Annotated in this window: 49 protein-coding genes and 2 tRNA genes (1 of these 51 only partly in view); 29 read left to right on the top strand and 22 right to left on the bottom strand. The window is 55.4% G+C overall.

Going from position 1 to position 57,418, the window contains the following annotated elements; genetic code table 11:
- The first annotated feature begins 367 nt into the window (after positions 1-367).
- Complete coding sequence (locus tag ACR0NW_RS00820; RefSeq protein ID WP_480449436.1) at positions 368-886, top strand: outer membrane protein; 519 nt, start codon at positions 368-370, stop codon at positions 884-886.
- Between the two features lie 23 nt (positions 887-909).
- Here the strand turns inward: ACR0NW_RS00820 and ACR0NW_RS00815 are convergent, their stop codons facing one another.
- Positions 910-2,097 carry a pyridoxal phosphate-dependent aminotransferase gene (locus ACR0NW_RS00815; protein ID WP_480449437.1) on the bottom strand — a complete coding sequence of 396 codons (1,188 nt, stop codon included), beginning with the start codon at positions 2,095-2,097 and terminating at the stop codon, positions 910-912.
- A 59-nt stretch (positions 2,098-2,156) separates the two neighbouring features.
- Positions 2,157-2,501, bottom strand: a complete 345-nt coding sequence (locus tag ACR0NW_RS00810; protein ID WP_480449438.1) for an MmcQ/YjbR family DNA-binding protein — start codon at positions 2,499-2,501, stop codon at positions 2,157-2,159.
- A 212-nt stretch (positions 2,502-2,713) separates the two neighbouring features.
- Here ACR0NW_RS00810 and cysS point away from each other — a divergent pair, with 212 nt between their 5' ends.
- Genes cysS through ACR0NW_RS00795 form a run of 3 tightly spaced genes read left to right on the top strand, consistent with a single transcriptional unit; the run spans position 2,714 to position 6,512 of the window.
- Positions 2,714-4,084 (top strand): cysteine--tRNA ligase, encoded by a 1,371-nt coding sequence (gene cysS / locus ACR0NW_RS00805; protein ID WP_480449439.1) that lies wholly within the window; start codon positions 2,714-2,716, stop codon positions 4,082-4,084.
- Positions 4,084-5,733 carry a citramalate synthase gene (gene cimA, locus ACR0NW_RS00800; protein ID WP_480449440.1) on the top strand — a complete coding sequence of 550 codons (1,650 nt, stop codon included), beginning with the start codon at positions 4,084-4,086 and terminating at the stop codon, positions 5,731-5,733. The genes cysS and cimA overlap by 1 nt, the downstream gene beginning before the upstream one ends.
- Positions 5,685-6,512, top strand: coding sequence for a phytoene/squalene synthase family protein (locus tag ACR0NW_RS00795; protein ID WP_480449442.1), 828 nt, complete (start codon positions 5,685-5,687; stop codon positions 6,510-6,512). Before cimA ends, ACR0NW_RS00795 begins: the two co-directional genes overlap by 49 nt.
- Positions 6,513-6,520: 8 nt before the next feature.
- On the opposite strand, the gene ACR0NW_RS00790 is transcribed toward ACR0NW_RS00795, so the two are convergent.
- On the bottom strand, positions 6,521-7,732 hold the full coding sequence (locus tag ACR0NW_RS00790; RefSeq protein WP_480449615.1) for an MFS transporter: 1,212 nt from the start codon (positions 7,730-7,732) through the stop codon (positions 6,521-6,523).
- A gap of 100 nt (positions 7,733-7,832) precedes the next feature.
- Here ACR0NW_RS00790 and ACR0NW_RS00785 point away from each other — a divergent pair, with 100 nt between their 5' ends.
- The 3 genes from ACR0NW_RS00785 to ACR0NW_RS00775 are packed head-to-tail and all read left to right on the top strand — an operon-like array spanning position 7,833 to position 9,618.
- Complete coding sequence (locus tag ACR0NW_RS00785; RefSeq protein WP_480449443.1) at positions 7,833-8,465, top strand: DNA-3-methyladenine glycosylase family protein; 633 nt, start codon at positions 7,833-7,835, stop codon at positions 8,463-8,465.
- Positions 8,462-9,127 (top strand): alpha/beta fold hydrolase, encoded by a 666-nt coding sequence (locus ACR0NW_RS00780; RefSeq protein WP_170655724.1) that lies wholly within the window; start codon positions 8,462-8,464, stop codon positions 9,125-9,127. The genes ACR0NW_RS00785 and ACR0NW_RS00780 overlap by 4 nt, the downstream gene beginning before the upstream one ends.
- A gap of 2 nt (positions 9,128-9,129) precedes the next feature.
- Complete coding sequence (locus tag ACR0NW_RS00775; RefSeq protein ID WP_480449445.1) at positions 9,130-9,618, top strand: N-acetyltransferase family protein; 489 nt, start codon at positions 9,130-9,132, stop codon at positions 9,616-9,618.
- Here the strand turns inward: ACR0NW_RS00775 and ACR0NW_RS00770 are convergent.
- Together ACR0NW_RS00770 and ACR0NW_RS00765 are read right to left on the bottom strand one after the other, a co-directional pair.
- On the bottom strand, positions 9,615-10,040 hold the full coding sequence (locus tag ACR0NW_RS00770) for a VOC family protein (protein WP_480449446.1): 426 nt from the start codon (positions 10,038-10,040) through the stop codon (positions 9,615-9,617). The genes ACR0NW_RS00775 and ACR0NW_RS00770 overlap by 4 nt on opposite strands.
- Positions 10,041-10,071: 31 nt before the next feature.
- On the bottom strand, positions 10,072-10,677 hold the full coding sequence (locus ACR0NW_RS00765; protein WP_480449447.1) for an rRNA large subunit pseudouridine synthase E: 606 nt from the start codon (positions 10,675-10,677) through the stop codon (positions 10,072-10,074).
- Positions 10,678-10,890: 213 nt separating this feature from the next.
- Between ACR0NW_RS00765 and ACR0NW_RS00760 the strand changes: the two genes are divergently transcribed.
- Positions 10,891-11,478, top strand: coding sequence for an HNH endonuclease (locus ACR0NW_RS00760; protein ID WP_170655718.1), 588 nt, complete (start codon positions 10,891-10,893; stop codon positions 11,476-11,478).
- Positions 11,479-11,480: 2 nt separating this feature from the next.
- Here the strand turns inward: ACR0NW_RS00760 and ACR0NW_RS00755 are convergent, their stop codons facing one another.
- Together ACR0NW_RS00755 and ACR0NW_RS00750 are read right to left on the bottom strand one after the other, a co-directional pair.
- A complete protein-coding gene (locus tag ACR0NW_RS00755; protein ID WP_480449448.1) occupies positions 11,481-11,945 on the bottom strand; it encodes a disulfide bond formation protein B in 465 nt (154 codons plus the stop codon).
- A complete protein-coding gene (locus tag ACR0NW_RS00750) occupies positions 11,942-12,520 on the bottom strand; it encodes a YqaA family protein (RefSeq protein WP_170655714.1) in 579 nt (192 codons plus the stop codon). The genes ACR0NW_RS00755 and ACR0NW_RS00750 overlap by 4 nt, the downstream gene beginning before the upstream one ends.
- Before the next feature lie 144 nt (positions 12,521-12,664).
- Here ACR0NW_RS00750 and ACR0NW_RS00745 point away from each other — a divergent pair.
- The 5 genes from ACR0NW_RS00745 (at position 12,665) to ACR0NW_RS00725 (ending at position 19,574) form a co-directional block, all read left to right on the top strand.
- A tRNA-Leu gene (locus ACR0NW_RS00745) sits at positions 12,665-12,750 on the top strand.
- 680 nt (positions 12,751-13,430) lie between these two features.
- Complete coding sequence (locus tag ACR0NW_RS00740; RefSeq protein ID WP_480449449.1) at positions 13,431-15,365, top strand: PrkA family serine protein kinase; 1,935 nt, start codon at positions 13,431-13,433, stop codon at positions 15,363-15,365.
- Positions 15,366-15,380: 15 nt separating this feature from the next.
- A complete protein-coding gene (locus ACR0NW_RS00735) occupies positions 15,381-16,703 on the top strand; it encodes a YeaH/YhbH family protein (RefSeq protein ID WP_480449450.1) in 1,323 nt (440 codons plus the stop codon).
- Positions 16,696-18,180 (top strand): SpoVR family protein, encoded by a 1,485-nt coding sequence (locus tag ACR0NW_RS00730; RefSeq protein ID WP_480449451.1) that lies wholly within the window; start codon positions 16,696-16,698, stop codon positions 18,178-18,180. The genes ACR0NW_RS00735 and ACR0NW_RS00730 overlap by 8 nt, the downstream gene beginning before the upstream one ends.
- Positions 18,181-19,172: 992 nt before the next feature.
- Entirely contained in the window at positions 19,173-19,574 is a 402-nt protein-coding gene (locus ACR0NW_RS00725; RefSeq protein ID WP_480449452.1) for a ribonuclease E inhibitor RraB, read from the top strand.
- A 27-nt stretch (positions 19,575-19,601) separates the two neighbouring features.
- On the opposite strand, the gene ACR0NW_RS00720 is transcribed toward ACR0NW_RS00725, so the two are convergent.
- Entirely contained in the window at positions 19,602-20,396 is a 795-nt protein-coding gene (locus tag ACR0NW_RS00720; protein WP_480449453.1) for a carbon-nitrogen hydrolase family protein, read from the bottom strand.
- A 2-nt stretch (positions 20,397-20,398) separates the two neighbouring features.
- Positions 20,399-21,556, bottom strand: a complete 1,158-nt coding sequence (locus ACR0NW_RS00715; protein WP_480449454.1) for a M24 family metallopeptidase — start codon at positions 21,554-21,556, stop codon at positions 20,399-20,401.
- A gap of 140 nt (positions 21,557-21,696) precedes the next feature.
- On the opposite strand from ACR0NW_RS00715, the gene ACR0NW_RS00710 reads away from it, so the two are divergent.
- A complete protein-coding gene (locus ACR0NW_RS00710; RefSeq protein WP_480449455.1) occupies positions 21,697-22,383 on the top strand; it encodes a GntR family transcriptional regulator in 687 nt (228 codons plus the stop codon).
- Between the two features lie 359 nt (positions 22,384-22,742).
- On the opposite strand, the gene ACR0NW_RS00705 is transcribed toward ACR0NW_RS00710, so the two are convergent.
- Positions 22,743-23,753 (bottom strand): sulfotransferase family 2 domain-containing protein, encoded by a 1,011-nt coding sequence (locus ACR0NW_RS00705; RefSeq protein WP_480449456.1) that lies wholly within the window; start codon positions 23,751-23,753, stop codon positions 22,743-22,745.
- Between the two features lie 752 nt (positions 23,754-24,505).
- Here ACR0NW_RS00705 and ACR0NW_RS00700 point away from each other — a divergent pair.
- The 4 genes from ACR0NW_RS00700 to ACR0NW_RS00685 all read left to right on the top strand — a co-directional run bounded on the left by ACR0NW_RS00700 (position 24,506) and on the right by ACR0NW_RS00685 (position 30,474).
- The gene (locus ACR0NW_RS00700; protein WP_170655692.1) at positions 24,506-25,474 is read left to right on the top strand and encodes a TAXI family TRAP transporter solute-binding subunit; all 969 of its coding nucleotides are present in this window, start codon (positions 24,506-24,508) and stop codon (positions 25,472-25,474) included.
- A gap of 108 nt (positions 25,475-25,582) precedes the next feature.
- Complete coding sequence (locus ACR0NW_RS00695) at positions 25,583-28,600, top strand: TRAP transporter permease (protein ID WP_480449457.1); 3,018 nt, start codon at positions 25,583-25,585, stop codon at positions 28,598-28,600.
- Entirely contained in the window at positions 28,597-29,028 is a 432-nt protein-coding gene (locus ACR0NW_RS00690) for a universal stress protein (RefSeq protein ID WP_170655688.1), read from the top strand. Before ACR0NW_RS00695 ends, ACR0NW_RS00690 begins: the two co-directional genes overlap by 4 nt.
- Before the next feature lie 57 nt (positions 29,029-29,085).
- Positions 29,086-30,474 carry an alpha/beta fold hydrolase gene (locus ACR0NW_RS00685; RefSeq protein WP_480449458.1) on the top strand — a complete coding sequence of 463 codons (1,389 nt, stop codon included), beginning with the start codon at positions 29,086-29,088 and terminating at the stop codon, positions 30,472-30,474.
- A gap of 62 nt (positions 30,475-30,536) precedes the next feature.
- Here the strand turns inward: ACR0NW_RS00685 and ACR0NW_RS00680 are convergent, their stop codons facing one another.
- The 3 genes from ACR0NW_RS00680 to ACR0NW_RS00670 are packed head-to-tail and all read right to left on the bottom strand — an operon-like array spanning position 30,537 to position 34,622.
- Entirely contained in the window at positions 30,537-31,574 is a 1,038-nt protein-coding gene (locus ACR0NW_RS00680; protein WP_480449459.1) for a lipocalin-like domain-containing protein, read from the bottom strand.
- On the bottom strand, positions 31,564-33,978 hold the full coding sequence (locus ACR0NW_RS00675; protein ID WP_480449460.1) for an ABC transporter permease: 2,415 nt from the start codon (positions 33,976-33,978) through the stop codon (positions 31,564-31,566). Before ACR0NW_RS00675 ends, ACR0NW_RS00680 begins: the two co-directional genes overlap by 11 nt.
- On the bottom strand, positions 33,975-34,622 hold the full coding sequence (locus tag ACR0NW_RS00670) for an ABC transporter ATP-binding protein (protein ID WP_480449461.1): 648 nt from the start codon (positions 34,620-34,622) through the stop codon (positions 33,975-33,977). The genes ACR0NW_RS00675 and ACR0NW_RS00670 overlap by 4 nt, the downstream gene beginning before the upstream one ends.
- 66 nt (positions 34,623-34,688) lie before the next feature.
- Between ACR0NW_RS00670 and ACR0NW_RS00665 the strand changes: the two genes are divergently transcribed.
- Positions 34,689-35,246 (top strand): potassium channel family protein, encoded by a 558-nt coding sequence (locus ACR0NW_RS00665; protein ID WP_480449463.1) that lies wholly within the window; start codon positions 34,689-34,691, stop codon positions 35,244-35,246.
- Here ACR0NW_RS00665 and cls read toward each other — a convergent pair.
- The 5 genes from cls to ACR0NW_RS00640 form a co-directional block, all read right to left on the bottom strand.
- A complete protein-coding gene (cls, locus tag ACR0NW_RS00660) occupies positions 35,243-36,655 on the bottom strand; it encodes a cardiolipin synthase (RefSeq protein WP_480449465.1) in 1,413 nt (470 codons plus the stop codon). The genes ACR0NW_RS00665 and cls overlap by 4 nt on opposite strands.
- Before the next feature lie 22 nt (positions 36,656-36,677).
- On the bottom strand, positions 36,678-37,652 hold the full coding sequence (locus ACR0NW_RS00655; protein ID WP_480449466.1) for an HAD family hydrolase: 975 nt from the start codon (positions 37,650-37,652) through the stop codon (positions 36,678-36,680).
- Positions 37,653-37,726: 74 nt separating this feature from the next.
- Complete coding sequence (locus tag ACR0NW_RS00650) at positions 37,727-39,235, bottom strand: arylsulfatase (RefSeq protein WP_480449617.1); 1,509 nt, start codon at positions 39,233-39,235, stop codon at positions 37,727-37,729.
- A gap of 335 nt (positions 39,236-39,570) precedes the next feature.
- Positions 39,571-40,677, bottom strand: a complete 1,107-nt coding sequence (locus ACR0NW_RS00645) for an acetoin utilization protein AcuC (RefSeq protein ID WP_480449467.1) — start codon at positions 40,675-40,677, stop codon at positions 39,571-39,573.
- A 3-nt stretch (positions 40,678-40,680) separates the two neighbouring features.
- Entirely contained in the window at positions 40,681-41,757 is a 1,077-nt protein-coding gene (locus tag ACR0NW_RS00640) for an AI-2E family transporter (RefSeq protein ID WP_170655670.1), read from the bottom strand.
- Between the two features lie 183 nt (positions 41,758-41,940).
- Between ACR0NW_RS00640 and ACR0NW_RS00635 the strand changes: the two genes are divergently transcribed.
- Both ACR0NW_RS00635 and ACR0NW_RS00630 read left to right on the top strand, forming a co-directional pair.
- Positions 41,941-42,810, top strand: a complete 870-nt coding sequence (locus ACR0NW_RS00635) for a YihY/virulence factor BrkB family protein (protein ID WP_480449469.1) — start codon at positions 41,941-41,943, stop codon at positions 42,808-42,810.
- 34 nt (positions 42,811-42,844) lie between these two features.
- Positions 42,845-44,758, top strand: coding sequence for a multiheme c-type cytochrome (locus ACR0NW_RS00630; RefSeq protein WP_480449470.1), 1,914 nt, complete (start codon positions 42,845-42,847; stop codon positions 44,756-44,758).
- Positions 44,759-45,055: 297 nt separating this feature from the next.
- On the opposite strand, the gene ACR0NW_RS00625 is transcribed toward ACR0NW_RS00630, so the two are convergent.
- Together ACR0NW_RS00625 and ACR0NW_RS00620 are read right to left on the bottom strand one after the other, a co-directional pair.
- A complete protein-coding gene (locus tag ACR0NW_RS00625) occupies positions 45,056-45,772 on the bottom strand; it encodes an RlmE family RNA methyltransferase (RefSeq protein WP_480449471.1) in 717 nt (238 codons plus the stop codon).
- On the bottom strand, positions 45,772-46,884 hold the full coding sequence (locus ACR0NW_RS00620) for a Ppx/GppA phosphatase family protein (RefSeq protein WP_170655661.1): 1,113 nt from the start codon (positions 46,882-46,884) through the stop codon (positions 45,772-45,774). Before ACR0NW_RS00620 ends, ACR0NW_RS00625 begins: the two co-directional genes overlap by 1 nt.
- Positions 46,885-47,121: 237 nt before the next feature.
- Here ACR0NW_RS00620 and ACR0NW_RS00615 point away from each other — a divergent pair, with 237 nt between their 5' ends.
- The 5 genes from ACR0NW_RS00615 to ACR0NW_RS00595 all read left to right on the top strand — a co-directional run bounded on the left by ACR0NW_RS00615 (position 47,122) and on the right by ACR0NW_RS00595 (position 50,541).
- Positions 47,122-47,418 (top strand): virulence factor, encoded by a 297-nt coding sequence (locus tag ACR0NW_RS00615; protein WP_170655659.1) that lies wholly within the window; start codon positions 47,122-47,124, stop codon positions 47,416-47,418.
- 25 nt (positions 47,419-47,443) lie between these two features.
- Positions 47,444-48,370 carry a methylenetetrahydrofolate reductase gene (locus ACR0NW_RS00610; protein ID WP_480449472.1) on the top strand — a complete coding sequence of 309 codons (927 nt, stop codon included), beginning with the start codon at positions 47,444-47,446 and terminating at the stop codon, positions 48,368-48,370.
- 9 nt (positions 48,371-48,379) lie between these two features.
- Complete coding sequence (locus tag ACR0NW_RS00605) at positions 48,380-49,444, top strand: methyltetrahydrofolate cobalamin methyltransferase (RefSeq protein ID WP_170655655.1); 1,065 nt, start codon at positions 48,380-48,382, stop codon at positions 49,442-49,444.
- A 130-nt stretch (positions 49,445-49,574) separates the two neighbouring features.
- Positions 49,575-50,402, top strand: a complete 828-nt coding sequence (locus ACR0NW_RS00600) for a polyphosphate kinase (RefSeq protein WP_170655653.1) — start codon at positions 49,575-49,577, stop codon at positions 50,400-50,402.
- 65 nt (positions 50,403-50,467) lie between these two features.
- Positions 50,468-50,541 (top strand) — tRNA-Gly (locus ACR0NW_RS00595).
- Between the two features lie 17 nt (positions 50,542-50,558).
- Here ACR0NW_RS00595 and ACR0NW_RS00590 read toward each other — a convergent pair.
- Together ACR0NW_RS00590 and ACR0NW_RS00585 are read right to left on the bottom strand one after the other, a co-directional pair.
- A complete protein-coding gene (locus ACR0NW_RS00590) occupies positions 50,559-51,416 on the bottom strand; it encodes a class I SAM-dependent methyltransferase (RefSeq protein WP_480449473.1) in 858 nt (285 codons plus the stop codon).
- 24 nt (positions 51,417-51,440) lie between these two features.
- Positions 51,441-53,483, bottom strand: a complete 2,043-nt coding sequence (locus ACR0NW_RS00585) for an ASKHA domain-containing protein (RefSeq protein ID WP_480449475.1) — start codon at positions 53,481-53,483, stop codon at positions 51,441-51,443.
- 216 nt (positions 53,484-53,699) lie between these two features.
- Here ACR0NW_RS00585 and guaB point away from each other — a divergent pair, with 216 nt between their 5' ends.
- The 3 genes from guaB to ACR0NW_RS00570 form a co-directional block, all read left to right on the top strand.
- On the top strand, positions 53,700-55,148 hold the full coding sequence (gene guaB, locus ACR0NW_RS00580; RefSeq protein ID WP_480449476.1) for an IMP dehydrogenase: 1,449 nt from the start codon (positions 53,700-53,702) through the stop codon (positions 55,146-55,148).
- Positions 55,149-55,475: 327 nt separating this feature from the next.
- Positions 55,476-56,645, top strand: coding sequence for an RsmB/NOP family class I SAM-dependent RNA methyltransferase (locus tag ACR0NW_RS00575; RefSeq protein WP_480449477.1), 1,170 nt, complete (start codon positions 55,476-55,478; stop codon positions 56,643-56,645).
- Positions 56,646-56,808: 163 nt separating this feature from the next.
- Positions 56,809-57,418 carry the 5' portion of an ATP-binding protein gene (locus tag ACR0NW_RS00570; RefSeq protein ID WP_480449478.1) on the top strand. The gene runs 1,682 nt beyond the window's last position, so 610 of the gene's 2,292 nt are visible here — the first part of the coding sequence; it begins with the start codon at positions 56,809-56,811; the stop codon falls past the right edge of the window.

Raw genomic sequence — 57,418 nt, 5'->3', positions numbered from 1 at the left:
GTGCATTCGGCCCCTCTAACATTCTTCAGTCTAGGTTGGCATCTTGTCCGGATTCGATCTGTTCTGTTTGCGACCTGAGTTCAGATGTTTTTTGGGCAACAGAATCAACATCGATCCAACAGCGTTCCTAACTTGAATATTGGCGATTGTTCGAGTGATTGAGAGCGATTGTGATCAGTGCAAAAGCATGCGTTCCAAAGATTTTTTCCCGTATGACGAGAATTTTGCTATACTCACTTCACATTCGTTAGAGAAGGGCATCCGCTAGGTTGAAGCATTCAAGGGGTTTTTCCATATCAATTACTAAGGTCCGGGCTGTTCTACCAATCGAAATGGTCTGGTTGTTTCCGATTTTCGGAGTCGCAATATGGCAAAGTTGATTTCAGTATTGGTGGCCTTTTCGGTTCTCGTTTCAACCCCGGCGTGGGCTGAGGACTGGACCGGGCCATATGCTGGTTTCAGCTTTGGATATTCCGATGCGGATGGGCCGGGCGGTCTTGGCGGCAGTGGAACAAATTTTGGCCCGCATATCGGGTATGACTATGATTTCGGCAGCCTTGTTCTGGGTGGAGAGCTGGAATTCAACTGGAATGATCTGGATTTGGGAACAGGCGGCGGCAGCATCGACGATATAACGCGTCTGAAGCTGAGGGGCGGGTATGATTTCGGTCCGGCACTTGGTTACGTGGTTGTTGGTGCCGCACGTGCAGGCGCTTCGGGTGACAGCGATACTGCTGCGGTTTACGGAATCGGCGTCGCCTATCCCGTAAACGACCGATTTGTCATCAGCGGTGAGGCGTTGCGCCAGAACTTCAGTGATCTGAACGGACAATCCGGCGACGCCGATACCAACACATTCAATCTCAGGACGACCTTCAGGTTCTGACGGAACGCTCGACGGCTCACCCGCTACTCTGCAGCGTGCTGCTCAGCCAGACCTGCAGCAAAGTTGCACAGGGTCTGCAATGCAGTGGCAAATGCATCGTCTTCAATTGTCATGGCGACGCGAACGTGTCCAGCAGCAGACGTTCCAAAACTTTCGCCGGGCATTACCGCGATTGAGTGCTGGTCCAGCAGCGCATTTGCGAACTCGTCACCGCTGAGGCCCGTGGCCCGCACATTCAGCATCAGATACATCGCGCCTCCTGCCGGAATTAGTCCGACGGTGTTTTGACGCGAAAGAATTTCCATGGCCAATGCGCGCCGACGGCGAAATGGTTCGGCGATGGCTTCTTCTAGATCGGTGCCGGTGCTGAGCGCATAACTGGCAGCATCCTGAACAAATCCCGGAACGCCGTATGTGGTGTGGGTGGCAAGGTTGATCAGATGCTCGATAATCTCCTTGGGTCCAACGATCCAGCCACAGCGCGATCCGGTCATTGCGTGTGATTTCGACATAGAACCAACAACAAGAGTCCGCTCGGTCATGCCGGGCAACGCGCGGGGCGAAATGTGCTCGCCTTCCCAAATTTGCGTGTCGTAAACTTCGTCCGAGATCAGCCACAAGTCGCGTTTTCGGCAAACCTCGGCGATGCCTTCCAACGTCTCACGCGGATACACGACCCCTGTGGGGTTGTTCGGCGAGTTGATCAAAAGCGAAACGGCTCCTTCCGCAGCACTGTCGATGTCGGCAGGTTGCGGTAGAAAGGCATTTTTTGCCCGGGTAGGAACAGCCTTGGCAACGGCTCCGACCCCGCGAATGGTGCCGGGATAGGTCGCGTAATACGGATCAAGATACAACGCTGTATCGCCGGCGTCGCAGGCAGCCATGTGGGCCGCGAAAAGGGCAGCCTGACCACCGGATGTGATCAGAACATTGTCGCGTTTCGTCGGAACTCCGGTCCGCGTCTGAACGCGCGCGGCCACAGTGTCGCGCAGCAGGGCCGTACCAGGAACCATCGCATATCCGGTGTGGCCGCCACGGGCCGACGCATCCATCGCTGCCAGAATGGAGGGATCGGTACGAACGTCATGTTCACCAATCGTCAACTCCGTTACGGCGATGCCTTCGGATTTCATCCGGCGTGCGCGATAAAACACCTCCCAGCCGTCTGATCCCCCGCTGGTCAGGTTTGTGATGCGATGCGACAGTTTCATCACTGGACTCCTTGGAACTTTCCAGCGCGGAGAGGGGCAGACGGATGACAGTTTGTCAATCAACTTCGCGGCGGCAATGTCGCCTTTATCTTTTTCGTCAGAGATGCCCGCACGATGTCATACGACGCGACCACCCGATGCCGGATTTCTTCCTCATCCGTTCCCCATGGCAGGCGAAGCCAGCTACGATGAAAATAAGGCGCTTTTGTTCCTACTCCCGCGTCGATTAGCATCTGGGCGGTTTCAATATCGGGCGTCTTCACCGACACGCTGTCATTTGCTGTACCGATGCAGGCAAACATCTTACCTCCAACTTTCCAAGCATCATGGCCGCCTCCCCATGGGTCCGAAACCTCGGCCCCGGGGAGTGTTTTGCAAATTGAATTCACTATCTCTCGGCTCATTCATTCAGTTTGCACGGGTTCAACGATCACTCAAGCCTTGGCGTTGGTGCGGGCTCGTGATATGGCGGTGGGCATGAACCGGATGACTTGCATCATTATCTGCTGCATTTCCTGCTGAACTTTCAAGCGGGCCGGTTTCTTTCGTTTTCATCTCCGAGACAAGTTGCTAAGCCCGCGTCAACGCGCAAGCCCATGGCTTAAGGACCTGACCGATGACGACGATCAAGCTGCACAACACCCGGACTCGGACGAAAGAGGATTTCGTTCCAATCGATGCTGAAAATGTCCGGATGTATGTCTGCGGACCGACCGTTTATGACCGGGCGCATCTGGGAAATGCGCGGCCTGTCGTGGTGTTCGATGTACTCAACCGATTACTGCGTCACGTCTATGGCGCGGATCACGTGACCTATGTGCGCAATTTCACCGACGTGGATGACAAGATCAACGCACGCGCAGCCGAAAGCGGACGGCCTATCAGCGACATTACCGCCGAAACGACGCAGTGGTTTCTGGATGATATGGGGCAGCTTGGTGCGCTTGAGCCGGATCATATGCCGCGCGCCACGCAATATATCGAGCAGATGATCGCGATGATCGAAATTCTGATAGACAAGGGCCACGCCTATGCCGCCGAGGGCCACGTTCTTTTTGCAGTGGATTCGTGGAAAGAGAAATACGGAAAGCTTTCTGGTCGTTCCGTCGATGACATGATTGCCGGTGCGCGGGTCGAGGTTGCGCCCTACAAAAAGAACCCGATGGACTTTGTTCTGTGGAAACCCTCGACGGATGATTTGCCAGGATGGGATTCGCCGTGGGGCAGGGGCCGTCCGGGCTGGCATATCGAATGCTCGGCTATGGCATATGAGCTGCTGGGTGAGAGTTTTGACATCCATGGCGGCGGCAATGACTTGATGTTCCCGCATCACGAGAACGAGATAGCGCAAAGCTGCTGTGCACACCCGCATGGCGAGTTCGCCAAAGTCTGGATGCACAATGAGATGCTGCAGGTTGAAGGCAAGAAGATGTCCAAGTCGCTGGGCAACTTCTTTACCGTGCACGATCTGTTGGAGCAGGGCGTGCCGGGCGAAGTGATCCGCTTTGTGTTCCTGCAAACGCATTATCGGAAGCCGATGGACTGGACCGAAAAGAAAGCGCGCGAAGCCGAGGCAACCTTGCGCAAGTGGCGGGCGCTGACAGCGGGCATCGAACCCGCGGTCAGCGCGTCGCCCGCCGTCATCGGTGCGCTGGCCGATGATCTGAACACTGCGGGCGCCATCACCGAACTGCATCGTTTGGCAGCGGATGGCGATGTTGCGGGCCTGTTGGCGGGCGCGCAGTTGCTTGGGTTGTTGTCGGAAGGGTTGGGCGCGTGGGCCGAAACTGCTGAACTGGATTTGTCTTCGCATGAAAAGAAACTTGCAAGCGCCCGGGCAATTGCCATGGAAAGCAAGAATTTCGCCGAAGTAGACCGGTTAAAGGCTGCGTATCTGGCAGCTGGCCTGGAGGTTCGCATGAGCAAATCAGGTGTGGAGCTGGTTCCAGGCCCCGGATTCGACGCCGCAAAGCTGGAGGCGGTCTGATGGTATTGGAAAATCAGTCAAAGGAACGCCTCTATCTCTACGATACCACGCTGCGGGACGGGCAGCAGACGCAAGGCGTGCAGTTCTCGACCGCTGAGAAGGCGCAGATCACGCAGGCATTGGACGAGTTGGGCGTTGACTATGTCGAAGGCGGCTGGCCCGGTGCGAACCCGACCGACAGCGCATTTTTTGACGCGGCACCGGCAACCAAGGCGCGCCTGACCGCTTTTGGCATGACCAAGCGATCAGGCCGGTCGGCGGAAAACGACGACGTGCTGGCCGCGGTAATGAATGCCGGTACACAGGCAATCTGTTTGGTCGGCAAGGCACATGACTACCATGTCACGCAGGCGCTTGGCATCCCGTTGGAGGAAAATGTCGAGAATATCCGCGCCTCGATGGCTCATATCGTCAGTCAGGGGCGTGAGGCGTTGTTCGACGCCGAACATTTCTTTGACGGATACAAGGACAACCCGGAATACACCATTGCAACCTGCCGTGCCGCGCTGGATGCGGGCGCACGTTGGGTGGTTCTGTGCGACACCAATGGAGGCGTTTTGCCTGCCGAGGTCGGGAGGATCGTGCATGAGGTTATCGCTGCCGGACTGCCGGGTGACCGGCTGGGCATTCACTGCCACAACGACACCGAGCAGGCGGTGGCTTGTTCGCTTGCCGCAGTCGATGCGGGCGCGCGGCAGATTCAGGGCACTTTGAACGGGCTGGGCGAGCGCTGCGGCAACGCGAACCTGACAGCGCTGATCCCGACATTATTGCTGAAGGAACCTTATGCGTCGCAATTCGATATCGGTGTAAGCCGCGAAGCTTTGTCCGGACTGACACGCATCAGCCGGATGCTGGACGATATCCTGAACCGCGTACCAAGCAAGCAGGCGGCGTATGTGGGCGCCTCGGCCTTTGCGCACAAGGCGGGCCTGCACGCCAGTGCCATTCTGAAGGATCCGACAACCTATGAACATGTTGAACCATCAACTGTAGGTAACAGTCGCATCATTCCCATGTCGAACCAGGCGGGTCAGTCGAACCTGCGCAACCGGCTGGCTGAGGCGGGGATTGTGGTCGAAAAGGGCGATCCGGCGCTGGGGCGCATTCTTGAGCGGATCAAGGTGCGCGAGGGCGAGGGGTACTCGTATGACACCGCTCAGGCCTCGTTCGAATTGCTTGCGCGGGATGAATTGGGCCAGTTGCCGCAGTTCTTTGAGGTCAAGCGGTACAAGGTGACGGTCGAGCGGCGCAAGAACAAGTACAACAGGATGGTCAGCCTGTCCGAGGCGGTCGTCGTGGTGAAGGTGGATGGCGAGAAAAAGCTGTCTGTTAGTGAATCGCTGGATGACAACGGAAGTGATCGCGGTCCTGTGAATGCTCTGGCCAAGGCACTGGCCAAGGATTTGGGGCGATATTCCGAAGTACTGGATGACATGCATCTGGTGGACTTTAAGGTCCGAATAACTCAGGGCGGGACCGAAGCCGTCACGCGCGTCATCATCGACAGCGAGGACGGTACAGGACGGCGGTGGTCTACTGTTGGAGTCAGTGCGAACATAGTTGACGCGTCATTTGAGGCTCTGCTGGACGCAATTCAATGGAAACTGGTGCGCGATTGCGGGGCACAGGCCACAGCGGCGGAATAGCGGTGCAGTTCGACGATGACCTAAGAGCTTGTGCCGAGCTGGTGCAACGGGCCGACCCCGATAGGTTTCTTGCCACCATGGCGGCCCCGGTTGCAGCCCGGGCCGTTTTGTTTCCGTTGTATGCCCTGAATGTCGAAGTTGCGCGGGCGCCATGGGCTACACAAGAGCCGATGATTGCCGAAATGCGGCTGCAGTGGTGGCGCGATGCCTTGCAGGAGATCGCCGAAGGAAAGACAATCAGGCGACATCAGGTGGTAACGCCACTTGCACAGGTTCTTTCCCCTCATCTTGCTGAAAAATTAGATGAATATATCGCCGTAAGGCGCTGGGATATATACAAAGAACCTTTTGAGGATAGCGAGCATTTCGACAATTACATCGACCAGAGCTCGGGCACTTTGACACTGGTTGCCGCGCAGGCGATGGGCGTGGCAGAGGAAAGCGTTCTGCGAGATTTTGGCTATGCGTTGGGCGTTGCAAACTGGCTTCGTGCAATTCCGGAACTGGAAGCACGAGGTCGAATTCCGCTTTTGGATGGAACTCAGGACGGTGTTCGCCAATTGGCAGGCAAGGCAACGGAGCGATTGGCGCGCGCCCGCTCAAAGCGCACCTTGATAAGCGCTGAGTCGCGGCCTGCGATGTATTGTGGCTGGCAAACCGGTGCGATCCTGCACCAAGCGACCGCAGACCCCAAAAGGGTGTCGGGCGGGGCGCTGGGTCAAAGCGAATTCCGCCGCCGCGTGGATCTGATGGCGCGTGTAGTGACGGGGCGGTGGTAGGTCGGCCTTCAGGCTTCCTTCGGGCGCATCGTCAGCCACATCAGGGCACCACCTGCCAGCGTCAGCAACGGAACCATCGCCAGATTGACCGCCGTCCAACCCTCGACCGGTGAACCGCCCGAGCAGTTCATCAACCCGCCAGAGGCCAGCGACGCCATGGTCACGCCACCAAACACCAGAAGGTCGTTCAGGCCCTGCATTCTGCCGCGTTCGTGAATCTCATGCTCGCTGGCCAGCATTGTGGTTGCTCCGATAAAGCCGAAATTCCAGCCAATGCCTAACAAAATCAGCGCGATAAAGAAGTTACCAAGCTCAACACCCTGCAGCGCAACGACGCCCGCACCTGCCAGAATGGCCAGCCCAAGGGCAACGATCTTTTCGACACCGAACCGGGCGATCAGGTGGCCGGTGAAGAAACTGGGAACGTACATCGCCAGCACATGGCTTGTGACGACATCGGCCGCATCACCTTCGGTATAACCGCAGCCGACGACAGCCAGCGGAGTTGATGTCATCACCAGATTCATTAGCGCATACGAGACCATCGCACAGATGATGGCGACCGCGATGCGCGGGGTTTTAAGTAATTCCAGACGACTCCGCCCTTTAGGCGCGTCGGCCTGAGGGCGGGGCGGTTTGGGGATATCTAGGAAAAAGAACAGCCCCGACCCGACGATATTGACCGCAATCACCGCAAAATACGTGCCGAGAAATGGAATCACGTAAGATTGCGAGGTCAGCTTGACGATCTGTGGACCGATGATAGCAGCCGCCAGACCTCCCGCCATGACATACGAAATTGCCTTGGGGCGAAACTCGTCCGAAGCTGTATCCGCAGCGGCAAAGCGGTAAAACCCGTGCGCGCTCATGTAGATGCCGGTCAGCAGGCTGCCCAGCAGGAATATCGGGAACGACCCGAGGTACAGGCCATAAGCGCCCACCATGCCACCCAGTGCCCCCGATGTGGCACCCACCAGAAATCCGGTGCGCCGTCCCCATCTTTGCATGATGGCCGAGATCGGAGTGGCGGCCAGCATCGAGCCAAGGACAATCAGCGATATCGGCAGGGTCGCAAGACAGGGGTTGGTTGCCAGCGACTGACCGGCCAGCCCGCCAACCGTGAAAATCATCGGCATCTGCGCGCCGAGAATGGCTTGCGCAGCAACCAGAACGGCAACGTTGCGTTTGGCCTGACTGTTGTCGGGGGCGGTTGAGATCATCGTCATGCACGCATGGGTATCGGTGAATTCATTTGCGCACAAGCGGGTTGCATATGCGGCAAAGGGGCCTAACGTGCAGGCATCCACGGAAGGGGGAAATATGTCCGTAGGTCGGATTATCGAGACACCGGATTGCGTGACCGAAGGCGCTGCGTGGCTGGCGGGTGCCTGCCCGCGCATGGCCTATGCGATGGAACAAACCGGCCCCTTACCGTTGCGACGTCGACCGGATGGATTTGCGCAATTGCTCAGCGCTATCGTCAGTCAGCAGGTCAGCGTTGCGTCGGCCAATGCGATCTGGAAGAAGATGCAGGATGCAAAACTGACCGGGCCTCGCAAAATCATGTGGGCCACGGATGAGGATTTGCGTGCTGTAGGGCTGAGTCGGCAAAAGATACGCTATGCGCGGGCGTTGGCTGAGGCCCGTATAGATTACAAAGCGTTACGAGGTGCTTCTGACAAAGAGGTCGTCGCGATCCTCACTGAGGTGCCGGGAATTGGCGTCTGGACCGCTGAAATCTATGCGATGTTTTCTCTTGGCCGTGCGGATGTCATCGCACCGGGCGATCTGGCCCTGCAAGAGGCGGCGCGGGTTCTCTACGATTTGCCAAAACGCCCCACCGACAAGGAACTGCGGCAAATGGCCGAAGCATGGTCACCCTGGCGTTCGGTTGCGGCCCGCGTCCTGTGGGCCTATTACCGCGTGGCCAAGGACAGGGAAGGGATCAGATGACAAGGGTTTTGAACGCGCTCCGGAAAGAACCGGTTTCGGGCGACACGCGCTCGGTCGTGGTATTCGTGCACGGATATGGTGCCAACGGGGCGGACCTGCTGGGGTTGGCCGATGTGCTAGGTGAACATCTGCCTGACACGCTGTTTGTTGCCCCCGATGCGCCTGAGCAAATCCCCGGTATGCCCAACGGGTTTCAGTGGTTCCCGATCCCTTGGATCGATGGCTCATCCGAGGAAGAGGCCCGCCGAGGCATGGAAATGGCAGTTGAAGACTTCAATGCCTTCCTTGATGCCCTAATGGTCGATGAAGATGTGCTGCCGGAACAGGTTGTTCTGTTCGGATTCTCGCAGGGCACAATGATGAGCCTGTTCGTCGCCCCACGTCGCGAAGACCCAGTGGCTGGCATCGTCGCGTTTTCTGGGCGTTTGCTGGAACCGGACCTGTTGGCCGATGAGGTGGTCAGCCGGATGCCCATTTTGCTGGTGCATGGCGATGCCGATGATGTGGTACCGCCCCAATCGCTGCCGGAAGCCGCCGAGGCCCTGCAGACTGCTGGTTTCAAAGAGGTCTATGCGCATGTCATGAAAGGCACAGGGCACGGCATAGCACCTGATGGGCTGAGCGTGGCGCTGGCATTTATGCGTGACAAATTGAGCCTCTGACCATGATCGCAGTCCGCCCGATGATGCGCGAGGATGTGGCGGATGCTTGCCGCATCCTCAACCAGATCATTGCCATTGGCGGAACGACTGCGTTTGAGATCCCGTTTTCGGAACCTCTGTTCGCACAGAGCTATCTGGATGGGGCAGACAAGATTTGCTGTCACGTTGTGTTGGATGAGCAGGGTGAAGTGGCGGGATTTCAATGGCTTGGCATACATGAAGCACTGCCTGATGATTGCGCGGACATCGCCACCTTCATCAGACGTGATCCGGTCCTGAAAGGGGCAGGGCGCGCATTGTTTTCCGAGACAGTCAAGGTGGCGACTTCGTTGGGGTTTCAATCGATCAACGCCACAATCCGCACCGATAACGCACCGGGCTTGAGTTACTATGACAAGATGGGATTTCGGGATGTGTCAGTCGCTTACGGCGTACCGCTTCGCGACGGGACACCGGTGAATCGGATATCCAAGCGGTTCAACCTGCGTTAATCCCACAGATGCCCTTCGGCGAATTCGACCGAGTTGCCGGCAGGGTCGCGGACATACAACGACCTTACGCCACCAGGCCAGTCAAATTCGGCATCAAGCGGGATGTTCCAGTCCAATAGATGTTTGCGCATGATCGCAATCTCATCCCGGGAAAGTACAAGGCAGACATGTCCTGCACCGCGCGCTCCGTGCGAGGGAACGGGCAGGTCAGGGTTATTTGGCGGTTGTTCTGTTTGGTCCGGGTTGAACAGCAACAGGACCGAGCCGCCGACCCGATAGAAAACGTGCCGGTTCTCGACACGCTGTATTTGGGTCAGCCCAAGGATTTCGCCATAAAACCGCTCGGCGGCATCCAGATCGTCCACATAAAGGGCAGCTTCCAGAATGGCGGAAGGGGCCGGTATGTCCGGTGTGACCTTCATGAAATCAGTTTAGCCACTGTAACGCCTTCTGTCACCGGCGGGGGCGTCGGTCGCGTTTGCGCTGAGGTGCGGCGTTCAGATTCGGCAATGGAAGGCTTTCCCATTGACCGGGTTGCAGCCCATCCAGTGACCAGTCGCCAATACGTGCGCGGATCAGGCGTAGTGTAGGGTGGCCAACAGCAGCCGTCATCCGGCGCACCTGGCGGTTGCGTCCTTCGCGCAGCGTCAGTTCGATCCAGCTATCGGGAACCGTTTTGCGCACTCTGATTGGTGGTACACGTTCCCACAGATCAGGTGGCTCATCCATCAGTTGCACTTTGGTGGGGCGGGTCTGACCGTCCTTAAGCTCGACACCTTTTCGCAGAGCGTTAAGTGCAGCGGCGTCGGGTTCACCTTCGATCTGAACCCAATAGGTCTTAGCCATTTTATGCTTTGGGTCCGAGATTTGCGCCTGCAGTCGCCCGTCGTTTGTAAGCAGCATCAAACCCTCGCTATCCCGATCCAGACGGCCAGCCGGATATACACCGGGCAGGTCGATAAAATCTGACAATGTAGGACGTGGCGATTCCGAATTTGCCCGGTCAGTGAACTGGGGCAGGACATCATAAGGTTTGTTGAAACGGATAAGCCAGGACATGAAACCGCCATAGCCCGATGAAGGGTCACAGTGCAACCTGTGGATAACTGTCACGTATCTGTTACGGATTCGCCTTACCCAGTCTTCGACATATTGTGTAAACTCAGGGCTTGTCAGAGTTTTACCACGATATATAGTCATAGTAAGACCGGGGCGGGTGCTCCCCGCTCTGATGTCACAAAAGGGCAGTACAGAGCGAGGAGAGATTCTGTAATGGACGGAGATTTCAGGACTGAATTTGTCAGAGAGCCGGGTGCGCTGAAACATCATCCGGCGTTGGTTCTGAATGCTGACTACCGCCCACTTTCGTATTATCCGCTATCTCTCTGGCCCTGGCAGGAGGCGATCAAGGCTGCTTGGCTGGATCGCGTGGACATCGTTGCTGAATATGACGAAGTAGTCCGCAGCCCCAGCACTCAGATACGAATACCGTCGGTCGTTGTTCTGAAGGACTATGTAAAACCCAGAAAGCGCGTGGCCTTCACGCGCTTTAATTTATTTCTGCGGGACGAATTCTGCTGTCAGTACTGCGGCAGCAGGGGGGATCTGACCTTTGACCATGTTGTCCCTCGCGCGGCGGGCGGCGTAACAAGCTGGCAGAACGTTGTTGCGGCTTGCAGCCCCTGCAACCTGCGCAAGGGCTCAAAGTCGTTGCGGCAGGCTGGAATGGCATTACGCAAACCGCCGAGGCAGCCCGAGGCTGAAGAACTGCAAAATGTGGGCCGTAAATTCCCGCCCAACCACCTGCATGAGAGCTGGATGGACTTTTTGTACTGGGATGCTGAACTGGACGCGCAGTAGCTTCAGTTGCTTTTCCAGGCTGCGATCCACACAAGAACCAAGCCCATTGACACCAGCGCATTCCAACCGGCCATCGACACTCCAAACAATTCCCACGGAATTTCGTCGCACCTGACCAGCGGCGCCGCCAATATCTGATCCATCAATTGTTGCGGTGTCAGTCCGCCAATATCACCGGACGTGCATGTGGAAGGGCCTTCCCACCAGCCGCGCTCCACACCTGCGTGAAACAGACCGACCGCAGCGGTGGTCAGCGCAGCAAGCGCGCCCAGAGCGGGCAAAATCCGGAGTTTCGGCACAGCCAGCGCGACAACGCCGATGACGGCGGCGGCTGCATGCGGATAGCGCTGCCAAATACACATCTTGCACGGCGCAAGACCGCCTAGGTACTGAAACCCCCACGCGCTCAGCAACATCGCGGCAGAGCCCAGCGCCGCAATCAGAACCAGCTTATTTCGATGTGTCATAGATAACGTACCACCGCGAAGCCTCCGATCAGGAGGACGATGAAGACTGTAAAGACCAAACCCAGACGCTTTTCAATGAAATCGCGGATAGGCTCTCCGAAACCCCAGAGCAATCCGGCGACAACAAAAAACCGTAGCGCTCGGGCCAGGATGGAAGTCGCGACAAATGTTCCAAGTGGCATTCCGGTCCACCCGGACATGATCGTGATGACCTTGTAGGGAAACGGCGTTACTCCGGCGGTCAGAACAGCCCAGAACCCAAAGTCGTTAAAACGCTCATTGAATTCTTCCATTGCATGCGCCTTGCCCATCGACTCGAGGATGGGTTGGCCGACGCTTTCATAGAAAAACGCCCCGATCGCATATCCCAAAAGCCCACCCAGAACCGACGCGACCAAAGCGACGGTCGCGATCAACCACGCTTTGGACGGACGGGCGAGAATCATTGGAATCATCAGTACGTCCGGAGGAATCGGAAAAAATGAACTTTCGACAAAAGCGACGACAGCCAGCGCCCACATGGCGTGTGGATGCTCGGCCAGACGAATCGTCCGGTCATAAAGTGCTCGCAACATCTGATGCGCAATCCTTGAAACTGTTGCGTTAAGCCAAATCATGAGGTCGGCAAAGCGTCAACCACTCAGGATCGAAATCAGGTTTGAATTCTGTGCTTTTGCCTCTGGACCTTACTGCCTGTGGGCGCTAATCCAGTGATCGTGGCCCAAGTGGCGGAATGGTAGACGCAGGGGATTCAAAATCCCCCGCCTTCACGGGCGTGAGAGTTCGAGTCTCTCCTTGGGCACCACTGATTTTAATGGGATAATCGCATTTTCCGCTCTAGTGAATTTAGGGGCGATTACACTTGCTAACACTTTCACGTCCTAGTCCCGTTCTGTTCTAGCCTCAGAATCGGCGTGTCTACGCGGCCTTGGACAACAAGCGACGAACCGTCTTGCGGCGAAAAAAAAACGACCATTTCGGTACTTTGATTTTTGACGGCCTGAATTTCAACGTCTGAACATCCAGCCTCAGTCAGCCGGATAATCGCGGGTTTTCGCAGGCCGCGCAGAACATAAGGTTTAGCGTTGGCCGCCAGATCCTTACGCCAGGCGCGAAACGATTTTCTAAAGTCATAGTAGCCCAACGGCTCGCTTAGGTTCACCGCTAAGTGTCACGACTGAGCCTGCAGCCAGTTTAAGTGCAATCCAAGCTTCCGGGACTGTCAGGACGTCAAGATACGGCGTCTGCTTACTGGTCGGGGCAAACACATAACGAGGGTAGAACATCGGCGCGACCAAGGCGGCAAAAAAAGGGTCGCGCGGTGGCGGCTATTTCAGGCTTTATGGAGCACTTGTTTCAACAGGGCAACGGACGGGAAACAAATTGTGATTAGAAATTAGACAATTACGGACCAATTTTGTGGTAGACTAGGATGAACTTAGCGCGCTGGGACGAAGGAGAACGAAATCTAGAGGAACTTTAAAAATGGAGATTTTCGAGCAGTTTGCAGAAGAGTATGGGCGGACAAAGCTCATCGAAATGACATTGCAGGACTATTTGCTGGAATGTCGTGAAAATCCAACGATGAGGGCTACCGCTGCCGAGCGGATGGTAGCCGCAATTGACGAACCAGAGCTTGTCGATACCAGTCAAGAGGCTCGGCTCAGTCGCATTTTTCTTAATCGTACAATCAAACGATACAAACCCTTCCAAGACATTTATGGCGTCGAGGAAACCATTGAGCGAATCGTTGGCTTTTTCCGCCATGCCAGCCAGGGCCTCGAGGAACGCAAGCAAATCCTCTATCTGTTGGGTCCGGTCGGTGGGGGCAAATCAACGCTTGCCGAGATTCTCAAGAACCTTATGGAGCGGCAGCCAATTTACGTGCTGAAGGCGGGTGACCAGATCAGCCCAATCTTTGAGTCTCCCCTTGGCCTTTTCGACCGTGAGCGGATGGGGGATCTGCTGGAGAACAAGTACAACATTCCCAAACGGTTGTTGAACGGATTGATTTCGCCATGGGCTGTCAAACGCCTGCAGGAGTTTGACGGCGATATTTCCCAATTTTCGGTTGTGAAACTCTACCCGTCGAAACTGCGCCAGGTTTGCGTTGCGAAAACCGAACCGGGCGACGAAAACAATCAGGACATTTCTTCGCTTGTCGGAAAGCTCGATATACGCAAGCTGGAGGAATTCAGCCAGAACGACCCGGATGCTTACTCCTATTCCGGCGCTCTGAACCGCACCACGCAAGGCTTGATGGAATTCGTGGAGATGTTCAAGGCGCCGATCAAGGTGCTGCATCCCTTGCTGACCGCTACGCAGGAGGGGTCTTATGCGGGCACAGAGAACATCGGTGCTTTCCCCTTCCAGGGTATAATAGTTGCGCATTCGAACGAAGCAGAATGGCAGCAGTTTAAAAACAACAAGAACAACGAGGCCTTTCTGGATCGGATCAGTCTGGTCAAGGTTCCCTATTGCCTGCGTGCCTCGGACGAAGCCCGAATTTACGAAAAGTTGCTCGAGGAAAGCAGCCTTGGCGAATCCCCCTGTGCGCCGGAAACGCTGTCCATCCTGAGCCAGTTCAGTGTTTTGACACGGCTGAAAGAGCATGAAAACTCGCCAACATTTTCCAAGCTTCGCGTCTATGACGGTGAAACCCTGAAGGATACCGATCCCAAAGCGCGGTCAGTGCAGGAATATCGGGATGCGGCCGGGGTGGACGAGGGGATGACGGGCACGTCAACCCGCTTTGCGTTCAAAGTACTGTCCGAGACCTTCAACCACGACACCGAGGAGGTGGGTGCCGATCCGGTTCATCTGCTCTATGTTCTTGAACAGGCTGTGAAACGCGAACAATTCCCCGACGAGGTTGAAAGCCGGTACTTGTCTTTCATGAAAGACGATTTGTCGCCACGCTACGCGGAATTCATCGGTAACGAGATCCAAAAAGCCTATCTGGAATCCTATTCTGACTTTGGTCAGAACCTTTTCGACAGATACATCGCCTACGCTGATGCCTGGATCGAAGATCAGGACTTCAAAGATCCGGATACCGGCCAGATTCTCAATCGCGGCGTTCTGGAGCAGGAGCTTGAAAAGATCGAAAAACCGGCCGGAGTTTCCAACCACAAGGATTTCCGAAACGAAGTGGTCAAATTCGTGCTGCGTGCACGGGCCAACAATCGCGGTCGCAATCCGGATTGGCGCAAATATGAGAAGCTGAGACGCGTGATCGAAAAGCGCATGTTCGGTCAGATCCAGGACTTGCTGCCGGTCATCAGCTTTGGCGCCAAGCGGGACAAGGAAACCGAAGCCAAGCATAACGAGTTTATTGATCGCATGATCGGCCGCGGCTACACGCGCCGTCAGGTCAGGCGCCTGGTTGAATGGTACATGCGGGTCAACAAGGCAGGATGAGGAGTCTATGCTCAAATGGCCCATTTCATCGACCGAAGGCTAAACCCCAAGGATAAGAACCTCGGGAACCGTAGGCGGTTTTTGCGCCGGGTTCGTTCCGCCGTCAAAGAGGCGGTTGACGAAAGCGTACGGCGCCGAAAAATCGCCGATGTCGGCCAGCAGGAGAATATCTCGGTGCCGTCAGAAGGGATCGGAGAACCGCATTTTCAACATGACAACAAAGGTGGTTCCAGACACCGAGTTCTGACCGGAAACAAGAAGTTCAAGGCTGGTGACCGGCTCAAGAAACCTCCATCGGGCCAGAGTGGACAAGGTGGACGTGAGGGTGCGCCGGATGGAGAGGGCGAGGACGAGTTCATGTTCGTTCTGTCGCGGGACGAATTTCTCTCCCTGTTTTTCGAAGATCTCGAACTGCCCGACATGGTCAAACGCAGTCTGAAAGAGGTTGCGGTCTCCAAGCCGCATCGCATGGGCTATACCGCCGCCGGGACACCCGCCAACCTCAGTGTTTCGCGGACGATGCGCAATGCGTTCGGCCGACGTCTCGCTATGCGGCGCCCAACAAATGCCGAGATACAGGCTCTCACGCAACAGGTTGAAGAACTGGAGGAGCTTGAAAAGCCAGATGCGGCGCGAACGGCGGAAAAGCATTTGCTGCGTGAGCAGCTCGACAAGATGCTAAGGCGACGCCAGATCATTCCCTACATTGACCCACTGGACGTCCGTTACAAGTATTTCGAGATGCGCCCCGAGCCGGCGGCAAACGCTGTGATGTTTTGCTTGATGGACGTTTCAGCCTCGATGGGAGAGCGGGAGAAGAGCCTTGCTAAGCAGTTCTTTGTCCTGCTGCATCTTTTCCTCAAGCAACGCTACGACAAGATCGAACTCGTGTTCATCCGCCACACCCAGATCGCCGCGGAAGTAGACGAAGACACTTTCTTTCACTCCCGCCAAACCGGCGGTACGGTCGTGAGCAGCGCGCTCAACGAGATGAAAAAGATAATCGAAGCCCGCTACCCGTCCGCACTGTGGAATATCTATGCCGCGCAAGCATCAGATGGTGAGAATTTCAGCGGAGATTCCCAACTGTGTGCCGACCTGTTGAACAGTGATCTGATGAAGGGCTGCCAATACTTCGCCTATACGGAGATCGTCGACGAGACCGAAGCCAATCTGATGAACAGCGAAGACAATGGTATGGAACTGTGGCGCTCGTACCGACAGGTCGCTGAGGCTTGGCCAAACTTCGCCATGAAACGGATCGCGCGCGCCAGTGACATCTACCCGGTTCTGCACGAGCTGTTTGCGCGCAAGACAAACGGAGTTTCCAATGGCTGAACAGGCAGAAGCTAGGACGCCATTGTTTGAAGGCGCGGAATGGGATTTCGAGACCATCCAGCGCAGCTTTGACGCGATCGAACATGTGGCGATTGATGATCTCGAACTTGACGTCTATCCCAACCAGATAGAAATCATCTCGTATCAGCAAATGCTGGATGCCTATTCGTCGACCGGGATGCCGCTCATGTATCGGCACTGGTCCTTCGGCAAGCGTTTCGTTCACGAAGAGAAAGCCTATAGCAAGGGCGCAAACGGTCTTGCCTATGAGATCGTCATCAATTCCGATCCCTGTATTTCGTACTGCCTCGAAGACAACACGATGGCGCTTCAGGTCCTTGTGATTGCCCACGCGGCCTTCGGGCACAATCATTTCTTCAAGAACAATCACCTGTTTCGCCAGTGGAGCGATGCGCAGGGTATTCTCGACTACCTCGACTACGCGCGTGGTTTCATTGCCCAATGCGAAGAACAGCACGGGGAACGCGAGGTTGAGAAACTACTCGACGCTGCCCACGCGCTTATGCCATCGAGCGTTTTCCGACACAGGCGCCCCCCCCACTCATCGCTTGCGGATGAGAGAATCCGACAGCGTGAGCGACGCATCGAAGAAGAACGGGCGGTACATTACCTGTGGGACGCTTTCGATCACCCCACACAATCGTCGAAAACCGATGAAGAGGCGCAAAAACGTAAGCGAGAAATGGGTTTGCCAGAAGAAAATCTGCTCTATTTCGTCGAACGTCACAGCCCTGTTCTAGTATCCTGGCAACGTGAAGTTCTGCGTATCGTTCGAAACATAGCACAGTACTTCTACCCGCAGCGCCAGACCAAAGTGATGAACGAAGGATGCGCGTGCTTCGTCCATTATCATATCACCAACGAGTTGCACCGCATCGGTCTGTTAACGGATGGCGCCATGCTCGAAATATTGCACAGCCATACCAATGTGCTGACGCAGCCCGACTTTGACGCCCCGAACGCAATGGGGATCAACCCTTATGCGCTGGGTTTCGCGATGATGCAGGATATCAAGCGCATCTGCACCGACCCAACCGAGGAGGACCGGGAATGGTTCCCGGACATAGCGGGTAGCGGCGCGTGGCGGGATGTATTGAAGGATGCCTGGGCCAACTATCGGGACGAGAGTTTCGTGCAGCAGTTCCTCAGCCCAAATGTCATGCGCCGGTTCCGCATGTTTTCGCTGACCGATGAAGAGGGGAAACCTTTCTACACCGTCGACGCAATTCATGACGAGCGCGGTTATCACCAGGTGCGCGACACCCTGGCGCACAGTTTCGACGTTTCGGAACACGATCCCGATATTCAGATTGTTGATGTGGACTTGATGGGCGATCGTCACCTCAGGCTAAATCACTCCGTGCGCAACGGTGTGCCGTTAAACAAAAAGGCGTCTGAAGCGACTATAGGCTATCTGCAGCAAATCTGGGGTTTTGATGCGGCGTTTGAAAACTAGGTTTGGGACCCATTGATATCCGCTTTGCGGCGTGGTTCATCGTTCGAAGAACAAGCGGTGACATGGCTGATCTTCTCTGGCTGAGCCATACGCAGATGGCGCGTTTGTAGCCTAGTTTCCCATAGTCCGACGGCGAGCCACGTGCCGATGACCGAGGCTCTGTTACATACTTTTTTCAGTTGACGGTCTCGTGATTGGCGAGTGCTGTCTTAACCCCACGTACACAGGTTATTTTTTGCCGCTGCAAGTTAGCTTTTTGGGAACTTTCTCAAAAGAAACTTCCGATCAGCCATTTGGTAGCACGGGGACTCCCGAGTGCTTGGCTTCAATTCGGGGAAGTGCACGGCACGGATAAACTAAAATAGCTGATTGAACTCAGTTTTGTCGTTTGCCGCGGAGTAACAGGCTAAAGTCAATTGAGTGTTTGCCTCGGGCTCACCGCAGATATTCGAAAGTTCAAAATAGGGAGGATAACCAGTTGTCAAAATTCATTGTTATTGCAGCTTTTATTACGACAAATTTCTTTTTCTGTTCGATTGCTCAAGCACAGCAAGGTCCACTTGGTACGTAGATATCGGTGGAGTTCCGATGCACTGTACGTCAAGCTCAGGGCAAAGGGCGGCGATCTTCATCGATCCCAGCGTTGATCACAACATCGGGCGTGCAATGAACAATGGCTACCCAATAATCGTTTTGGGCCCAGGATTCTTTAACCGCGTTCCGCCTTTGGTGGGTCAGTTTTGGTTCTTGCATGAGTGTGCGCACCATGTTGTCGGCGGAAATGAGGCTGCAGCAGATTGCTTTGCAATTAGGAACCTCCGCGATCTGGGCCTGATCCGGCACCCAAGGCAAGTAGACGAATTGCTGTATCAGATTTCTCAGATGCCGGGATCATTCAGGCATTTGCCAGGTCCGCCGCGCGCTCAGAACATTTTCTTTTGTCTCAACAGTTAAATTCGATAGGAATGCGGTTCCAAGAAAGGTGTTGAGTGATGGCTATATGGTCGCATATCCAGGATCGGCTAGGCACGCTTCGGGATCACTTTTTTAAACCCTCAGATGAGCAAATGTTGAAGTCTGCGGAAGAACATGGTCTCGACTTATCGCAACCTGCTCCTTTCACGTTTTACCTTGCCTTCAAGAGCCGGCGGGATGCGGATATTGTGGCAAAAGAAATGTCTGAAAAAGGCTACGTGGTCACACAGGAAACGGATGAAGAGGGCGATCGATATCCTCATGAGGTCGAAGCCGAAGTAAGCTTCATCCCTAGCGCGTCAGAGATCAAAAAACATGACGAGCTATTCAAATCTACTGCTGCGCAATATTCAGCGAGGTATGATGATTACAGCATCGGGTTTGGTTCTGATCTACCCTTCTATCAGGGTGACGGCTGAGCGGACGAAGCTGACGTTCGGCAAGAGTTAGAGAACGTCTGGTCCTAGCGCTTCGCGGTCCACCAGATAAGGAAGCCTTGCTTGTGCGACTGACACTTTGTCTAGGTGCAAATTGCCATAGATGATTTCGGGTTGCGCCTTTGCGCGTGCCAGTTCCCGCCCATCTGGGGTTGCAATAAAGCTTTGGCCCAGAAAGGCCTTGCCGTTTTCGCTGCCAGCGCTGTTGGCGTACGCAAGATACACACCGTTCTCAAAAGCGCGGGTTGGAATCATGCGTTGCGCGACCCACTCCCACTGAGCGCCTAGTGCGGTGGGCACGATGACAAGCTCTGCTCCCATCGAGGCCACATGCCGCGCCGTTTCCGGAAATTCTGCATCATAGCAAATCAGCGTCGCAATCCGCACATCGCGGTAAGAAAATAGCGTACAGCCTCGACCGGGTGTGAAGTAATTTCCTTCGAATCCCGGCGGAATGACGAGCTTACGATGCCCGCCCAAGCGTGCGCCATCCGAGCCGATGCATTGTGCCGCGTTAAAGATCGCTTCCCCGTCAGATTCAGGAAACCCATAGTGGATCGCGAGGTCGTGTTCCTTGGCAAGTGTCGCAATGGCCTGAGAAATAGGACCGTCAGCAGGTTCGGCCCGCGCGACGACCTGATCGCCGATATGATAGCCGCTGGCAAAAAGCTCGGGCAGCACCAGAAGGTCAGCCTGCTCGGCGGCGACCTCGGGCATCACTCTCGACAGCCAATCCAGTCGATCATGCACTGTGTCCAATTCTGCTGGCGATTGTCCAACCGCAAGTCGAAACTGACGGCCCATCCTTAGTTGTCCGTGACCAACAATGTGCGGGGATATTCGGTGATGTAGTCAAATCCCGTCTCCGTCACCACGACGGAATCGCCGATACGCCCCGCGGTCACCCCATCGATAGAGATGCCCCCATCCACTGCAAAGGTCATGCCCGGTTGCAGAATGGTGGTGTCGCCGGTTTTAAGCTCGGGCGCCTCAAGATAGGCCACACCAATGGATCGCCCCGTGCGATATCCGGTCTCATATCCCCGTTGGGCATAGATCTCATTGGCGGCTGCAGCCACTTGTTGCGCTTCGACCCCAGGGCGAATAGAGGCGATTGCAGCTTGTTGGGCGTCAATGGCGGCTTCTTGCACACGGGCGGCGTCATCGCGCACTTCACCGATGTGGAACATCCGGTCGAAACCCAGTTTGTATTGTTTGAACTGCGCCATATTGCAGAAGCAGAAATAGACCGGGTCGGCGCGCTGATATCGACGCATCGAGGCGCGGCGGTGCACCATGGATGTGTCCTTGCCGCTTTGCAGGATTTGCAGGTTGTGGATCATAGGCGAGACAAATCTGTCCCAGCCTTTATCCGTCAGAAACGTGGCAGCCTTGCGCGATCCGGCCTCAATAACGGCCAGTGCACTCTCATATTCCGGAGCACCCTCCTGCAAGCTGTCATGAGCGGCTTTCATCATTGCGCCAGCGATCTGGCCTGCTTCTTTCATCACCTGAATTTCAAAGGGAGTTTTGATCATCCGCATGGCCCCCAGTATCGGTGAGATGTCTTTGATTGGCACCCCCGGATAGGTCTCATCCAAATGATTGCGCACAATTGCGGGGATGCTGCCGCGCTCCACCCAGATGTCACCCGGATTATCACCTAGGGCGCCGGCAAGGGCACGGCCCCATGTGCGTTGCCCCATATCTTCCCAAGTCCGAACATCCTCGACCCAGGTCATCGCGCCCACCATTTCGCTTTCCATCAGCGGGGTGATCACGATGGGCGCCTCATCGGCATTTATGACTAACATTGAGGGGCGGCCAAATTCGATGCCCAAATAGCCCCAAAACCCCGCGAGGTAAGCGATGGAGCTTTCATCCGTAAAAACGGCCCGCTCGATACCCAGATCTTTCATCCGGGCCTGAAGGGTGAGGGTGCGGGTTTTGGCTTCGTCGAGCATTTATGTTTCCTCGATTGGGGGCTGGAGAGGTATCTCCAAACGCTTAAGCTGTACACAGCTATGGAGTCAAATTTATAACATACTCCAATTATTGTCGCAAATTCGCCTTTGGTGTATGCACCTATTGCAAAGGAGATCATATGCCCCTCTCTCAAAATACCACCGCAAGAGAAATCAAAAGTACGGCCGAAGCCATCCAGACCGAAGTTTTGAAGCGGATTTGTTTTCTGGAATACCCGCCAGGCGAACAACTGAAAGAGGCTGAACTGGCTGCTGAATTTGGCGTCAGCAGAACTCCGATACGCGATGCGATCAGCCGGATCAGTCATCTGGGGCTGGTGGAAACACGTAATGGGGTAGGTACGGTTGTGGTCGCACTGTCAGCTGCGCAAATCCGTCATGTTTACGACATGCGCTTGGAGCTTGCGCCGTTGATCGGCACCATGTCACCCCGAGTCATCACCGAGACAGATTGCGAGATCGGACAGACATTGCTGCAGGACGCGAAAGCGTTGTGCAGTGCTTTCGATTCCCGGCGATACATCGAGATCAATCATTGCCTGCATGTGCTGATCACCAGTCTGATCGGCAACGGTACGTTAAGGTCATTTTGGTGGCAGACCTATTGTCAGGCGGCCAGTACCTGGAACCGGGTCGGAAACCAAAGAGGCTCGGAAATGGCACTGGCGCTAGTTGCGGAACTTAGCGAGATCAACACCGCGCTGGACCTAGGCGATGTCACTGCCATCGGGTTTATTCAGCGAACCCATATCGGATATGGCTACCAACGGATCAAAACCCACTTGCTGTCGACTGAAGTGGAATGACGAGCCTTTGTCGCGTGGTCGATGTTATGATGGTATTGCCGGAAGACCACTACCGGTAACGGGAAGGGCCAAGGTGCGCTTTCGGATCCTTCAAGGACCAGCATTCCGGGCACATTCAGGGAACACCCGAGAGAGAACGGCTGACCAATTCTTCGGCGTTGCCCTCGGTGCAGGTCCTCTCTGCGGTCGTGACATGTGACTCTCTGATGGTCCATGTCCGTCAGCTTTACAGCGATCACGTCAAGACTTGGGCTGTTGCCAATAACGCCTGAAGTCAGCACGCGGATGGATCAAAGACCAACAGTCGATTTTGAACACTCAGTTCAGGCTGATCAGCCGATTAGAATGCCATTTATTACTTACGAAAAACGCTTCAGGCGAAGTTTCGCGGCGTGACTTAGATTTTTCCAAGGGTATCTTTTTGCGTGGTCACGCTCTGCAGTCACTCTGTCACGCTCTGCCGCTGCCTTGTCACGCTCTGCCTTGGCTTGGTCACGCTCTGCGGTTGCTTTGTTGCGTTCTGCAGCAGCTTTGTTGCGCTGTGCTACAGCTATGTCACGCTCATTGGCAGTTTCTTCCTGCTTTTTGGAAATGGCTTGTACCAACTTCAATGCATCTTCGCTGAGGCGAACAAAAAACTGCTTCTTGGCGTAGTCATAGAGTTGATGATCCAACTTCGTAAGCCGGTTGAGTTCAGCTTCGATATCTTCAGTTATTTCATAGCGTTTAGTCGCCGAGGCTTCAGCTCCTGACGCTATCTTGCCAGCTTTCTTTGTGCTTGGGTTTACCTGGAGATGTTTCAACCTATCCGGATGTTCTAAACCCAGCGATTGAAAAATTAGTGCAGCGGAAACATCGTAGTACTCAAATATTCCTATTGCGCTTAACTTATCAACTTTGTCGAATGCGTTTTCGACTTTTTCGCTGTCCGACATGTCCTCGTAGGTTGCCCCTGACGGAGGCACGACAATTGCGCGCGCCATTGTGTTGCACAAATTGTCGTCATCCTGGATCTCACGTAACCAAGTTAGAAGATCGTTCTTTTTGGCTCGTTTGGCGCGTTCTAAACCGCGTTCTTGTATGAAATCCCAACTAAGGGAACGATGGTAGTAGTAGGTGGAAAGCAGTCGATCCCTTGGGTTGCGAAAAATCGAAACAATATCCTGATCTCTAAGCGCGCTGGGTATCTCTGCCAGCTTATAATGCCCCGAGAAGAACTGATATTTGGAAAGTTCACCATCCTCTAACGTCATCAGGTCATTGACCCGTTTTGGGCATACCTGAGCTGCGTCAAAGTGATTGGAAAGCATAGAAGTTAGACTTGTGCCACCCGTCTTGGGCAGGTGAAGAAAAATCAATTTTCGATGCATTGAACGCTTTCACTATTCTGGCAATCTTCGGGGACGATAAGCACGTCTGCGCCGTATCTGTCAGAAAGTCGGTGCCAGAAGCAAGGCGCTTGGGCTAAAAATGCCGGTACCCGGCACAGAGTTGCCGTGCCTTTTTGGCGGCGTACAAGGCGTGAATGACACGGGTGCACTAGCCACCATCAGTTTGCTTAACACCCCGGTGGTCAGAGCTTGAATATGACGGTTGTTCTGTTGACATCGACGCTTTCGATTTTGGACAGACTGACGTGCTTGAAGCTGCGTTGCGCGAACACGATTACCCAAGTTTAGGCCGTCGTCTTGAAGTGAAACACGGCGATCCCACTGTTTGGAATTGTCTCTGCATTGCGACGCTTCCTTGATCACCAATCCTGTCGCAAAAGACAAAACAGATGGCGCCAGGCAACAAAGCATCTCGTGCCTGAGTTGCGCGCGCAAAATGGGTGCATTCCTGTTTGGCGCCTTGTTTTGATCCCTGTCAGGTCGGGTGGTTTCGGGGGGAATGTTCCTGGCTGTTCGTCAAATCTGCTTCTTTGGGCGGTCTGCGCTGGTCCGAGCCTTGACAATGCAGGTATCTGAATGAAACCCTTGAACTGTCGGGAGAGAAAGGAATTTCAGGCGTTTGCGCCATTGAACGGTGCGCGTTTGATCTGTATTGGCCTCCATCTCGGATGGGTCGGACAGGTCGCAAAGTCGTTCTTCCGTCCACTGAATAAATACCTGGGAGTACATAAATGAAAAATAGCAGCAAGCTTAGCCTCGGCGCCATTGTAACGGCGGCGTTCATGGCACCGGCCGCTTACGCGGAAGAGTTCATCACCATCGGTACCGGCGGTGTGACCGGCGTTTATTACCCGACTGGTGGCGCTGTCTGCCGTCTGGTCAACAAGGGCCGCAAGGAACACGGCGTTCGCTGTTCGGTCGAATCGACAGGGGGATCTGTCTATAATATCAACACCATCCGCGAAGGTGAGCTGGAGTTTGGTGTGGCACAGTCCGACTGGCAGTTCCATGCGTATAACGGCTCGTCCAAGTTTCAGGATGCGGGCAAGTTCGAAGACCTGCGCGCAGTGTTTTCGATCCACCCCGAACCCTTTACCGTCGTAGCTCGTGCCGATTCCGGGATCACAACCTTTGATGACCTCAAGGGCAAGCGGGTGAATGTCGGCAACCCCGGTTCCGGTCAGCGCGGCACTATGGAAGTGGTAATGGGCATGAAAGAGTGGGGTATGCAGGACTTTGAGCTTGCAACAGAACTCAAGGCTGCCGAACAGTCCGCCGCTCTGTGTGACAACCAGATCGATGCCATGGTTTACACCGTTGGTCACCCTTCGGGTTCGATCCAGGAAGCAACCACTGCCTGTGACTCGGTTCTGGTCAGTGTTGAAGGTGCCGGAATTGATCGTCTGGTCGATGAAAACACGTTCTACCGCAAAGCCACCATCAAAGGCGGCACCTATCGCGGCAACCCGGATGACGTAAGCACATTTGGTGTTGGCGCAACACTGGTGACCTCGGCGAATGTGTCGGACGAGGCGGTGTATACGCTGGTTTCGTCGGTTTTCGAAAACTTCGACGACTTCAAGAAACTGCACCCTGCGTTTGCCAACCTGACACCGGAAGAAATGATCAAGGATGGCCTTTCGGCCCCGCTGCACCCGGGTGCTGAAAAGTACTATCAAGAAAAAGGCTGGCTGAACTAAGCCACCCACTAAAACTCTGCGAGGCGCCCCCAAAGGGCGCCTCGTGGCAACCCGGTAAACCGGGGCAATAATGCCGGCACAACGGCCGCTGGACGGGGAGATACGTTGATGAGCACTGACCAACAGGGCAATCGTCCTTTATCCGAAGAGGAACTACAGGAGCTGGTTGCGTCCTCGGACGCCGGTGCCCGTGATCCGGCTGGAATGGTTGGGCTAACGCTGGCGATCATCGCAGTGAGTTGGTCGCTTTTTCAGGTCACTCTCGCGTCTCCATTGGCTAACTACCTTTTGCCAGGTGCGGTAAGTAACAACTCACGTCTGATCCATCTGGCCTTCGCGCTCATGCTGGGTTTCATGGCCTATCCGGCCATGGGTCAGGAAAGCCGGAACTTTCTGAAGTTCTGGTTGAGCCATTTGGGCACTGCTCTGGGACTGGGTAGCTTTGCACTTGCCCTGTTTATGGCGGTGTCTCCCGATCTTACCGCGCTTTTGGGTCTTCCTTCCGATCTCAGCCTTGGGATGTGGGTGGCACTTTCGGCCATCATTGCGATAGCGTTGATCGCCCCGACGTTTCTGAATGGTTCCGGAGAGCCAATGGCGCTGGAACGGGTATTTAGTGCGGTTGGTCTTTTGGCAGCGATCGCGACTCTGACTTATGGGGCCATGGCAATTTTGGTCCAGTACGCCACCGACAGCTTTTCAAGCACGGCGCAAGTGGCGTGCATTGTCATAGGCGTGGTAATTGGTGCGCTGATTGCGGGTAAGTATCTTCTAAGGGAAGAATACGACGGCAGCGGTTTCATTCCGGTTCAAGACTGGGTTCTGTGCGGGGCAGGGGTGTTCTCGGCGCTGTATGGCTTTTTGTTCTATGAGAAAATTGTTGATAGCGGTGGATTGGCCGACGATGTTGACAAGTTCTTTGCACTTGCAGGTTTGTTGATCCTGTTCGAAGCGGCGCGCCGTGCCCTGGGTCCTGCAATGGCGATCATTGCCACCATTTTCCTCGCCTACGTTTTCTTTGGATCTTCTGAATGGGTTCCTGACGTCATCCGTTGGAAAGGCGCGAGCCTGCAAAAGGCGATGAGCCATATGTGGATCACCTCCGAAGGTGTTTTCGGCATCGCTTTGGGGGTATCAACCAAGTTCGTATTCCTGTTCGTCCTGTTCGGCGCATTGCTGGAAAAGGCAGGGGCAGGGAATTACTTCATCAAAATGGCGTTCGGCGCTTTGGGTCACCTGCGTGGTGGTCCGGCGAAGGCTGCTGTGGTGGGTTCGGCTGCAACCGGCCTGATCTCAGGCTCATCGATTGCAAACGTGGTTACTACCGGCACTTTCACCATCCCGCTGATGAAGCGCGTGGGCTTTACCAGTGAACAGGCCGGATCGGTCGAGGTTGCATCCTCGGTCAACGGACAGATCATGCCGCCAGTGATGGGCGCTGCGGCCTTCCTGATGGTGGAGTACGTTGGCATTTCATACGTCGAGGTGATCACGCATGCCTTCCTGCCCGCCGCGATTTCTTACATCGCGCTGGTTTATATCGTTCACCTGGAAGCGGTGAAGCGGAACATGCCGACGCTGGGGGATCGAGAAGTTCACCTGGCCCGGACAATCGTGGGAATGTTGTCATTCTTCGTTGTATTCGCAGGACTTTGCTACAGCTCTCAGTTCCCTGTCGAAGCAATCACGCAATGGGCGCCATCGCAGGCGGGTCTGATCCTCAGTGCGATTGTCTGCATTGTCTATGTCGCGTTGGTATATCTCGCCGCGAAGGTGCCGGACCTTGAACCCGATGATCCGAATGCCAAGGAAGTTTCCCTGCCGATTATCAAGGACATCTACAAGGCTGGCCTGCATTATCTGCTGCCAATTATCGTTCTGGTCTACTTCCTGATGATCGAACAGAAATCGCCGGGACTGTCGGCCTTTTGGGCAACTGCGCTGCTGTTTGTGATCCTGCTGACCCAAAAACCGCTCAAGGCAGTGTTTCGTGGTCAAAGCAACATGGCCGCGACATTCTTGGAAGGCGTCAGTGATCTGTGGCATGGCCTGATTGTTGGAGCGCGGAACATGATCGGCATCGCACTTGCAACGGCAACAGCGGGCGTGATCGTTGGTACGGTGACCCTGACCGGTGTCGGACAAGTGATGGCCAATCTGGTTGAATTCCTGTCCGGTGGCAATTTGATCCTGATGCTGGTGATGGTCGGCCTGCTCAGCCTAATTCTGGGTATGGGGCTGCCGACGACGGCAAACTATATCGTCGTAAGTTCGCTGATGGCGGGTGTTGTTGTCGAGCTTGGTGCGCAGGACGGCCTGATCGTTCCGCTGATCGCTGTGCATCTGTTCGTTTTCTACTTTGGCATCATGGCGGATGTTACGCCCCCTGTTGGATTGGCAAGCTTTGCGGCCGCTGCTGTGTCAGGTGGCGATGCGATCAGAACAGGTTTCACAGCGTTCTTCTATTCGCTGCGGACCGTCGCGCTGCCATTCGTGTTCATCTTTAACACCGATCTGCTGCTGATCGATGTCACGTGGGTTGAGGGCATAATCGTCGCCATCTCGGCAACGATCGCGATCCTTGTCTTTACTGCCGGAACAATGGGCTATTTCATTTCGCGCAGCCGTATCTATGAAAGCGTCGCGCTGATCCTGGTGGCCTTTGCCCTGTTCCGACCTGATTTCTTAATGAACTATGTGTCGCCTCCCTTTAATAGCGTAGCGCCTGCCCAACTGGTGCAAACGGTGGGAGAAGCGTCACCGGGTGACGAAATCCGCATTGTCGCCAGCGGACCCGATTTTGATACCGGTGAAATGGTCGATACCACTGTCGTTCTGACCGTGGGCTCCGAGGAGGGCGGCCAGGCACGTGTTGACGCCATGGGTCTGCTGCTGATCGAAGAGGATGGTATGGTCAAGCTGGATGAGCCGATGTTTGGCACACCGGTGTCGGATGATATGGATATCTTTGACTACTATGGGGATGAGCCGGTTCAGCTCACTTCTGTCAGCGTGCCTGCAAGTCAGCCGCCGAAAGAGCTGATGTTCATTCCGGCGCTGATCCTTCTTGGCCTCATCGCCTTTCTGCAACGCGGCCGCGCCGCCAGACAAGAGGTTCCCGCATGACAAATTCAGTTCTCTGTGCTGTTGACCTCAGCAATGGTGATCACGACGCGGCGGTCCTGCGGCAGGCAGCAAAGCTTGCTGAGCTTGAAGGGGCGCAACTGGATGTTGTGACGGTTTTGCCGGATTTCGGTGAAAGCTGGGTGTCCGGGTTCTTTGAGCCCGGGTTCCACGAAAACGCAGTGAAGGAAGCACAAGCAAACCTGCTGCGCCTTTGCGTTTCGACCCTGGGAGAGGAAAAAAATGCGTCAGTCCGGCATGTCGTGGCAACAGGAACGGCCTATCAGGAGATCCTGAACACGGCTGAGAATGCAGGTAGTGATCTGATTGTTATCGGGGCCCACAAACCTGAATTCAGGGATTACCTTCTGGGCCCGAATGCCGCTCGCGTCGTCCGCCACTCCACGGTTTCCGTCTACGTGGTTCGATAACGCACCGGTCTCGCGAGGTCGCCACAATTCTGCTATTGTGCGTCCGGGGGAGACGAGATGGAACGTCGTTTGGCCGCCGTAATGGCATCCGATATGGTCGGATACTCCAGGTTGATGGAACTGGATGACGAAGCTACGCTTGCGCGGCAAAAACGCCACCGCAAGGAACTGATCGACCCAACAATCGCGACCAACCGGGGCCGGATCGTGAAGACCACCGGCGATGGTCTTTTGGCCGAATTCCATTCGGCGCAGGATGCGGTGCGTTGCGCGGTGGATATCCAGTCCCAGATGAGTGAACGCGAATCCGAGCAAGCGGATGATCGCAGGATCAAGTACCGGGTCGGCATCAATCTGGGTGATGTGATTTTCGACGAATCCGACATGTTCGGCGATGGTGTCAATGTTGCCGCTCGCCTAGAAGGTTTGGCGCAGCCCGGCGGCGTGTGCATCTCGGACATCGTTCATCAGACGGTTCAAGGCCGTTACGCCGATGATTTTCGTGATCTTGGAAGTCAAAGGGTCAAAAACATCACGCGACCCATTCGGGTCTGGCAGTGGGCACCGGAACAGCCAAGGGAACGCCCCAAATCACATCTTGCGAACAACCAACAGATCGAATTCTGCACCTCAGCGGACGGGACACACATAGCCTTTGCGAGTGTTGGACAAGGATTTCCGGTGTTTAGGGCGCCGCACTGGCTGAACCACATCGAGTATGAATGGCAAAGCCCATTCATGTCTCCGTTTCTGACCCGGTTTGCCGAAAACCATCGCTTTGTCCGGTTCGATCAACGTGGCAACGGTTTGTCCGATTGGGACGTGGACCGAATAGATGCCGATGCCATGATCGAGGATATGGAAGCTGTGGTTCGGGCTGCTGGCCTGGAAAGGTTCGCCCTGTTCGGTATCAGCCAGGGGGCGGCGTTTTCCATCAGCTACGCCCATAAACACCCCGAGCAGGTTGCCTGCCTGATTTTGTTCGGCGGGTACGCGCAGGGACGCCTTATGCGGAACGACCCTGAGGAAGTTAAATTATACGATGCAGCAAGGCTTATGATCCGTGAGGGGTGGGGATCGGACACGCCAATCTATCGAAACTTTTTCACCTCAGCCTTTCTGCCGGATGCGCCGATTTCCGTGCAGGAGAGTTTTGATGAACTGCAACGTGTAACTGTCACCGCAGAAAACGCGGGTAAGATCTATGAAATGAATGGAAAAATAGATGTGCGGACGCTGGCGTCCGAGCTGAAAGTGCCCACAATGGTCTTGCATTTCACCGGAGATCGCGTGGCCCCACTGCACCAGGGGCAATTGCTGGCAAAACTTATCCCCGGTGCGCGGTTCGTAGAGCTGCCGGGCAACAATCACGTTGCCATCGAAGGGCAGCCGGGCTTCGAATTGTACTTTGAAGCGGTTGAACCATTTATCAGCGAAAATTCGTAAATACTGCTCAAACTTATAAATACTGCTCAAACTTAAGAGGATGCGAAGCGTTTACGCACCTCTCATTGATACCCTGTCATTTCCAGATATCCGCGACCGAGGTGACTGCCGGATACCTCGACAGGACCTTCCCAATAAGAAAAGGTTGTTCCCATCCATGCATCGGGGTTCATCGCCTGTACCTCTATATCGAGGTCTCGTTCCGGTAGGTTGATCCGCCATTTGATTGGAATGTCACGATTGGCAACTGATGCGGATTGCAATGGTGTAAACGAAATTGCCTTATCGGGCAGGGCAGTTGTAGTGCCATCTCTGGCAATCCAAGTGGCCGAGGCAAAATCTCCACGCCCGCCCCGCAGGCGAAATGCCATCAGGCGCTCGCCAGTGTCGAAGTTGAGCGAAAACCAATCCCATCCGGTCTGATCCTCAGCCAAGGGCTGCGACGACCACTCCCGATCAAGCCAGGCCTCGCCGGACACTGAAACTTCACCATCAGGCAGATTAAGGGTTCCGGTCACGGAATAAGCAGGCTGTGAATAGTAAAAACTTGCCTGTCCCTCGGCGGATTTGACCGAATAGCCAGCGTCACCATGAAAGACCAGTGGTCCTTGGGCCTGTAGGCTCAGATCGTATCCAAATTCCTGCCCTCTAGCCGTCAGATGGATGGTGTTGATGTCAGGGCCTTTCATATGCCACTCGTCTATCCATGCGGCAAACGGGGTGGCTTTGACACCGGCCTGACCGATGCCACCACGGGCGAGGCGTTCGTCAAAGTAATGTTCGGTTGGTGTCGTAACCGCAGCATGCCCCATCCACAACTGTGGGCTTTGCCAGCCTTCCTGATCAAAGGGCTTCAACGCCGACCGAAAAAGGGTCCATTGAATGCCATAGTCGTTCCCATCCTCATCCTCCAACGTGGCAGTCACGTACCACCATTCAATCCGAAACGGTGGATGCGGGCCATGATCGGCGGGAAACTGGAACTCGTAACCCGCGTAAGGGACGTCAAAACCTTCTGCGTCTCCGCCCAACCCCGCAAACCCCTGAGCCAGAGCGGCACAAGGCGCCAAAAGAAAGGTAAGAAGCAGCTTAACGTTCATTGGCAAACACTTTCAGCAAATCAGCTGGCGGCAACCGACGCAGCCGCAAGGCGGGCAGAGCCGCCGCTATTGCCGCTGCAAGCAACGTCAGCAGCAGCAAGCGAACCCAGTCCATGGGGAACAGGTGCATAGGAAGCCGCCATCCAAATGCCTCGACGTTTATGACCACAAGCAAAACCCAAGCGAGAACAAGGCCCAAAGGCAGCGCAAGGCAACAGGTCAGTGCGGCAAGCAACACGCTGCGCAGAATTTCCAGTGTTGCAAGCCGACTTCGGGTCATTCCCAGCGCCCAGACCGGCGCTACCTGCGGTAAGCGCTGTGTCCAAAGTGTAAGCAGGCTAGTCAGAATGGCAAAACCAGCAACACCCAGTGTCAGTATGTTCAGGGCCGAGGTCACCACGAATGTCTTCTCGAAGATGGATAACGATTGCGCTTTCATGGCGGCCTGATGAACCACAGCCCGATCAGGGAGTTCGAATTGTTCACGTAGAGATCGGGCAAGATCGGTGGCCCGGTCCGGGGAAACGCGAATCCCAAACCGGCGATGAGGGCTATTTGGGAAATGCGCGGTAAACTGATCCATCGACACGATAGCCTGCCCGGTTGGGTTGCCATAATCCGAATAGACCCCGGTGACCACCAACTGCCAGTCGGGAGACAGCGAAATTGATGAACCCGGCCAAAGATCGGCCCTGCGCGCCAGTTGTTCATTGATTAGAACAGCGTTGCCTGAGGCCACCTTGTCCCAAGCATCAGGATCTGCCGCTATCAAGGGCCATTTTTCCCGATAAGTCTGATCGTCAACAACTCCGTACAAAAACAACGGTCCTGTCTCATGGCTCAATTCAACCCGCCTTATTGGCAGCACCGCATCCACCTGTGGACTTAACCACTGGGTGATTTCCAAGCCTTGCTGGTCGTTTACTGCAGTAACATAGAGCTCGGATGTCAGTCGCTGATCCAGCCAACCGGTGAATGTCAGGCGGAAACTTGATACCATGGTTCCGACGCCGATATTGGCCGCCAAGGCGAGAAGCAAAGCCATAAGAGCAAGCGACAGCCCGGGTAGTTGGGCAAGCATATCCGCCCATATCCATTGAGAAACAGGGCTTTGCGCGCGCGTTTTAAAGCCTCGTAGAAAGGTCGAAAGCACAAGGGGCAGTAACAATGCCGCGCCAGTCAGAATTCCACCAAGCATTAGGAAGCCCGGAACAAGGCCGCCAAAGCTCCAAAAGACCAAGATACCAGCCCCTATCAGCAGCAGGCCCAGATAGCCGGGCAGAGGGTTTGCAGTACCGCTGGAACTCCATGCCTGCACCCCAGGGCTTGCCAGTAGCGGCATCTTGGTTAAACGCCACAGGGATTGGCCACTTGCAAGCAGAGTACCACCCACGGCCATCAATAAACCCGCGGCCACCCAAGTCGGCCGGAGGGCGAGTTGCCCGTCAATCGGGGCGCCGTACAGCCCCCGCAGGGTTGCTGCTACATCCGGCAGCAACCCTCCGGCGATGAAATAGCCCAATAGCAATCCCAACACGCCGCCGATTAATGCCAACAGCGTCAATTCTCCAAGGATCAGCCAGATCAGCAGACGCAGCGGCAGGCCAAGTGCGCGAATGGTACGGATCATGCCGCGACGCTGCGCGAAGGCAAGGCCGACCGTTCCGTGAACGATGAAGAGACCAACAGCAAATGACAGTAGACCAAATGCAGAAAGGTTCAGGTGAAAGCTGTCCGTCAGCTGCGCTGTGTCCATCTGCGATGATGCAGTGATCCGTTCCAGTTCAGGGGCGATTTCCGCCAAAGGCGGAATCCCCTTAGGCTGGGTCGGCAGAACGACAAGACGGGATATCTGGCCGGGCTTGGCCAGCAACTTTTCTGCGACACCGATATCCGTCAGGATCAGATCAGGGGGGAGAGACTCTGACGCAGCGACCGGTGGTAAACCTTCCTGATCGCTAAGTACCGAAACCAGATCAGGACGGACCAGTAATCGACCCGGAGGTGTCAGGATGTCCACTGGGTCAGGCGGTGCATCGCCCTGATCGGTCTGGGTCATTGCCGGTAGTGCCGGATAAGCAATCATATCGACGCCCATCAGGCGCAAGGTGCGATCTCCGACCCTGAACGGGCCCTCCAGCACTGCCGCGACCCGCCAACCGGCGCGGCGAAGATCGATATATCTTTCCAGCGGGATAGGGCCATTTCGGTCGCGCAACTCGTCGAACTGACCGATGGCAAGCTGGGCGTTGGCGCGGGCATAGCTGGCGCGGGCCTCGGCATTTATTGCCTGAACGGCCGACCAAAGGCCGGTGGCAAGTGCGATGCCGATAAGCAATGTGGCCAGTTGCAGAATATGCGCCCGCCAATGCGACAGCAAAACCTGCAACGCCGGGCCGATCATGAGATCTTTCCGCCAGCCAGATGCGCGTGCCGGTCCAGTTGTCCGGCAATTTCACTTGAATGCGTGACCAGCAGCAGCGCGACACCTGCATCCCGCACCAGTTCCAGCATCAGCTTCATCACGACGCCACTTGCGGTTTCGTCGAGATTGCCGGTTGGTTCATCCGCCAAAAGAAGCTTGGGTTTTGCTGCCATCGCCCGCCCGATTGCGACCCGTTGTTGCTGGCCGCCCGACAGATGTTCAGGATAACGGTCGCCCAATTCGGAAAGGCCAAGCCGTTGTGCCAGCTCATCCGTCCATTCGGTGTCAAAGCACCCGGCCAACCGCGCGTGAAAAGACAGGTTCTGCAGTACGGTCAACGAAGGGATCAGGTTATATTGCTGAAACACCAACGCGACGGTGCGGCGGCGCAGATCGGCCCGTCCGGAATCGCTCAGACCGGACAGGCGAATACCATCCAGCAGGATTTCCCCCTGATCAAAACTGTCCAATGCCCCTGCAAGGTTAAGAAGGGTGCTCTTGCCGCTGCCGCTTTCGCCGGTAAGGGCCAGTGTCTGGCCGTGATCCAGATTTAGGGATACGTCCTTAAGAACCGGTCTGCCGCCGGGATAGGACTTAGTAACTTGATTTATCTCTAAAAGCATTCTGACGTTCACCTTGCGCCCGACACAATGTGCAGCCGCTGCGCGCTGTGTCCAGTAGAGACATGTGTGGTATTGCCATTCGTCGCAGGGCAGGGCAGTGGAACGCACGTGCAGGGGTTGCCCCTAACGTGGCTGCGGGCCATTCTGGCCGGGCAATTGGTGCGCTTTTGGGAACCGGGGTTTCGTGACATGACGTTGTCGCAGCAGATTTTTTGGGGCAGCGTCTATCTGGGCCTTTGTTTTCTGATTGAAATTGGCCTTTTGACGTGGTGCACCATCATGATCCGCCGTCTGCTGGACAGATGGGAAGACAAAGGGCAGGTCCTGAGAACGGCCGGTCCGGTTTGCATGGCATTGGCGTTCATTGTTGCGACGCACACCATACAGGTCTGGATCTGGGCGATTGTCTGGGTTTTGGGCGATGTGCTGCCGGATTGGAACTCTGCGCTGTACTTCTCGCTCGTTACATTCACGACCTTGGGTTATGGCGATATCGTTCTGGGTGAAGGGCTACGCATTTTTGGTGCATTTGCTTCGGTTACCGGCCTGTTGGCCTTTGGTCTTTCAACCGCCTATATGGTTGCTCTGATGACCCGCGTGTTCGAGGAACGGTTTCTGTCCTAAAGGATCGGGGCAAAAAGGCGCGCAATGGGCGCCCCATGCCGAATATAGGCCGGTTGTTGATGAAGAGAGCGCACAAGCTCGTAGCTTGAGTTGAAATCCTCTTGCAGCATCTGACTGATTGCAGCTGCAGCTTCTTCATCAAAAAACAGGGCCATTGCTTCGAAATTGAGCCTGAAGGAACGATTGTCCAGATTGGTGGTGCCAACCGCACCCAGGGTTTCATCCACGACAAAAACCTTCTGGTGCATGAAGCCGTCTGTATAGCGAAAGACCTTGGCGCCACAGTCCCGGATTTCGTCGAAATAGGCAAAAGCAGCCAGCCATGGAATACGGTGGTCGATCACTTCGGGCACCAGAATGCGAACATCAACACCGCGCAGCGCTGCGTGCTGCAAGGCCGTCATGATGTCGAGATCTGGAATGAAATAGGGTGACGCAATCCAGATCCGTTCCTTTGCCGCCGCAATGGCGGAAAAAAACATCATTGCACCGGTTTCCGTGTCATCCCCCGGTCCCGTTGCAACAAGCAGAGCATTCATGTCCCGTTCTGCGTCAGAACCATTCCAATCAACCAGATCAATCAGGTCCTCATTCCGGGCCCAATGCCAGTCCTCGGCAAAAATAAGCTGCAACTGCCGAACAATCGGGCCGTGCAGTTGAACATGAGTATCGCGCCAAGGCCCGAATTTGGGGCTTTGCCCCAGATACTCAACGCCAACATTGTGTCCGCCGATAAAGCCGATCTCTCCGTCAACCACCACGGTTTTGCGGTGATTGCGATAATTGAGTTGGAACCTGAAATTCGGCCCCCTCTGATCCCGCGGATCAGCGACATCAATCCCGTTTAGGCGCATCCGGTCGAAGTAGTCATTGGACAGGCCATAGCTGCCGACACCATCCGTCATAAAGCGTACGTGCACGCCCCGTTTCGAAGCGGCGATCAGACGGTCCTGAAGTTCCACGCCCAGTTCATCGTCGCGAACAATATAAAACTGAATCAGGATGTATTTTGTCGCCCCATCTATGGCGTCGAAAATGGCCTGAAAGGTCGCTTCGCCGTCGATCAAAAGATGGGCGTCGTTCCCACGGGAAACGGGCAGGTGGGCCAGGGCTTCGAAAGGGCGGGGGTTTATCCGCATCGTGGCCGGGTCAGGTTTTGCTATATCGGCAAAGTTCTTGATCCCCTCGACAACCCGCTCGCTTTCCTTGCGGGCAATTCGATAGCCGCGGAATCGATGATGGCCGAGGAACAGATATAGCGGCACCGCAAACAGAGGCGCGGACAAAAGAAATACCACCCACCCAACCGATCCCTGCGGTGTCCTTGAAGTCTGAGCGGCGCGCACCGAGCAAAAGACGGCAGAGCCATAAAGCCCAATAACAAAAGCTGAAACGAGAGTGGTCCACATGATGGCCCGGCTTCCTGAATGATTACTTCGAGCCAGTGTAGATGCGTGACCAGTCTTTCTCCATATCTATGATCAACCAACCCATCCCGGGGCCTTTATCCAGCCCGTCAACAAGGCGTCCAACGGCGCTTTCCCTATCATAGGCCCATTCACGATCTTCATCGGTATGGTGCACCAAAAGCCCCAGACGAGGCCCTTCTCCGGCGGTTGTCCATTCCAGCATCGCAAAATCCCCATCTGAATTGCCACCGGCCAATATGGGGCGCTTTCCTATGGTGCGCTCAATATTGATCGGCTTTCCTTCCTTGTCATCGACAAATGCAATGCCCGCGGTCTTGCTGATGGTCGGCACACCGTCGATTAGTGAATAGGTGCTGTTGGCATAGGTTCCGAGAACCTGCTCGGGTGGAATGCCATACGCCCTTTCGGCAAAGACACGCATGAAATGTACGCCGCCGCCCGAGACGATATAGGTCTTGAACCCTTCATCGCGCAGGTATCGCAACAACTCGGCCATTGGCTGGTAAGTCATTTGATCGTAGGCCAGATCTGTTTCACCGTGACGAGAGGTCTGAAGCCATTCTGAAACTGATTGCTGGAACTCGTCGACGGTCATACCCGCATGAGAGGCGTTGACCACCTCCAGCAGGGCCTCCATTCCACCTGCCGCAATCGCCTCTAGATCGCCCTGGGTGGCGGCTTCGAGTGCGGGGTTTGTGACGATTGAAGGATCTTCCTGTGCCAGTTGGGCAACCTGATCCATGGCATAGATAAGCTGAAAATACACAGGCTTCTCGGCCCACAATGTCCCGTCGTTGTCAAAAACCGCGATGCGGTCAGCCGGAGTCACATAATTCGGCGAGTCAGCGTCGGTAACAGTTTCAACGAATTCAATGATCCGGGATTTGGTTTCAGTCTCATTCCACGAGGGCAGGGGATCGCCAGCTGCGGCGGATGCGGCAAAGAGTGCTGCCAGACAAATGCTTGCAATTTTCATCAAAACGCCTCCGTCCAAATGCCAGCGAGGGCCGCAACGTTCTTTTGCGGCCCTCGTCGATTGTATCAACAGGATCAATCGCCTATCGGCGACAGCATTTTGTCCATCACCTGTTCCAGGTTAAAGCTGGCGGCCTTCTGGCGAGGAGGAAACTCCTGGAATGTCGCAAGGAAGTTGCCGACATATGCCTGTGCGGGAACCAGGAAGTAGGCCCGATCCAACAGCCAGTCATAGTAGGTGTTGGAGGTGCGATATGCCCGTTCATATGGGTCCCGGCGCAGGTTGATCATCAGCGGAATGCGTAGTTCCGTCCACGGTTCCATCCACGCCCGCAATGTGCCCCACGCCTTTTGCTCAAGGAAAATCAGCTTCCAGTCGTCGTAGCGCAGCGCGGTCATGTCGCCGTCATCCGAAAAATAGAAGATTTCCTTGCGCGGGCCTTCTTCGACCTCACCCTTGAAATAGGGCAGGAAGTTATAGCCATCCAGATGCACCTTGTATTCGCGCCCGATGGCTTGAACGCCGCCCTGTTTCAATTCCTCTTTGATGTTGTCGCGGCCAACTGCGGCCAGATAGGTGGGCAGCCAGTCCATGTGGTGCATGATCTCGTTCGAAACCGAACCGGGCTCGATCACGCCGGGCCAGCGGACCATGGACGGAACGCGCCATCCTCCTTCCCAGTTGGTATTCTTTTCACCCCAAAACGGAGTCATCGCCGCATCCGGCCACGTGTTCATATGAGGTCCGTTGTCGGTCGAATAGTGAACGATGGTGTTGTCGGCGATACCCAACTCGTCCAGCAGGTCGAGCAACTGGCCAACATGCATGTCGTGCTCGATCATGCCGTCTGTGTACTCGTCATTGCCCCGATGGCGCCGATCATCGGCCACATGGGTGCGAAAATGCATCCGGGTTCCGTTCCACCAGACATAGAATGGCTGACCTTGTTCGTGGGAACGTTTGATAAAATCGATAGCGGCGACAACAGTTTCGTCGTCAACGGTTTCCATACGCTTTTTGGTCAAGGGTCCGGTGTCTTCGATGCTTCCATCCGCCGAAGATTTGATAACCCCGCGAGGCCCGTATGCTTCACGAAAGGTCCGACCGTCTGCCAGAACGGCATCACCCGGATAATCTTCGTTCTCGGGTTCTTCTTCGGCGTTCAAGTGGTACAGATTTCCGAAAAACTCATCAAAACCGTGGTTTGTCGGCAAATGCTCATCTTTGTCACCGAGGTGGTTTTTACCGAACTGGCCGGTAACGTATCCCTCGGCTTTAAGCAGACCCGCAATGGTGGGATCTTCTTCCTGCATTCCAAGCTCTGCGCCCGGGAGGCCAACTTTGGACAGGCCTGTTCGGAATACAGATTGCCCCATGATATAAGAGGAGCGCCCCGCTGTGCAGGACTGTTCACCGTAATAGTCGGTGAAAATCATGCCGTCTTTGGCTATGCGATCTATGTTGGGCGTATGATAACCCATCAGGCCCATTGTGTAGGCCGATATGTTGGATTGGCCGATATCATCACCCCATATGACGAGGATGTTCGGTTTTTGCTCCTGCGCAATAGCTGGCAGTGCCATGACTGCCGTAACGGACAATGCCGCCAATCTTCGAAAATACGAGCGCCAACGTGGCAATGACGGAAACGATTCTGGCATAAGTCTCTCCTTGTAATTGCGCCGACCAAGCCGCCGCCGGATGGTCTGTTTTGAGAACCGAAGGCACGTCGAATTAAAGCAGCCTTCGTAAGAGATTGATTTTACGCGAATTAGATTAGGTGGGTCTGCGGTGGGAAGTTAACGGTTATAATCCAGTACGTGATCGGAAAACTAACAGATCAAAATATTATTAGAAACGGATGTTTGAGAAATCGTCAAAAAATTAATTTACAGGAAAGGCCTTTGTTATTCCGCTGTCAAATCCGAGTAGCGAGTTTAGCAATGTTGCTCACCAGCTCACGATCGATTGCCCCACTATTCACCACATCCCGCAGTGTCGTAAGCCAGTGGTCGGGCGGGTTGCGGCCGGCGGCTCGGGTCCATTGTAAATTTTTCAGAACCGACTGCGCCTGAAGTGGCAGTACGTCAGGTATTTCTTGATGGCATAGTGTCGCCCAGACACCGGCCCAAAGCCGGGCAACGGACCACGGATTGTACCCACCCCCGCCCAGTACCAGCATTCTGGGTGAAAGCGCGCGTAATTCAGCGACAGCTCGCCAATGAGAAGTGTTGGAGAGTGTGAGGCGCGACAAAGGGTCTTCGAAGACAGCGTCTGCCCCGCATTGGAGCACGATGGCATCCGGGCAAAATGCGTCCGTTGCGGGCAGGATCAGCCGATCCAATATCAATCTGAACTCGTCGTCGTTCAGGTTGTGATGCACGGGCAGGTTAAAAGCCGAACCACCGGCACGATCCTCCAATGCGCCCGAAAATGGCCAGCGTTTGCCCTCATGGACCGAAATCATGCGTACACATTCCGAGCCATTATAGGCGGCTTCGACCCCATCACAGTGATGGGCGTCTATGTCGATGTAAACGACGCGTTGAATGCCTTGATTCAACAGGGTTTTGATCGCCAGAACCGGATCGTTTAGATAGCAAAAGCCATTTGCCCGGTCAGGCATACCGTGATGGGTTCCGCCCGCCGGATTAAAGACAACACCACCTCTGGCCAAAAGTTCAGCCCCAAGAATGGAACCGCCCGCAGCGGTGGCCGGACGCCGATACATTTCCTTGAAAACCGGGTTTGATATTGTGCCCAACCCGTGCCGGCGCTGTATTTCAGGTGAAACTTTTTGGGATTTTTCGGCTTGCAGCAGCGCCGAGATATACTCGGGTGTGTGAAATGCCTCTAGCGCTTTGGGTTTTGCGCGCGGGCTTGTACGGTAATTGTCCTGCGTCAGCCAGCCCATAGCCCGGCAAAGGTCGATTACCGTGGACACACGCGGAATCGCCAGAGGGTGTTTGGAACCATAGGTGGAATGCCGATAGATTTCCGAACCTATGAACAGCGGCGCCTGCACTGCTCACTCCGTATCAGTTCTTGCGGCCTCTTCCCCTAAACGGCCATCGAGGGACATCATTATGGCTACGGGTCTGAGGGCGGGGATGTGGCTGAAGATGATCAGGATGCAAACAGTAAGGGGGACACTCAGGAATGCGCCGATCAGTCCCCAGACAGTGGTCCAGAACGTCAGCGCCAGAATGACCAGAAAAGTGGACATGTTGAGGGACCGGCCCAGCATTGCAGGATCGAGGAAGTTGCCGATCAGAAACTGAATGGTCCCGCAACCCAGCACGATGATCAGAAACGGTCCGATGGATTCGAATTGGACTAGGGCGATCAGCGACGGGAAGACCACCGCTATGACCGAGCCGATCGATGGTATGAAATTCAGCGCAAATGTCAGAACCGCCCATGTCTCGGCATATTCAAGGCCCAAAGCGCGGAAAACGGAATAGCTGATCAGGGCGGTGATCAGGCTGATAAGTGTTTTGACACCGACATAACGCTGCAGGCTGAACGAAATGGCATCCAGAACCGTGGCCAGTTCGGCCCCCAACTCCGGGCTGCCAGCGGCGAGCCTTATCTTTTTCCGAAACGCCAATCGTTCTGCCATCAGAAAGGCGACATAAAGACTGATCAGGAAAAACTGGTTCAGTAGCGATGTGGCGCTGCCCAGCAGCAGGCGGGCGACAAAGGACATGTCGAGGCTGATCAGATTGTCGCGGATGAACTTTGTCACATCGTTGCCGACCAGCCCGGTAATGCGGTTTACGGCGTTGTCGAATTGGCTTTCATAAGTATTGATGGATCGCGCGAATTGCGTGGCCTGACTGCCCATAATGTACATGATCATGAACAAACCGGCCAAAACAACGGTGACACCTGCAACGTTGGCCAGCCAAACGGGTGCTCGTGTCAGGGCAACAACCCGGTCGCTCAGTGCAATGATCAGCACATTGATCAATAGGGCCATGGTAAGGGGTATTAGAAATCCGGCGCCTGCATAGAGGCCCAGTATGACCAGGGTCGCCACAATCGTGATATCCCGGACCAGGGTTAGGTGCAGGCTGTACGTGTATTTGGCGGGTCGTGTCATGTTTTTTTGCCTGCGGTTCGATCAAAATGGCGGGCCATAGGGCCTTGGACAATAGAACGTCTGAGCGATCCTGCACAGGCGGTTCGGTTTATGCAATGGCATCAGGCGGTTAAGCGGGCGAAATCGTTACCCATTGCGCTTTGATGGGTTCTGCGGGCGCTTGATGCAGGCTAGGGTGGGCGAATGACACGCCCGGCGAATCCCCAATTCGGACTTCCAGTTCAGGCATTGTGGCTGGCGTTGCGCCGTTTCAATGACAAGAACGGCTTTGTCATGAGCAGTCACGTTGCCATGTCGATGATGCTGGCGCTGTTTCCTTTTGTGTTGTTCACAGTGGCACTGGCAGGGGCATTGTCTCAGGATCTGGTGACGGACGAACTGATCGAACTGATCTTTGGGGCATGGCCCAAGGATGTGGCCGATCCCATCGTTTCTGAACTGCGTGCCGTCCTTGCCGGTGCAGGGTCGGGCGCTATCACGCTTGGCGGCCTGCTTGCGATCTACTTTGCGTCGAACGGAGTGAATGCGGTACGCACCGCAATTACCCGCGCCTACCATGACGAGGATGTCTGGCCGTTCTGGAAATCGCGCCTGCTTTGTATCGTACTGGTGATCCTTGGTGGGGCTGCAATCCTGGCTTTGGCTGCTTTTGAGCTGGTTTTACCGGTCTACACTCAACTTGTATCCGAGAATACGGCGGTGAACGTGTCAGAATGGTTGTCCGTTGACCGGTTGCGCTGGACCTTCACCGTTGCCGTGCCAACGGGAACGGTTGTTCTGGCCCATCTCGTTTTGCCAACGCGCAGGCATAGTCTTGGCCAGATTTTGCCCGGCGTTTTGTTGACACTGGCGCTTTTGGCAGCTGGCGGGTGGGGATTTTCAGTCTACATTGGAAAATTCGCAACCTACAGCGCCACGTATGCAGGGTTGGCCGGTGCAATGGCCGCTTTGATCTTTCTGTATCTGTGTGCTGCCATTCTGATCCTCGGAGCCGAGTTCAATGGCGCTTTGATTGATCTGACCAGCCGAAAAGCTGAGGCAGAAAAAAACTGATGTACAAGCCGGAGACAGGTGTAGAGAGCAGCGCATGACGACATGGATAATCTCTTCGATTGCAGTGTTTATTCTGCTCGCAACCAGCGTATCTGCGCAATCGCCTGAATATGTCGGATCAGATCAATGTGTGGAATGCCACGAAGAAGAAGTTAAGGCGTGGGCGGGTTCTCATCATGCAAAGGCTTGGACCGAAGTCAGCGATGACACGGTTCTGGCCGACTTCGACGGCACAGAGTTTCATCACGATGGCATGACGGCAACCTTCCGGTTGAACCGCGACTCCTATACCGCGCAGGTCACGGAAAAAAACGGAAAAACAACTGAATACAGCGTGCATTCGGTTGTCGGAGTTGAGCCGCTGCAGCAATACCTGTTTGAAACCGAACCGGGCAGGCTGCAAAGCTTTGATGTGGTATGGGACACAGAGAAGCAAGAGTGGTTTCATCTGTATCCGGATCAGGATTTACCGCCAGACGACGGCTTGCACTGGACAGGACCGTACAAGAACTGGAACAGTCGTTGCGCCGAGTGCCACGCAACGGGTTTTCAGAAGAACTTTGGTGCGCAAACAGACAGGTACGCGTCTACTCAATCTGAAATCGGGGTGGGGTGCGAGGCTTGCCATGGCCCGGCCTCGGCGCATTTAGACTGGGTGGCAGGTAAGACGCCGGATGATCCGCTCGACCAATTTGGTTTTTCAGTGAATTGGGATGATACGGAATCGGGAATTCAGCAATGCGCCGGATGCCATTCCCGTCGGGAAGCATTGGAAGATGGCAATCCACTGCCAGGTACCCCTTTTCACGATGCCTATAACCTCGCGCTGCTCCGGCCAGGTCTTTATCATCCGGATGGTCAGATTCTGGATGAAGTTTATGTTTATGGCTCGTTCCTGCAATCCAAGATGTACGCGCGCGGAGTTGGATGCATGGATTGCCATGAGCCGCACGGGGCCGATCTCAGGGCCGAAGGGAACGCGATATGCACCCAATGCCATTCGCCGGCAGGTAATCCCAGTTTCCCGACGCTGATCAAAAAGGCCTATGACACTGTGGAACATCATCATCATTCCGAAAACAGTGAAGGTGCGCAGTGCAAAAACTGCCATATGATCGAACGGGTCTACATGGGCGTCGATGGCCGTCGGGATCACAGTTTCCGCGTGCCTCGGCCTGATCTTGGTCTTCGAACTGGTTCACCGGACGCGTGTACGGATTGCCATGAGGACCGCGATCAGAACTGGGCGGCTGAACAGATTGAAGGTTGGTTTCCCGACTCAAATCACCGGGGCAGGCATTATGGGGCGGTTTTTTCAACGGCCATAGCAAACCCGGCCAAGTCCGCCCCCAATCTTTTGGCAATCGCGCATGACGAGGATTTGCCTGGCATTGTACGCGCAACGGCTTTGTACCTTTTGCAATCATATGGCTCGCCTGACATCGCGGAACAAACTGCGCCGTTGTTGGAGGATGAGGACCCGCTGATACGGGCCAACGTCGCGCCTTTGCAACGTCACGCTCCGCCTGCGGAGCGGGTGGAACGCCTGGTGTCTTTGTTGCAGGACCCAATGCGAAACGTGCGTATTTCCGCGGCGAAGGAATTCCTGACGATTCCCTCGGCGGCACTTTCGCCGAGCCAACGGGCCCTTGCAGGGCAGGGGATGCGCGATTGGCAGAGGTCGTTGTCAAACCGTCTGGACTTTCCGGAAACGCATCTGGTTCTGGGGGGTATGGCACTCACCCTGCGCAATCCCGAAGCCGCCGAGCGCGCTTTTCGAGAGGTCGTGAGTCTGGACCCGCAGAGGGCCGAAGCCTGGCCCATGCTGGTTCAACTGGCCCAGATAAACCGGGGTCCGCAAGCGGCGCGCGACGTGCTGCGCGAAGCGATGAATATTCTGCCGAATGATCCCGCACTGAAAGACCTGTCGGCGCAACTTGGACGTTGAATCGGCACGGTCAGGTCTGTTTTGCGCCATTTTCCCCGCAAATTGCTGAGATAGACAGTGGTTAGGAGTGATGTCTGACCGGCCTTAGAGGTGCTGTATGTCCAGGATTCAGAAGAGTTCGCAAGGTTTTGCTTTGCCCGCTAATTCAAAGGCGGGGAATCAGAGAATTGAAGAATTGCGATCCAGAAAACCTACCGATGTCAGTCACGGGGATGCGTTACTGTTGCAAGGGTTGGCGGTCGCGTCGTTTCGCGTACAACGTCTACCCGAGTTGAAACCGGATCGTCGATAACGGCTTCAGCCGCGGAACCCAGTGGCTACGACGAATTTTTCGGAACTGTCCGACCGGGACGAGGGCGGCTTTACATTCGCGACCTTCTCAAACTTTTGTTTGAGCAGTTTCTGCAGATCGCCTTCGGCCCCTCCGGCCAGGACCTTGGCAACAAAGGTGCCGCCCTGTTCCAGAACGTCAAACGCGAAATAGGCCGCTGTTTCACAAAGTGACATGATACGCAAATGGTCGGTCTGCTTGTGCCCGGACGAGGCCGCAGCCATATCGGACATGACCACATCCGCCTTGCCCCCCAGCCATTCCTTGACCGCCTCATCCGCGCCGTCATCCATGAAATCAAGCTGATGAATTTCGGCGCCTGCAATCGGTTCAACCTCTTGCAGGTCGATGCCCAGAATCGTGCCGATTTTTTTTCCGGACTTTTCGCCCAGTGCATTCACGCGCTTGACGGCCACCTGACACCATCCGCCCGGTGCACAACCCAGATCGACCACCCGTGCGCCGGGAACCAGAAATCGGAACTTGTCGTCCAATTCCATGATCTTGAATGCCGCGCGACCGCGGTAACCTTCGGCCTGTGCACGCTTTACGTACGGGTCGTTCAACTGGCGCTGCAGCCAGCGAGTAGAACTCAGCTTGCGTCCGCGCGCGGTTTTAACGTTGACCTTCAGGTCGCGCTGTCCGCGACCCGACGTGTTTTTTCCGCTAGGTGTCTTTGCCATCAGAATGGTCCGTCTTCCAATACGCCGTCCGCACTCATCTGCGCATAGAGCAGACCTTCGCGCAGCCCCCGGTCCGCCACGGAAAGGCGATCGGTGGGCCAGAGCCGCAAAAGCGCCTGCAAAATGGCCGAGCCGGACATGATAAGGGCCTGCCGGTCCTCGCCGATGCGCGGGTCACGGCGGCGGCCCTGAGGGCCGAGTTCTAGATAGCCACGTATGACTTTGTCAATCTGATCGCTGGTCATGCGCAATCCATCGACTTTAGTCCGGTCATAGCGCTTGAGCCCAAGATGCGATGCAGCAACAGTTGTGACGGTGCCGCTGGTTCCAACAATCTGGAATCCTTCGCGGGCCTGTTCGTCCTTGTAAGGCGCAAAGTCGGCAAGGTTCTCTTCGAAGAACCAGCTCATCAGGGCAAACCGGGCCGAGTCATCCTCGACATCGTGAAACTGGTCTCGCAAAGTCGCCACACCCAAAGGTACGCTGATCCAGTCGACCACCTTGGCAGAAGGGAAGGGGCTTTCGACAGTGTGAAACCCGTTGTGCAACCGCATGATTGCCGCAGGCCGGTCTCGGCGCGGGATCGAAGAAATATCGATCCAGACCAGTTCGGTCGAGCCGCCGCCGATGTCCACAACCAACAGCTGTTCAGTCTTGGTCGACACTAAAGGCGCGCAGGAAATGACGGCAAGGCGGGCTTCTTCTTCGGGCTGGATGATCTCAAGCGTCAAACCGGTTTCGCGTCTGACCTGCCGGATAAAGTCGCGGGAATTCTTGGCCCGTCGACAAGCCTCGGTCGCGACAAGGCGCATCCGCTTAACCTTGTTCCGCTTCAGCTTTTGCTGACAGATACGAAGTGCCTGAATGGTGCGCGCCATGGACGACCGCGACAGTCGTCCGGTCCGCTCAAGGCCCGCGCCAAGCTGAACGGATTTGGAAAAACTGTCCACCACATGAAAGCCGCTGCCCTTGGGTTGGGCAATCAGCATGCGACAACTATTTGTTCCCAGATCCAATGCGGCATACAGCGCATCGGGATCGGGTCTTGCTGGCACGGGGCTTTCGACCGCTTTTGGGAACGCGCCCGCACCTTTGGGACGCCTGGGCGCCATCTTCACGCCCTCCGATTTCGAGTTACCTTGACCATATGTCGGGGTGTCCGGTCACGCAAGCGGCTCATTAAAGTCATGAGAATTTTGATGTGCCGTGTTTTGACGATGGCAGATAAACAGTTCGATATCATTGCGGGCAAAAACGTCGCTGAGAATGCGTTGTGTGTCGAAAATCGACTGACCCGAACAACCATAGCCGTCTAGATACTGTCCATCAGGCTAGGAGGAATCAAAGCGATGCCCGACGTCACAATTGTTTATTGGCGCGACATCCCTGCTCAGGTCATCGTCGGCAAAGGCCGTCGAGGTGCCAAACGGCAGCTGGAGGAGCGGTTCGAGCAAGCCATTGATCGAGCCGCGATGAAAGTTAATGCAAAGGATGCCGATGCCTATCTGGCTGAATGGCGGAAGGCAGAACCTTTCGAGGTTGAAGGTGATCCGGCAGAAATCGCCGAGGCGCAGGCCTTGCGTCTGGAAACGGAATACGATCAGGAACGTGTAAAATCCCTGATCGCCAATGACGGTTGGGCGTGAGCCCTTACATTAATGGGAGGCCGCAATGGCTTTGCTGAACTTCAAGAAACGTGATGTGGCCGAAAAGGCCCCGGTGAACCCGACCGTCGAAGCCTTTCTGAAAGGCTATTCGATCGAGGTGATGCCGCGCACCGCCGAAAAGGTCGAGGATTTCCGCGCGCTGCTGCCCGAGGGCACCCGCGTCTACATCGCTCATATCGAGGGCACCCCGATCGAGGACATGGTCAAGACCGCCAAGCGGATCGCGGCCGAAGGGTATCCGGTCATGCCACACTTCCCAGCGCGCATCATCAAGGATGCGGCGACGCTGGAGAACTGGATCTCGATGTATCAGGGTGAAGCCGGTATCGATCAGGCACTGCTGCTGGCCGGTGGTGTTGCAAAACCGCATGGTGACTTTGACAGCTCGATGCAGCTGCTGGAAACCGGCCTGTTTGACAAGGCAGGATTCAAGCGTCTGCACGTCGCCGGTCACCCCGAAGGCAACAAGGACATCGACCCGGACGGTTCGACCAAGAATGTCGATGACGCGCTGCGCTGGAAGCAGAAGTTCAGCGAAACAACGGATGCGGAGATGGCGCTGGCCACACAGTTCGCATTTGATGCCAAGCCGATCATCGAATGGGCTGACAACCTGAAAGCTGCTGGTATCGATCTGCCGGTTCATATCGGTATCGCCGGTCCGGCCAAACTGCAGACTCTGATCAAATTTGCCATTGCCTGTGGTGTTGGGCCGTCGCTCAAGGTATTGCAGAAGCGCGCGATGGACGTATCCAAGCTGCTGCTGCCCTATGAGCCCAATGATGTGATCACCGAACTGGCCGAGCACAAAGCGGCCAACCCGGATTTCAACATCACCAACGTGCACTTCTTCCCGCTTGGTGGCATCAAGACCAATGCCAACTGGGCGATCAATAACGGCGGTGCTTCTGCAGCGCCCGTAAACTCCTAAGGATCGGACATGACCCGTACAGTCGTAGAATCAAAAACAAAAACTGCCGTCCTGGGCTTTGACGAACCGTTCTGCGTGATCGGAGAGCGGATCAACCCGACTGGCCGTAAGAAGTTGGCTGCGGAACTTGAGGCGGGCGATTTCTCGACCGTCGAGAAAGACGCGCTGGCTCAGGTTGCGGCAGGGGCGACCGTTCTGGATATCAACGCAGGCGTCGTTTACAACTCGAACCCCAACCCGAACGAGACCGAACCGCCGCTGATGACCAAGATCGTCGAGCTGGTTCAGGGACTGGTCGACGTACCGCTGTGCATCGACTCGTCTGTACCGGGCGCGTTGGAGGCCGGTCTTGAAGCGGCCGAGGGCCGTCCGCTGCTGAACTCGGTTACCGGCGAAGAAGAGCGCTTGGAACTGGTTCTGCCGCTGGTCAAAAAGTACAACGTTCCGGTTGTTGCAATTTCGAACGACGACACTGGTATCTCAGAAGACCCGGATGTGCGTTTCGAAGTGGCAAAGAAGATCGTTGAGCGCGCTGCCGACTTCGGCATTCCTGCGCATGACATCGTGGTTGACCCGCTGGTTATGCCGATCGGTGCGATGGCAACTGCCGGTCAGCAGGTGTTTGCTCTGGTCCGCCGCCTACGCGAGGAACTGGGCGTGAACACGACATGCGGTGCGTCCAACATCTCGTTTGGTCTGCCTAACCGTCACGGCATCAACAATGCGTTCCTGCCGATGGCAATGGCTGCTGGCATGACCTCGGCGATCATGAACCCGGTCGCGCTGCCGGTCGGCCCCAAGAAACTGGCCGAGAAGAAAGCCGAAGTCGAAGCCAAAGGCATTGTTCTGCCCGCTGACATGGACGACGAAACCTTCTGTCAGCTGTTCAACATCGGTTCGACTTTGCCACGCGCTGGTAAAGAGATGGAGGCCATTCGTGCCGCCAACCTTCTGACCAACAACGACCCGCATGGCGGGGCGTGGATCAAGTTCAACAAGGCTCCCGAGGCCGCAGGTGCCGAAGGTGAAGGCGCCCGTGGTCGTCGCGGTGGCGGTCGTCGCCGTCGCGCCTGATCCAGGTTTCACAAACAATTGCAAAGGCCGGGCACGTTGCCCGGCCTTTTTTCTGTCCGAAGAGCTGTTGCCAAAGCCTGCATGTCCCGGAAGACTAAAGTCGCGCGAGAGACATTGAGAAGGTGGTCAAATGAAACAGCATCGTCCCCCCAGATTGTCGGACGCGGACTTGTCTTTGCGCTTGGGCAAAAAGGACTATTTTGACGCTCTGGCTAAGCTGCAGACGAAACTGTCCCGCATTCAGCAGGCGTTTCTGTTTCATGGCAACAAGGGCGTCATTGTCTTTGAGGGATGGGATGCTGCGGGCAAGGGCGGTACAATTCGCCGTATCAGTCAGGCACTCGACCCGCGAAGCTTCAAGGTCTGGCCCATCGGTGCTCCGCGCAACTACTATCTCAATCGTCACTATTTGTTGCGGTTCTGGGAGCGGCTTCCACCTGAGGGGGCAATATCGGCATTCGACCGAAGCTGGTACGGACGCGTGCTGGTCGAGCGGCTGGAGAAGTTTACGCCAGAACATCGTTGGCGCGCCGCATATCGTGAGATCAATGAATTTGAGCGTATGCTGGTCGATGACGGTACGCGCATCGTCAAGCTGTTCTTCCATATTTCACCTCAAGAGCAGATGGACCGCTTTACAGAACGCCTGCGCAACCCGATGAAACGGTGGAAGCTGACATATGAGGATTTCCGAAATCGCGAAAAATGGAGCGAAACCGAAATCGCTGTGGATGAAATGCTGGCCCGCACTTCTACGGATTTCGCGCCCTGGACCGTAATACCGGCCAACAACAAAAAGTACGCCCGTATCAAGGCCATGGAAACTATTGTTAATGTGTTTTCGCAGGATCTGGATCTGTCTGAACAGCAATTGGACATGCGAACACTGGATGAAGCCAGCAGGGTTCTGGACGTGGACAAGAACCTGATAGAAAGCCTGCGATCCCGTACCGAGTGAATGTGTGTGCGGGATCGATACTCGCTTGAACCTGCCTAGGGTGCGATGCTATCCAATCTCTCGCGGCGGGTATGATGTAATGGTAGCCTGTCAGCTTCCCAAGCTGAACGCGCGGGTTCGATTCCCGCTACCCGCTCCAGACTTTTCAATGGTGCCTTAGTCCGGCCGACTGGCCTGAAACAGGTTAATCGTCGCAGGAATAAGAACGCCTTGTTCCGTTCTGAACTGTTCAAATTCCTTAGCGACCTCGGCTTGAACGGCCGCGGCATCCGCTTCGGTCCCTTCAAAATGCGATATCACCCGCGCGGCAGGGCCGACGCGGGCACACAGCGTGGCTGCATCTTGGACAGTCCCTTTTGGTGTCAGCGAAAGACCAACCTTTTCCGCATGAATTTGAACCAATCCGGCCTCTGACAACAGGTTCGCGACACGGTCAAGGTCCTGAAACGCCAATGGACCCGGGGCATTGGGGTCAACCTTGGGTGGGTTCCCAAGTCGCCTTGCAGCGGCGACAAAAGGCGTTTTGAACCATAGATTGTCAGCCAGAGGTGCCCACGCGGCGAAGGTTATTTTTGCCTGCGGTTTTAGTGCCTTCGCAATGTTGGCAAAGGCGGCAACCGTGTCTTCAAAGAACATGACGCCAAAACGTGAAATGGCTGCGTCTCTGTCATTGGCTGGAAACGGTTCCACTTGCGCATCGGTGACCTCGAAACTTAGATTTTTCAATCCTTTGGCCCGAGCCCGATTTCGTGCACGTTCCAAAAAGCCGCTTGAGATGTCGATACCCAAGGCGTGGCCATCCGGGCCAACACGGTGCGCAGCAGCAATCGTGCTGGCACCGGTTCCACAACCGATGTCCAGCACACGCATGCCCTGGGTCAAGCCCGACCGACTCAGAACAAGGTCGAGAACTGGCTGCATCAGGTGATCAAGCTGATCTTCGTATGTCAGCCAGCTTGTGCCCGACGCAGAATTTCCCCAGTACTCGGCCTGCTCTTTGTTTGCGAAATCCACGGGCACCTCTTTCGATTAATGGAACTATGCCTTCCGTCTGCGGCGGCGACCTGTCTTTTCCTCGTCTCCGCCAGTATTGAAGGAAGGCGCGGGCAGGGTGACAACGCTGGACAATTCCGGGAACGGGTCCGTTTTATGCGGAATTGCGTTGGCCGCAACAAAATGATCCTGAAACTTTGGCTCGATCGCGGTTTCCACCTTGGTGATTTCGCGAACGACACGTTCGATTTCGGCCCGCGACGAAATATTGCACAAAGCGATCCGCGCGCCTGTGCCGGCTGCGTTGCCTGCGCTCATGACTTTGTCCAGCGGAGCATCCGGGATCATGCCCAACACCATTGCGTGTTTGGTCGAGATATGGGCGCCGAAGGCACCTGCCAAAACCACGCGGTCGACTTTGTCGACGTTCATTTCATCCATCAGCAGGCGGGCACCCGCGTAGAGGGCGGATTTCGCAAGCTGGATGGCCCGAATATCACCCTGAGTTACCGTCACCCGCGGTCCGCCTTCAGCGCTGGCGTCATGAATGAGATAAGAGTGTGTCCGCCCCTCGGGTATGCAACGCGCAGTGCCCGTTTGTTCGGCTGAACCGATCAATCCGCTTTCATCAAGCAAGCCGGCCATTCGCATTTCAGCAACGGCCTCGATAATGCCCGAACCGCAGATGCCGGTGATTCCGGTGGTTGCGATATCGGCGTCGAAACCTTCGTCATTCGACCATTTGTCCGAGCCTATGACGCGGAACCGGGGTTCCTTGGTCACAGGATCAATTTCGATCCGCTCAATCGCGCCGGGGGCGGCACGCTGGCCTGAGCTGATCTGAGCCCCTTCAAATGCCGGACCAGTCGGGGACGAGCAGGCCAGAACTCGGTTCGTATTTCCAAGCAGAATTTCGGCGTTGGTCCCGACGTCGACGATCAAGACTAGATCCTCGGATTTTCCGGGCTCTTCCGACAGGGCGACCGCAGCGCAGTCGGCGCCCACATGGCCCGCGATGCAGGGCAGGATGTATACCTGCGCACGCGGGTTCATCGCGGTCAATTCCATGTCTCGGGCGGGCAGGGACATACTCTCTGACGTTGCCAGAGCAAACGGCGCTTGACCGAGTTCCACCGGGTCAAGACCCAGTAGCAGGTGGTGCATCACCGGGTTGCAGACGAATACCGTTTCGACGATCAGGCTTGCATCGATCCCGGCCTCTTCCGCGATGGACGTTGTCAGATCGTTGATCGCCTCGCGGACGGCGCGGGTCATTTCCTGATCTCCGCCGGGATTCATCATTGCGTATGACACGCGGCTCATCAAATCCTCGCCAAAGCGGATTTGCGGGTTCATCAGGCCGGATGACGCCTTGACCTCGCCGGTTTCCAGATCGGTGAGATGCGCCGCGATAGTGGTCGAGCCGAGGTCGATGGCCAGTCCAAAAAGGCCGCTTTCGTGCAGGCCGGGCCATATTTCCACGATTCGGGCCACGTCATCCTTATGGCTTTTGTGGACGGCCACAGTGACCTCCCACTTGCCCTTTCGCAGGGTTGGTTGAAGCTTGTTCATCAACGACAAATCTGCCGTGACTGCCTCGATATTCCATTGCTGGCGCAGGGCGCGTTCCAACCTCTCCAGATCTCCGGTTGGCGAGTGCATATCGGGTTCTTCGACCACCACGAAATACAGCCTTGTTGCCGGATCCATCACGATGGCACGCGCGGCGGCGGCTTTGCGGACAACCTGACGGTGGACCTGGCTTTCCGGGGGGACATCAATAACCACATCACCCTGCACGGCAGCCTGACACCCCAGGCGGCGGCCCGGCTTCAGGCCACGCTTGTCGTCATATCGCTGTTCGACCGCGTTCCATTCCGACAGTGCACCATCACTTACAGTCACACCATGTTTCGGAAACTCACCGTAGGATGGTGTGATCTGGCACTTGGAACAGATCCCACGCCCACCACAGACAGAATCCAGATCGACGCCCAGCTGGCGAGCTGCTGTTAGAATCGGTGTGCCCACTGGGAAGTGGCCGCGTTTGCCGGACGGTGTAAAGACGACAAGAGGATCGGTGGTCATGAGAGGCCTGCCTTTGGTGTTCGCGCGTATTCCGCGCAGGATATGGCTTTGAGCGAAAAGAGAAAGGGCATTCAGCGGCACGTTTTGTGCGTGTAGCGTCGTTTTATTACCCACGCCAGCATGGACAAAGCGACAAGTTGCGACGGGGGGCTTTCCCTTGGGTGAAATCCATGTAATAGGGTCACCGCCAAACGGGCTTTTGCATGGGGTTAGCAGATGCAGATTCGTGAGGCACTTACCTTTGACGACGTATTATTGGTTCCGGGCAGTTCGTCCGTCCTGCCATCTATGGCGAATACGTCCACGCGCGTGACGCGCGAGATCACCATGAATATTCCGCTTCTGAGTTCGGCCATGGATACCGTGACCGAGGCTCGCATGGCTATCGCAATGGCGCAGGCTGGTGGAATTGGCGTCATTCACAAGAACCTGTCCGTCGAGGAACAGGCCCGAGAGGTCCGGCGGGTCAAGCGTTTCGAATCGGGTATCGTTTATAATCCCGTGACACTGCGCGCTGATCAGACTTTGGCGGACGCCAAGGCTTTGGTGCAGCGCTATAACTTCACTGGTTTCCCCGTCGTGGATGATGCCGGACGCGTTGTCGGCATCGTGACTAACCGGGACATGCGATTTGCAACGTCCGATGACACTCCGATCCGGGTGATGATGACATCCGACAATCTGGCGATGCTGCAAGAGCCTGCGGACCTTGAAGAAGCGAAAAGCCTGATGAAGGCACGCCGGATCGAAAAACTTCTGGTCGTCGATGGCGGGGGCAAACTGACCGGATTGCTGACCCTAAAAGACACGGAACAGGCCGTTCTGAACCCCACAGCCTGCAAGGATAGCCTGGGTCGGTTGCGTGTGGCTGCTGCGACTTCGGTTGGCGACTCGGGATTTGAGCGGTCCGAGCAACTGGTTGACTCTGGCGTGGACATCATTGTGGTCGATACCGCGCACGGGCATTCACAGGGTGTTCTGGACGCTGTGAAGCGGGCCAAGACCTTGTCGAACGAAGTTCAGATCATTGCGGGCAATGTCGCCACGTCTGAGGCGACCAAGGCCCTGATCGATGCAGGCGCGGACGCAATAAAGGTTGGCATCGGCCCCGGATCGATCTGTACAACACGCATGGTCGCGGGTGTTGGTGTTCCACAGCTGACTGCAGTACTGGATTGCGCATCTGCCGCCGGAGACGTGCCCGTGATTGCAGATGGCGGGATCAAGTTTTCGGGCGATTTCGCCAAGGCAATTGCTGCCGGGGCATCCTGTGCAATGGTGGGGTCCATGATTGCAGGCACGGACGAATCTCCGGGTGAGGTAATTCTTTATCAGGGGCGATCCTTTAAATCGTATCGCGGTATGGGAAGCCTGGGCGCCATGGCGCGCGGTTCGGCCGACCGCTATTTCCAGAAGGACGCAGCAAGCGACAAACTGGTTCCCGAAGGGATTGAAGGCCAGGTGCCTTACAAGGGATCGGCAAGCGCTGTGATCCATCAACTCGTGGGCGGACTGCGCGCAGCGATGGGCTACACCGGCTGCGCCACCGTCGAAGAAATGCGCAGAAACTGCCAGTTCGTGAAAATCACCGGGGCTGGATTAAAGGAAAGCCACGTGCATGACGTTCAGATCACAAGGGAGAGCCCGAACTATAGGCTTGCATAAACAATAGCTTATGCTTGATACTTAACAAGATTGCATCAGTGAGACGTTTCTTCGTGCCACGAAATTCTCAGTTTCACTGATGCAAACCGAAGCAAATAAGCCAGCTCGCTGTTTAGCTTAAACTTGCTTGCGCTCTGTATGCGGTTAGAAAGAGTCGCTTACCTTTTTTGAGGTGTGCTTCCTTCCTGCCTAAGTGGCCGTTTCGGTATGTATGATATTCCGGGCTGGAACCCGGGATTTAAGTATCCCCAAGTGCGAGCCGTGGAATCCTTTGCACGGGTGGTATCAACATGAAGATGGACGTTTGACATTGGATATTGAGTCACGATGACCCCGGCAGCACGCATAAGCGCCGCGATTGGCCTGATGGATCGCATTTTAAACGGAGAACTTGCAGATCGTGCGCTGGCTGATTGGGGGCGCAAAAATCGGTATGCCGGGTCCAAGGATAGGGCCGCAATCGCAGATCTGGTCTATGATGTTCTCAGACGCAAGCGCAGCCTCGCTTCGCGGGGAGGCGGTGATACCGGCAGGGCCCTTTTGCTTGGCTACGTCAGAGAAGCCGAACAGGACCCTGAAACGATTTTTGGTGCAGGTCCTTATGCTCCTTCCTCATTGACAGAGGCAGAACGCTTACCTGGTCGCCCACCGCGACCGGATGGCGGCGAAAGCGCGGATTTCCCCGAGTGGCTCTGGCCTTGTCTTCAGGATTCACTTGGAGAAAAGGCCCAAACCGTCGCCAACGCGATGCGAAACAGGGCGCCGGTCCACCTTCGGGTCAATCTGTCCAAACTGAGCCGCGAGAGGGCAACGGCTGAACTTGCCAATGAGGGAATAACGGTACAGCCACAGGTGCTGTCTCCCTCGGCTCTCGAAGTCACGGACGGGGCAAGGAAAGTAAGGAATTCGCAGGCTTATTTGCAGGGAAAGATCGAACTGCAGGATGTCTCGTCGCAGGCTGTCGCCGACTTGGTGCCGCTTGAATCAGGTGGGACACTACTTGATTTTTGTGCCGGCGGAGGCGGTAAGGTTTTGGCCGTAGCAGGGCGCGTGGCCGGTGAATTCTATGCCCATGATGCAAATCCGGGCAGGTTGAAAGATTTGCCAAAACGCGCGTCTCGTGCAGGCGTTGCCGTGTCTCTGGTTTCGTTGCCGGAGTTAGAGAAACAACCATCGTTCGATTCAGTTCTCATTGACGTGCCTTGCTCGGGTACCGGCTCGTGGCGTCGGGACCCGCAGGGAAAATGGTTGCTGACCCCGGACAAGCTACGTCAGACATTGAACACTCAGAAAGAAATTCTTAGTCAGGCAAGTCACTTTGTTAAGCCATTGGGGCATCTGATTTATGCGACCTGTTCCTTGCTGGATTGTGAGAATGGCCAACAGATCAATGAATTTGTGAAGCTAAATTCCAATTTCTCCATTGTGAGCGAAAGGCGATTTACCCCGCTTGATGGCGGGGATGGGTTCTACTGCGCTGTCCTTCGCAAAGATTAATTCCTGCTGGACCATGCGGGGAGATGATGATTTTTTAGCTCGCAAAGCATGAAATGTAGTGTTCGAACACAACTTAGGGTGGCGCGCAACTGACCTGAGGCGTTAATAGTGGGTTAACTGTTGGCGGGCGAACAATCGATCGCCAGAACAATTCGAGTCGCCCATGCCCGCTCCAACCGCGTTTTCGCACCACGAATTTCGATACCTGCTATCCGGCAGCTTTCGCGGTGTCTTGTTGTTGCTTCTCGGCATAGCCTTAATGGCGGTTTTGTTGTTTGGCGAATTGCCTGAATCCGTTGACCAATTGCTGGTGGTTTTGGGATTGTCATCCTTTTTCACCGCTACGTTGATGTATTGCAAAAAGCAGATCTCGAAAATGGCTCGCGCCAACACTTTGGACGTACTGAAATCTCTTTCCGAACAAGACACTACTCCGACCTTTGTTACGAACCCCCAAGGCTGTGTTCAATTCGCGAATGCACAGGCCCGGCAATGCAGTGGTGTTATTGACGGGAAAAGGTTGGATGATTGCCTCCAATCGGTTTTTGCGAACCCCTCAGCCATTTTGTTTCGGCTACAGTCGACCGCACTCATGCAGGGCCGCGCGCAGGAAGATGTTGTGACCAAAGCCGGAACCGTACCGGTGACCGCGCATGTGGTTGGCAGGGGGCTAATCCTCTGGCGTGTGGCGACAGGTACAGAAAATCGAAATGAAAGTAGTTTGCTGCCCATTCTGACCGTTGGTCGTGACGATGTCATTTTGGGTGTAAACG

Source organism: Ruegeria sp. CF5 (assembly GCF_056537325.1).
Note: the sequence above shows the minus strand (reverse complement) of the source record. Positions and strands in the feature narration are given on the sequence as shown.

Bases quoted from the DNA above. Each gene is read 5' to 3' on its own strand.
- ACR0NW_RS00810 (WP_480449438.1), bottom strand. From the start codon at position 2,501: ATGAGCCGAGAGATAGTGAATTCAATTTGCAAAACACTCCCCGGGGCC.
- ACR0NW_RS00710 (WP_480449455.1), top strand. From the start codon at position 21,697: ATGCCCCTCTCTCAAAATACCACCGCAAGAGAAATCAAAAGTACGGCC.
- ACR0NW_RS00725 (WP_480449452.1), top strand. From the start codon at position 19,173: ATGGCTATATGGTCGCATATCCAGGATCGGCTAGGCACGCTTCGGGAT.
- ACR0NW_RS00640 (WP_170655670.1), bottom strand. From the start codon at position 41,757: ATGACACGACCCGCCAAATACACGTACAGCCTGCACCTAACCCTGGTC.
- ACR0NW_RS00820 (WP_480449436.1), top strand. From the start codon at position 368: ATGGCAAAGTTGATTTCAGTATTGGTGGCCTTTTCGGTTCTCGTTTCA.
- ACR0NW_RS00720 (WP_480449453.1), bottom strand. From the start codon at position 20,396: ATGGGCCGTCAGTTTCGACTTGCGGTTGGACAATCGCCAGCAGAATTG.
- ACR0NW_RS00690 (WP_170655688.1), top strand. From the start codon at position 28,597: ATGACAAATTCAGTTCTCTGTGCTGTTGACCTCAGCAATGGTGATCAC.
- ACR0NW_RS00785 (WP_480449443.1), top strand. From the start codon at position 7,833: ATGTCCGTAGGTCGGATTATCGAGACACCGGATTGCGTGACCGAAGGC.
- ACR0NW_RS00635 (WP_480449469.1), top strand. From the start codon at position 41,941: ATGACACGCCCGGCGAATCCCCAATTCGGACTTCCAGTTCAGGCATTG.
- ACR0NW_RS00625 (WP_480449471.1), bottom strand. From the start codon at position 45,772: ATGGCAAAGACACCTAGCGGAAAAAACACGTCGGGTCGCGGACAGCGC.
- ACR0NW_RS00730 (WP_480449451.1), top strand. From the start codon at position 16,696: ATGGCTGAACAGGCAGAAGCTAGGACGCCATTGTTTGAAGGCGCGGAA.
- ACR0NW_RS00715 (WP_480449454.1), bottom strand. From the start codon at position 21,556: ATGCTCGACGAAGCCAAAACCCGCACCCTCACCCTTCAGGCCCGGATG.
- ACR0NW_RS00630 (WP_480449470.1), top strand. From the start codon at position 42,845: ATGACGACATGGATAATCTCTTCGATTGCAGTGTTTATTCTGCTCGCA.
- ACR0NW_RS00655 (WP_480449466.1), bottom strand. From the start codon at position 37,652: ATGAAAATTGCAAGCATTTGTCTGGCAGCACTCTTTGCCGCATCCGCC.
- ACR0NW_RS00750 (WP_170655714.1), bottom strand. From the start codon at position 12,520: ATGTTGCGAGCACTTTATGACCGGACGATTCGTCTGGCCGAGCATCCA.
- cimA (WP_480449440.1), top strand. From the start codon at position 4,084: ATGGTATTGGAAAATCAGTCAAAGGAACGCCTCTATCTCTACGATACC.
- ACR0NW_RS00620 (WP_170655661.1), bottom strand. From the start codon at position 46,884: ATGGCGCCCAGGCGTCCCAAAGGTGCGGGCGCGTTCCCAAAAGCGGTC.
- ACR0NW_RS00685 (WP_480449458.1), top strand. From the start codon at position 29,086: ATGGAACGTCGTTTGGCCGCCGTAATGGCATCCGATATGGTCGGATAC.
- ACR0NW_RS00695 (WP_480449457.1), top strand. From the start codon at position 25,583: ATGAGCACTGACCAACAGGGCAATCGTCCTTTATCCGAAGAGGAACTA.
- ACR0NW_RS00700 (WP_170655692.1), top strand. From the start codon at position 24,506: ATGAAAAATAGCAGCAAGCTTAGCCTCGGCGCCATTGTAACGGCGGCG.
- ACR0NW_RS00790 (WP_480449615.1), bottom strand. From the start codon at position 7,732: ATGATCTCAACCGCCCCCGACAACAGTCAGGCCAAACGCAACGTTGCC.
- cls (WP_480449465.1), bottom strand. From the start codon at position 36,655: ATGTGGACCACTCTCGTTTCAGCTTTTGTTATTGGGCTTTATGGCTCT.
- ACR0NW_RS00605 (WP_170655655.1), top strand. From the start codon at position 48,380: ATGACCCGTACAGTCGTAGAATCAAAAACAAAAACTGCCGTCCTGGGC.
- ACR0NW_RS00775 (WP_480449445.1), top strand. From the start codon at position 9,130: ATGATCGCAGTCCGCCCGATGATGCGCGAGGATGTGGCGGATGCTTGC.
- ACR0NW_RS00735 (WP_480449450.1), top strand. From the start codon at position 15,381: ATGGCCCATTTCATCGACCGAAGGCTAAACCCCAAGGATAAGAACCTC.
- ACR0NW_RS00600 (WP_170655653.1), top strand. From the start codon at position 49,575: ATGAAACAGCATCGTCCCCCCAGATTGTCGGACGCGGACTTGTCTTTG.
- ACR0NW_RS00780 (WP_170655724.1), top strand. From the start codon at position 8,462: ATGACAAGGGTTTTGAACGCGCTCCGGAAAGAACCGGTTTCGGGCGAC.
- ACR0NW_RS00705 (WP_480449456.1), bottom strand. From the start codon at position 23,753: ATGCATCGAAAATTGATTTTTCTTCACCTGCCCAAGACGGGTGGCACA.
- ACR0NW_RS00760 (WP_170655718.1), top strand. From the start codon at position 10,891: ATGGACGGAGATTTCAGGACTGAATTTGTCAGAGAGCCGGGTGCGCTG.
- ACR0NW_RS00670 (WP_480449461.1), bottom strand. From the start codon at position 34,622: ATGCTTTTAGAGATAAATCAAGTTACTAAGTCCTATCCCGGCGGCAGA.
- ACR0NW_RS00815 (WP_480449437.1), bottom strand. From the start codon at position 2,097: ATGAAACTGTCGCATCGCATCACAAACCTGACCAGCGGGGGATCAGAC.
- ACR0NW_RS00755 (WP_480449448.1), bottom strand. From the start codon at position 11,945: ATGACACATCGAAATAAGCTGGTTCTGATTGCGGCGCTGGGCTCTGCC.
- ACR0NW_RS00740 (WP_480449449.1), top strand. From the start codon at position 13,431: ATGGAGATTTTCGAGCAGTTTGCAGAAGAGTATGGGCGGACAAAGCTC.
- ACR0NW_RS00795 (WP_480449442.1), top strand. From the start codon at position 5,685: ATGGAAACTGGTGCGCGATTGCGGGGCACAGGCCACAGCGGCGGAATA.
- ACR0NW_RS00585 (WP_480449475.1), bottom strand. From the start codon at position 53,483: ATGACCACCGATCCTCTTGTCGTCTTTACACCGTCCGGCAAACGCGGC.
- ACR0NW_RS00675 (WP_480449460.1), bottom strand. From the start codon at position 33,978: ATGATCGGCCCGGCGTTGCAGGTTTTGCTGTCGCATTGGCGGGCGCAT.
- cysS (WP_480449439.1), top strand. From the start codon at position 2,714: ATGACGACGATCAAGCTGCACAACACCCGGACTCGGACGAAAGAGGAT.
- guaB (WP_480449476.1), top strand. From the start codon at position 53,700: ATGCAGATTCGTGAGGCACTTACCTTTGACGACGTATTATTGGTTCCG.
- ACR0NW_RS00680 (WP_480449459.1), bottom strand. From the start codon at position 31,574: ATGAACGTTAAGCTGCTTCTTACCTTTCTTTTGGCGCCTTGTGCCGCT.
- ACR0NW_RS00770 (WP_480449446.1), bottom strand. From the start codon at position 10,040: ATGAAGGTCACACCGGACATACCGGCCCCTTCCGCCATTCTGGAAGCT.
- ACR0NW_RS00650 (WP_480449617.1), bottom strand. From the start codon at position 39,235: ATGGCACTGCCAGCTATTGCGCAGGAGCAAAAACCGAACATCCTCGTC.
- ACR0NW_RS00765 (WP_480449447.1), bottom strand. From the start codon at position 10,677: ATGTCCTGGCTTATCCGTTTCAACAAACCTTATGATGTCCTGCCCCAG.
- ACR0NW_RS00610 (WP_480449472.1), top strand. From the start codon at position 47,444: ATGGCTTTGCTGAACTTCAAGAAACGTGATGTGGCCGAAAAGGCCCCG.
- ACR0NW_RS00615 (WP_170655659.1), top strand. From the start codon at position 47,122: ATGCCCGACGTCACAATTGTTTATTGGCGCGACATCCCTGCTCAGGTC.
- ACR0NW_RS00575 (WP_480449477.1), top strand. From the start codon at position 55,476: ATGACCCCGGCAGCACGCATAAGCGCCGCGATTGGCCTGATGGATCGC.